We start from the raw sequence: 55948 nt of genomic DNA on the forward strand, positions 1-55948 counted from the left end.
CCTGCGCTTCGTCGACTACGCCCGGCGGCTGTGGCAGCTCGAACGGGCCGACTTCATCGAGCGCAACCTGGACACGCCGGTCGACCTGCTCACCGGCAACCTGCTGCGGCTGCTGGCCGGCGGGGCCTTCCGCCGGCTGCACACCAAGATCGCGCAGTTCTTCCGCGATCCGCGCACCCAGCGGATCTTCTCGTTCCAGGCCATGTACGCCGGGCTCGCCCCGCACGACGCGCTGGCCATCTACGCCGTCATCGCGTACCTCGACGCGGTGGCCGGGGTCTGGTTCCCCCGCGGCGGCGTCCACTCGGTGGCGCGGGCCATGGCCGGCGCCGCGGAGAAGCACGGGGTGCAGATCCGGTACGGCACCACGGTGACCCGGGTGCTGACGGCGAACGGCCGGGCCACCGGGGTGCTCACCGCCGACGGCGAGGTCGTGCCGGCCGACGTGGTGGTGCTCAACCCCGACCTGCCGGTCGCCTACCGCGACCTGCTGCCCGCCGCGCCCCGCCGGCGGCTCACCCACTCACCGTCCTGCGTGGTCCTGCACGTCGGGTCGACCCAGGGCTACTCGCGGATCGCCCACCACAACATCCATTTCGGTCGGTCCTGGCGGGGCACGTTCGACGAGGTCATCCGCCGGGGCGAGCTGATGTCCGACCCATCGCTGCTGGTCACCAACCCGAGCCGCACCGACCCGTCGGTGGCGCCACCGGGCCGGCACACCTACTACGTGCTCGCCCCGACGCCCAACCTCGACCGGGCGCCGCTCGACTGGCGGGGCGGCCTTGCCGACCGCTACGCCGACCGGCTCGTCGCCACGCTGGAGGACCGCGGCTACGTCGGCTTCGGCGCGGGCGTGGAGGTGCTGCGGACGGTGACGCCGGCCGACTGGGCGGCCCAGGGCATGGCGGCGGGCACGCCGTTCGCGGCCGCGCACAGCTTCCTCCAGACCGGGCCGTTCCGGCCGACCAACCTGCACCGGGCGCTCTCCAACGTGGTCTTCGTCGGCTCGGGCACCCAGCCCGGCGTGGGCGTGCCGATGGTGCTGATCTCCGGCAAGCTCGCCGCCGGCCGCGTCACAGGAGATGACCGATGAGCGACAGCAGTGGAGGATCGGCATGAGTGACCGTGAGGGGCATCTCGTCGAGCTCGTCGACGAGGCCGGGCAGGCCCACGGTGAGACGACGGTGGCGGCCGCCCACCGGCCACCGGGCCAGTTGCACCGGGCGTTCTCCGTCATGCTGGTGGCGCCGGACGGCCAGGTGCTGCTCCAACGCCGGGCCGCCGTGAAGACCCGCTTCCCGCTGCGCTGGGCCAACTCGTGCTGCGGTCACCCCCTGCCCGGCGAGTCGCTGGCCGAGGCCGCGAACCGCCGGTTGCGGGAGGAGCTGGGTGCGGGCCCGGTCGAGCTGACCGAGATGGGCATCCACCTCTACTACGCCGAGGACCCGACCACCGGCCGGGTCGAGTTCGAGTACGACCACGTCCTGCGGGGTGACTTCCTCCCCGGCGCGCCGCTGCGGCCCGATCCGGCGGAGGTGGCCGAGCTGCGCTGGGTGGAGCCGACGGCGCTCGAGGCCGACCTGGACGCCGACCCGCGGGCGTACGCACCGTGGCTCCGTGGGGTGGTGGGCCGCCTGCTGCGTCCCGGCGGCCCGGACGCCCGGCCCGCCGCCGTCACCGTTCCCCCGGCCACCCCGCCCGCCGGCGGCGTGGGCGCCGTGGCCGGCACGCCGGCCGACCCTGGGCCGGCCGGCCCCGACGTCGCCGCGGTCCCGTCGGGCGCGCCCGCCGACGAGGCGCCGGAGCGGTCGGGTGGTCGATGAGGCGCTGAGCGCGGGCGCGGTCGCCCGTCGGCTCGGGGTCGCCGTGACCACGCTGCGCACCTGGCACCAGCGTTACGGCCTCGGGCCCAGCCGCCACGAGCCGGGCCAGCACCGCCGCTACACGGCGGACGACCTGGCCCGCCTGGAGATCATGCGGAGGCTCACCGCCGAGGGTGTCAGCCCCGCCGAGGCGGCGCGGTGGGCCCGCCAGGCGCCCGGAGCCGTACGCGTCGAGGACCGGCCCCGGTCAGGCCCGCCCGGGGTCCGGGACGGCGGCGGGCCGACCATCCCCGTCGGCCGGGCCGGGCCGGCCGCCCGGGGCCTGGCCCGCGCCGCTATGCGCCTGGACTCGACGGCGATCGGCGAGACCATCGCCCGCTCCCTCGCCGACGAGGGCGTGGTGGCCACCTGGGACCGGCTGATCCGGCCGGTGCTGGCCGGCATCGGCGAGCGGCACGCCGCCACGTACGCGCTCATCGAGGTGGAGCACCTGCTGTCCCGTTGCGTCTCCGAGGCGTTCGCCGCGCTGAGCCGGGCGGCCAGGCCAGCCGGACCGCCGCGGATCCTCCTCTCCTGCGCCGACGAGGAGCAGCACACGCTGCCGCTCGAGGCGCTCGCCGCCGCCCTCGCCGAGGCCGGCGTGGGCCACCGCATGCTCGGGGCCCGCGTCCCCAGTCCGGCGCTGCTGCGGGCGGTCGACCGGACCGGGCCCGCCGCCGTGGTCCTCTGGTCGCACACCCCGGCGACCGCCGACCCCACGCAACTGGAGGCGCTGGTCGCCGCGCGTCGGCGGCCCCTGCTGGTGCTGGCCGCGGGCCCCGGCTGGCCCGTCGCGGCGCTCCCCTCCGGGGTCGTACGCCCCACCCACCTCGCCGAGGCGCTCGCGCTGGTCGTGGCCGCTCGGGACTCGCTGGAGCAGCCGCCCTCGGCCTGACCCGGGGGGTGTCACCGGGCGAGGGCGTCCACTAGCGTCGGGTGTTCCGCGAACCCCGAACCCCTCCGGGAGCGAACACATGAGAGCCCGTGCCGTGCTCGCGTGCGTCCTGGGCCTGGTGCTGGTCCTCGCCGGTTGCGCGAACGAGGGTGGAACCCCGGCCGCCGACGGCCCCACCCCGACCGCCTCGACCGCCTCGACCGCTCCGGCGCCGAGCCCGACACCCACAGCCGCGCCGAAGCCGACCCGTACGGCCACCAAGCCGCCTCTCCGCCCCCTGCCGACCACCCTCCCGGCGGGGCTGCGCCGTGGCACCGGCGTACGCCCGGTGGCGCTGACCTTCGACGACGGGCCGAGCCCGGCGTGGACGCCGAAGATCCTGGACCGGCTACGCGCCGCCAAGGTGACGGCCACGTTCTGCCTCGTCGGCCGTGAGGTCCGGCGCCACCCCGAGCTGGTCCGCCGGATCGTCCGCGAGGGACACCAGCTCTGCAACCACAGCTGGCGGCACGACGTGGACCTCGGCCGGCGGCCGGTCGCCGAGATCCGGGCCGACCTGGAGCGCACGAACGAGGCCATCCGGGCGGCCGTCCCGAAGGCCCGGATCACCTACTACCGGCAGCCCGGCGGACGGTGGACGCCCGAGGTGGTGGCGGTGGCCAAGCAGCTCGGCATGCGCTCCCTGCACTGGAGCGTCGATCCGCAGGACTGGAGCAGGCCGCCGGCGGCGACGATCACCAAGCGGGTCCTGAGCGCCGTCCGCCCCGGCGCCATCGTGCTGCTGCACGACGGGGGCGGGAACCGGGCCGCCACGTTCGCCGCCTGCCCCGCGGTGATCGCCGAGCTGGAACGGCGCTTCGGCGTCACCCGGCTCCGCTAGGCCCTCCTGACCTGCGGTTTTGCGCGCCGCCACGGATGAGGCCATACCGGTTTGGTCGACCGCCGGGGCATCACGTATGCTTTCCAAGCCTCCGGCGGGGCCGGATGGGAGCAAGTCCGCTTGACGTTGCCGATGTGCAATGATGGCGGGGCCGCCCTCATCGTCTAGCGGCCCAGGACGCCGCCCTTTCAAGGCGGTAGCACGGGTTCGAATCCCGTTGGGGGCACGACCGGCGCAAGCCGGAGCAACAGAGCTAGGTCCTGTGGAGCAGTCGGAGTGCTCGCCGCCCTGTCAAGGCGGAGGTCGCGGGTTCAAGTCCCGTCAGGACCGCAGCGCTGACGCCGCGCTCATCATGCGCGGCGTTCTGCGTATCGGACCGGATGCCCTCCGGGCGGATCACTCGCCCTCCGGGTAGCATGGTCCGAGCGACCCGGCCAGGTAGCTCAGTTGGTACGAGCGTCCGACTGAAAATCGGAAGGTCGGCGGTTCGACCCCGCCCCTGGCCACAAAGCCTTTCGCCGGGCTTACAAGATCCCCACCAGCGGAGAGGCCGGTGGGGATCTTGCTTTTGCCGTCTCGGCCGCAGTCGCACCAGACCCGCTCGGCGGCCATGGCGATCGGCAGCGTGACGGTCAGCAGCAGGTGGTGGCGGTTCCCGCGGTCGCCGGCTGCTGCCCGGACGGTTCGCCGCAGCGGCACTCGCCCCCGGTCGCCTTGACGAGGGTGTCGGCGTCCGCCTTGACGGTGTAGACCTCCCAGGGCTCGTCGCCGGGGCCGCGTACCCAGACCTTGTCCTGGAGGGCGTAGCAGCACTCGGTGTCGTTCTCCGCCAGGGTGATCAAGCCCTCCTCGGCGAGCCGCTTCGCGGCGGCGTCGACGTCCTCGGTGCTGAACACCTCGACCCCGAGGTGGTCCATGACGGTGGGCTGGCCGGCCTCGCCCTCGATGAGCACGAGCTTCAGGGGTGGGTTCGGCACGGCGAAGTTGGCGTAGCCGGGGCGGCGCTTGGCCGGCTCGACGCCGAACAGCGTCGAGTAGAAGGCGACCGAGCCTTCGAGGTCGGACACGCGCAGGGCGAGCTGCACACGGGACATGGGGACCTCCTGGTGGTGGACGTCAGCGGGCGAGGACCGCGGCGGCCAGCACGCGACCTCGCCCGCTGTCTAGACGGCTTTCGAAGCAAGCCCCACTGTTGCACCCTGTTTTGACGCCTGTCAAGCTAGACGCATGTCGAAGCAGTCTCTGCCGGTCGTGGATCTCCAAGCGGTCGCGTGCTGTGCCCCGCTGGCGGTCCGCCCGATGGACGCCGAGCAGGCGGTGGCGGTCGCGCCGATGTTCAAGGCCCTCGGCGACCCGGTCCGGCTGCGGTTGATGTCGATGATCGCCTCGGTGCCGGAGATGTGCGTGTGCGACCTCACGCCGGCGTTCGACCTGTCCGGGCCGACCATCTCCCACCACCTCAAGGTGCTGCGCGAGGCCGGTCTGGTCGACTCCGAACGGCGGGGCACGTGGGTCTGGTACCGGGTCCGGCCCGAGGCGTTCCGCCAGCTCGGGGCGCTGCTCGACCTGCCCGCACCCGAGGGCGCGTGAGCCTCACCCGGCGCGCCGCTACTCCCTCAGGTAGCCGGTGGCGGGATCGATCTCGGCGAGGAAGCCGCGGATGGCGTCCTCCATCTCCCGCCGGCTCATGGGCACGGCGGGTCCGCCGAGCGTGAAACCGTAGTCGTGTGGCCCGGTGAGCCAGTCGAAGTCGTACGTGCCGGGCTGGTCGGCACGCTGGCCCACGCGGAAGGTGTGCCCGTCGACGGTCAGCAGGACTGGTTCGTCCCGGACCGTCCGTGGGTGCTCGGGCGCGAGGCCGGGCTCCGGCTCGCTCCACTCGCTCCACATGCCCGCCCCCTCCGGACGCCACCTCCGGGCCGGTCCCCAGGCTACGGCGGCGCGCGCCCCGCCGGTGCCGATCACGAGCACCGCCGCCAGCCCGTACCCGCCGGGGGACCCTGACGAAAGTGGGTACGGTCGGCCGCCCTTCGGGCAGGGCGCCGCCCCCGCCCCGATCCCTACCGTCGGTTCCCCACCCACGGAAGGGAAGCACATTGACCGCACACCACGACACGAGGCGCAGGGGCAGGTGGGCTCTCGCCGTACCCCTGGCGCTGCTGGCGACGCTGCTGGCCGGCGGCACCGCGGCGGCCGGGACTCCGGCGGCACCGGCGACCCCGGTCCTGCGCCTGCCGGCCCCGACCGGTCAGTACGCGGTCGGCACCACCTGGCTGCACCTCACCGACCCGGCACGGCCCGACCCGTGGCGGCCCGAGTCGCGCCGGGAGCTGATGGTCTCCCTCTGGTACCCGTCGGTGGGCGCAGCCGGCGCACCGGCGCCCTACACCACGGCGGCTGTCTCCGCGCGGATCGTCGCCGCCGAGGGCCTGCCCCTGCCTCCGGACGTGCTGACGACCGTACGCACGAACGCCCGCCGCGACGCGCCGGTCCGGCCGGCCGCCCGGGGCTGGCCGCTGGTGGTGCTCTCCCCCGGGTTCAGCCTGAGCCGGGAGTCGTTGACTGGGCTGGCCGAGGAACTCGCCAGCCGGGGGTACGTGGTGGCCGGCCTCGACCATCCGTACGAGGCGTGGGGCGTGGAGTTCCCGGACGGCCGGGTCGCCGACTGTCTCGCCTGCGAACGGGAGTGGCCGGACGTGGCGGCGCGGCTGGTCGAGGGACGCGCCGCCGACGTGTCGTTCGTGCTCGACCGGCTGACCGGGCCCCGTCCCGCGTGGCGCGGCGCCCGGTTCGTCGACGCGAGCCGGATCGGCATGGTGGGGCATTCGATCGGCGGCGCCAGCGCCGCCCAGGCGCTCCGCACCGACCGGCGGCTCGACGCCGGCGCCGACCTGGATGGCACCCTCTTCGTTCCCGTCCCGGCCGGTGCGGTGCGGAAGCCGTTCCTGCTGGTCGGTTCCGACCGGCCGGCGGACGCGAGCTGGCAACGCGACTGGCCCGGCCTCGCCGGCTGGAAGCGCTGGCTCACGGTCAGCGGAAGCGGGCACATGTCGTTCACCGACCGGCCGGTCCTCGGTGCCCAGCTCGGCATGGACCCCGGTGCCATTCCGGCGGAGCGGCAACTGCTGATCACCCGCGAGTACGTCGTGGCGTTCCTCGACGCGCACCTGCGCGACCGGGCCCGGCCCCTGCTCGACGGGCCGTCACCGGCCTACCCCGAGGTTCGGTTCACCGAACCGTCCTGACCCACGCGGCCTCGCTGGGGTTCGGCGTCCGCGCCCGACCTCGGTGAGGCCGCGCGGTGCGACGTCGCTCCCGGCCCATCCCCGCCCACCCGGCGACCACCCCGCCGGCGAAGCCCGCTGGGGTACGGCGTCGAGCCGCGTCGCCCCAGCCCACGGTGCGGTCGGCCGTGCGGGTACCGCCGGGTGCGGGCAGACTCAGCGCTTGTCCTGCTGCCCCTGTTGGGCCATGCCGGCCCGGATGGCGTCCCACACGCTCCGGCCGGCCTGCCGGAGCGCTTCCCCGGCCTGCCCGGCGAGGTCGGCCGCGCCCGGCACCGGCCGGCCCGCACCCCGCTGCTCGCCGCCGCCCGCCTGCCCGGCCCCACCGGGCCGGGCCGGCTGGCCCGGCTGCTGGCCCTGCTGCCCACCCTGACGCTGCTCGGTCCGACCCCGCTGCTCGGCCTGACCCCGCTGCCCACCCTGGCCCTGCTGCCCACCCTGGCCCGGCTGCCCACCCTGGCCCCGCTGCCCGGCCTGACCCGGCTGCGCGCCCTGGCCCCGCTGCTGCTCGGCCTGAGCCTGCGGCCCGCCCTGGCCCTGCTGCCGCGCCGGCTGCTCGCCCCTGCCCGGCGGCGCCTCGCCCTTGGCGACCGGGCCCTCCCCGGTCCACTCCGCGCGTGCGCTGATCGAGCCGATCTCCCGCCCGAGCCGGTCCACCATGCTGCCGAGGCGCTCGCTGCTGCCGCTCACCTGCTGGGCCGCCCGGCCGGCGTCCTGGATCGCGCCCTGCGCCGAACTGGCCAGGGACTCGATCATCTGCGGGTTCCGGTCGAGGGTGGTGAGCGCGCGGTCGAGGATCTCGACCAGCCGCTCCAGCCGTACCTTGAGGAGGACCTCGGCCTTCACGTCGTCGATGTCCAGCTCGACCGCGTCGAGGCGTACGCGGACGCCGGCGTCCAGCTGGAGCAGGTTCGCCAGCCGTGCCCGCAGGGAGAGGTCGGCGTCCAGCCCGTCGACGGCCAGCCGGAGTTCACCGACGCGCAGGTCCGGCACGTCGAGCAGCACGTCCGGCTCACCCGGGCGGCCCCGCTCCTCCTCGGCCGGCCACCGGCCCTCGCGTACGTGCCGCTCCTGGCCGCCGTGTGCGGCCGCGCCCTCCGCTCCCTGGCCCTGCCCCTGGCCCCGGTCACCCGGCCCCTGGCTCGCCTGCCCGCGCCCGCCCGACTCGCTCCCGCTGCCCATCCGCCCCGCTCCCGGCTCGGCGGGCCCGGCGCGCACCGGGCCCCGACCGGCCGCGCATACCCACTTCGTGGCACCCCATCCCTGGCCGGAACGCGGCCGATACGACCCGCCGCCCCCGGTTCGACCGGGAGCGCACCGACCCGCCGACGATCTCTGTCCGGAACCGGGCAGGTACGCTCCGCTGCATACCGGAGCATCAGCCGGTATGGTCCGGGCCTATGGGACAGGACATGGTGGATCGGGCCGACATCCGGCAGGACGTGGACCAGTTCTCCCTGCGGTGCAGCTTCCTCGTCTCCGCGCCGGCCGAGCGCGCCTTCGCCACCTTCACGGGGGCGCTGACCGACTGGTGGGTCACCGAGTACACCTGGTCCGGGCCGGAGACGCTGGCCGAACTGGGCATGGAGCCCCGGGCGGGCGGCATGCTCTACGAGATCGGCCCCTACGGCTTCCGCGCCGACTGGGGCCGGGTGCTGACCTGGGATCCACCCCGTCGGCTGGTCTTCACGTGGCAGATCGGGCCGGACCGCGTTCCGGTGCCGGATCCGGCCCGCGCGAGCGAGGTGGAGGTGGTCTTCCTCGCCGAGGCGCCCGAGCAGACCCGCGTGGAGCTGGAGCACCGCCACTTCGACCGGCACGGTGAATCGGCCGAGGGCTACCGGCAGGCGCTCACGGCCGGGTGGCACGAGCTGCTCTCCCGTTACGTCGCGACGGTGGACGGGCACCTGCCGCCCCTGAGCTGACCCGCTGGGCCGACCTGGGCCCGAGGCTGCGCCGACCGGTCAGCGGCCGAGGACCCGGCCGGCGCGCGGACCCGTGCCCATCGAGGGGCCGCCGAGGTCGGCCCGCCGCCCGGCGTCGGCGCCCGAGGCGAAGCCGCTGCCGGCGAGGCGCCGTGGCGGCGCGGTCCGCAGGCGCGGGTACACCTCGGCGAGCCGTCGCTGCACCCGGTCGGAACGGTCGGCCAGGACGAGGGCCACTCCCGGCGTACCCGGGTCGGTCGCGGCCGCCGTCTCGGCGGCGCGCAGCCGGGCGCCGATCGACTGGGCGAATCCGGCCAGCCAGGAACGCCGGAACGCGGCGGGCTGTTCGCCCGCGGGGACGGGCGTGCCGGCCAGCCCGTGCGCCGCCTGGACGAGGAGCGAGGTGAAGAGCAGGTCGACCCGTTCCAGGTCGCTCGCGAAGCCGAACAGGTGCATGGCGAAACCGCTGCCGTGCCGGCGGCGTACGCACCGGCAGCGCAGCGGATCCGCGACGGCGGCGAGCAGGCCGGCCTTGTCCCGGGCGTACGGGGCGATCACCTCGACCACCCGGTCGCCGACCGGGTCGGTGGCCGGGTCGCGGGACGCGAGCAGCGCGCGGTCCACACCGTAGCGGGCGATCAGCTCGGTCGCCTTGGCGGTGAACGCCGCCGCCTCCGCGGGCGTGCAGGCCGGGTCCTCGGCCTGGGCCAGCAGCTTGCGGACCTTGCTGAGCATGGCCTCCGACATGTCCCCAGAGCTATCACACGACGGGGACGGGCGGCTCGACGCCGGCGTCAGCGGGTGCGGCTGCGGCTGCGGCTGCGCAGCGTCGCGACCGTCGATCCCGCGAGGGTGAGCAGGCAGTCCGGCAGCAGGCCGTCGGCGACCGCCGCGCCGAAGAGGGCCTGCCCGGTGTCGACGTCGCGGTTGGCGTACGCGCTGACGAACCGCGCCACCCAGCGCGTGTCGTAGCCGGCCTCGTCGATGCCGGGGAAGTCCAGGGCGCACGACCCGGGTGGGCCGGGGTCACCGACCATGGCGGCGGCGAGGCACCAGGCCACCCCGTACGCGCCCGCGAGGCCGGAGCGGTCGACGACGTCGTCGAACGTGCCCACCACGGCGTCGCCGTCCCCGTCCAGCGCCGAGCGGAGCACGGCGGTCGCATCGTCGAGCGTCTGCTGTGGCAGGTCCGTCACGCACCGCACAGTAGGTGGCCCGGTCAAGACACCGAATCACGTCCATGGATGGCTACGGTGCGTGACGAACGCGGGCGACCTGCGGAGTGAGCAGCATCCACGGTCCCGCGCCGCGAACCGGCACGCTAATGTGCGCAGCGGACCTTCGCCGATGGAAGGACGACCATGCTCGTATCGCGCGGCTCGCGGGCGGCCACACTGGTTGCCTGCGCCACGTTCCTGCTCGCCACCAGCGCCTGCGGGACTGACAAGCCCGAGGAGGCGACGACCCAACAGGCGCGTCTCTACGGGACCGACGGCAACATGCTCAACTCCTTCCCGGCGGAGTTGAAGGATCGCGCCGACCTCGTCGACGGCATGAAGGGCACGACCCCCCTCACGCCCCTGCCCGAGGACTTCAAGAGCCGGCTACGGTCCGTCGATCCAGAGTTGAGCGACTTCCTCTACTCGGCGGAGACGTACGACGCGATCATGATCAGCGCGCTGGCGGCGCAGCTGGCGGGCAGCACGCAGCCCGAGGCCATCGCCCAGCAGATCGTGGGCGTCACCAACGGCGGTCAGCGCTGCGAGGACGCGGCCACCTGCCTGAGCCTCGCGCGGAGCGGGCAGGACATCGAGTACCGCAGCGTCTCGCTGACCCGCGCCGGCTTCACCGACGCCGGCGAGCCGTCCACGGCGAGCTACGCCACCCTGCACTTCGACGGCCAGCAGCTCAACGACGCCAAGACCGAGTTCGTCGGTGCCGGTGACGAGTCGGCCGCGAGCACCAAGACCCCGCCGAAGCCGCGCAAGCAGCGCGAGGGCGCCCGGACCGGCGCCCCGCTGGTCATCGGTGGCCTGCTGCCCAAGACCGGTGAGCTGGCCCTCGCGTACCCGCCGATGGCCGCCGCCGCCCAGCTGGCCATCAAGGAGATCAACGCCGCCGGTGGCGTGCTCGGCGAGGACGTGACCTGGATCGACGGCGACGACGGCACGAGCCCCGCGGTGGCGAAGGCGACCGTGGCGCGGCACGTGGAGGCCGGCGTCGACGTGATCATCGGTGCCGGCGGTTCGGGCATCAGCCTGGCGGTGCTGCCGGACGTGGTGAAGGCCGGCAAGATCCTGTTCTCGCCGTCCAACACCGACGACGGCCTCACGAAGGCCGACGACAAGGGCCTCTACTTCCGCACGGCCCCGCCGGACAGCCTCCAGGGCCGCGCCCTGGCCGACGTGATCCTCCGGGACGGCTCGCAGCGGATCGCGATCGTCGCCCGCAAGGACTCCTACGGCGAGGGCCTCCAGGCCGTCGTGAGGGCGGAGCTGGAGAAGGCCGGCATCACGACCGACCGGATCAAGCTGCTGACCTACAACCCGCCGGAGGGCGAGTCGGCCCCGCCGGTCGACTTCGCCACCGGCGCCAAGGAGGTCAAGGACTTCGGCGCGGACGCCGTGCTGGTGATCGGCTTCGCCGAGTCGGCCCAGGTGATCCGGGCGCTGGCGGACGCCGGCGTGCAGATCCGGCACTGACCGCCCGCCACCAGCGACGAAACGGCCGCACCGATCGGTGCGGCCGTTTCCGTGTGCCGGCGGGCTGCCCAGGGACGCGTTCCCGGCGACGCCGGGTTCCCGCGACCGTCAGCGGCTACGGCGCCGCTCCAGGAACTCGGTCATCCGGCGGCGCTTCTCCTCGTCCTCGAAGAGCACCGCCTGACTGACCAGGTCGAGCTGGGGGTGGGCGGCCGCCGGGGCGTCCACGGCGAGCTTGGTCAGTCGCAGGGCCAGCGCGGACCCCTTGGCCATCTCGTCGAGCAGGCCGTGCGCCGCCGGGAGCAGCTCGTCGGGTTCGGCCACCACCCGGTTGACGAGCCCGATCCGCAGCGCCTCCGCGGCGTCCACCCGCCGGCCCGTGAACAGCAGCTCCTTGGCCCGGGCCTCACCGATCAGCGCGGGGAGCCGGTGCGTGGCGCCGGCGCCGGCCAGGATGCCCAGCCGCACCTCCGGCTGACCGAAGACCGCACGCTCCGTGCACACCCGCAGGTCACAGGCGTACGCCAGCTCGGCGCCCCCGCCCAGCGCCGGACCGTCGACGGCCGCGACGGTGGGCATCGGCAGGGCGCGGATCCGGGCGAACGCGGCGGAGTTGATCGCCGCGAGCGCGTCCAACCGGCCCCGCTCACGCAGCTGGCCGATGTCCGCCCCGCCGGCGAAGATGCCCTCCGTCCCGCCCGTGAGCAGCAGCAGCCGCGGCCGGGCCTCCAGCTCGGCGCAGACCGCGTGCAACTCGGCGATCAGGTCGGCGTCGATGGCGTTGCGCTTCTCCGGCCGGTCCAGGGTGACCACCAGCCGGTCCGGGTGCTCCTCGACACGCAGGCCGCTCATCGCGCCGGCCCTCCGTTCGGGGGGCTCGCCAGCTCGCTCCTCGCGCTCACCGGCGCACCCCGCCTTCCCACGTGTAGAAGCCCTGCCCGGACTTCTTGCCCAGCCGGCCGGCGGCCACCATCTCCTCCAGCAGCGGCGGAGGAGCGAAGCGGTCGCCGTACGCGGCCTGGAGGGTGCGGGCGATGTCGAGGCGCACGTCCAGGCCGACGAGGTCGGTCAGCTCCAGCGGCCCCACGGGGTGCCGGTAGCCGAGCACCATGGCCTTGTCGATGTCGGCGGGGCTGGCCACCCCGTCGGCGACCATCCGGATCGCCTCGAGGCCGAGCGTGACGCCGAGCCGGGAGGTGGCGAAGCCCGGCATGTCGCGTACCACGACGGGATCCTTGCCCAGCCGGCCGGCGAGCGCGACCGCCGCGGCGGTGGTCTCCTCGGCGGTGGCCGGGCCGACCACGACCTCGAGCAGCGCCATGGCCCAGACCGGGTTGAAGAAATGCAGCCCGAGGAAGCGCTCCGGCCGCGCCAGACCGGCGGCCAGCTCTCCGATGGAGATGCTGGAGGTGTTGCTGCCCAGCAACGCCGGGCCGAGCGACTCCGCATCGGCCAGGACCGTGCGCTTGAGGTCGAGCCGCTCCGGCACGGCCTCCACGATCACGTCCGGCCCCTCGGCGACCTCGGCCAACCCGGCGCGGAGCGTCAGGCGTGCCCGGTTGACCGCCGCCTGGTCGGCGGTCAGCTTGCCCCGCTCCACGGCCCGGTCCCACAGCTCGCCGAGCCGGGCGACGGCCGCCGCGCCCCGCTGGGCGTCGACCTCGACCAGCTCGACGGCGTACCCGGCGCCGGCCGCCACGTACGCGATTCCGAGCCCCATCGTGCCGGCTCCGACCACCACGAACCGTTCGCTCACCACGCCTCCCCGCTGCGTCCGGCGGCGCGGGGGTCACCCGCGACCGGCGGTCCGCTCCACTCGCTCATGCTGCGACCCTAAGAGCTCCGGCGGCGGCCCCACGCGTGGGGGCGCGGCGGACGGGGTACGAGACCACCGTCGATCGAGGGAAGGACCGGACGAGATGAGCGAGGCACCGGACGTGACGGGCACGGAGAGCGCCGGGACCATCGAGACCCGTGGCGACGAGCGGGTCGACCTGCTGCGCGCGGACACCAACAACGACGGCCGGACGGACGTGTGGGTCGTGGACACCGACGGTGACGGGAAGGCCGACCTGTTCCAGTTCGACACCGACCACGACGGCAGGGTGGACGTCACGATGGTGGACCTCGACGAGGACGGCACGCCCGACGAGGTGATCGACGGCGACGGGGGGCTGCCGCCGGAGCCGCTGCCGCCGACCGTCCAGGTCTGAGTCGCCGGACGGGCCGACGGTCCCCGGCGCGTCCACATCGGCCGACCGCCGGTTGCCGCGTCGCAGGTCAGGGGCCGTCCACCCGGACGCGGCACGCCGGTGGCGCGGTTCTCGCTATCCGGCCGGTCAGTCAGCCGAGCGGTCGTATCCTGGCGGCGTGGACACGCTGGACCGCCTGTCGGCGGAGAAGTACATCCTGCTGACGACCTTCCGCCGGGACGGTCGGGCGGTGCCGACGCCGGTGTGGTCGGTCCGGGACGGTGACGGGCTCGCGGTGTGGACGGCCGCCGACTCCGGGAAGGTGAAGCGGATCCGCAACAACGGCGAGGTGACCGTGGCGCCGTGCGACGTACGGGGCCGCCCCCACGGTGCGCCGGTGCCGGCGCGCGCGACGCTCTACGACCTGGCGGGCAGCCGCCGGATCCGCGGCCTGCTGAAGCAGAAGTACCGGTTGCTGGGGCGGCTCAGCCTGCTCGGCAGCCGGCTGCGCCGGGGCGAGGGAGGAACCGTCGGCATCCGGATCACGCTCACCGAGGGGCGGGCATGAAGCAGGGCGGCGGACCGAGGTCCACCGCCCTGACGACGTGGTGCCGGCTCAGTCCCCCTGTCGCTGCTGGGGGATCTGCCCCTGCAGCAGGGCCCTGACCTCCGACTCGCGGTAGCGACGGTGGCCACCGAGCGTGCGGATGGCGGAGAGCTTCCCCGCCTTGGCCCACCGGGTCACCGTCTTCGGGTCGACACGGAACATCGACGCCACCTCGGCCGGCGTGAGTAGCGGCTCTGGTTCGTGCGTTCGCGATGCCATCGGTCACTCCTCCACATGTATAGACATCGGCCGGGGTCCCGCCGGCCGACGCGTCTCCCATGGTCCGGCTAGTCCCCGATGTCCGACATGGGCCGAACGGCCGAACGTCCCTAGACGGACGGATGAACCATGCCCGATTTATACGACTTTTACACGGCAGAAAGTACCTTATTCGGACTCATGATCACGGTTCGTGAAGCATCGACTACGAGCGCTCCTCGCCTTGGGAGCGCTCCGTGAACCATATGTCCTAGTTGCAGCGCTCCAGCAGTTGGACCGCGCGCCACCGCGCGACCAGCTTGTCGTACGCCGCCGACGCCTCCTCGGCCTCGCCCCGGGAGAGCCCCGCGAGACCGGCCGCCACCAGCTCGGGTGAGTCGTCCGCGGCGAGCGTCTCGTCGGGCAGCAGGTCCACGAGGCCGCCGTAGTCGAGTTCGACCACCGAACGGGGGTGGAACTCCTCGAGCCACCGGGCGGCCTCCTCGACCGCCTCGGTGATCGGCGCCTCGCCGACCGACTTGCGCAGCACCGCGAGCGCCCGCGACGACCGCCGCCGCGCCTTGGAGATCTCCGTGCGGTAGCGCAAAGCCCGTCGCCCCGGCCGGGTGACCAGGTCCCGCTCCTCCGGGTCGAAGAGGACGAACCAGCGCAGCGGCACTCCCCACGTGGCGATCTGTTCGTGCAGCCGTGGCACCCCGTGCTCCAGCACCCGGGCGCCGCTGCGCCAGTCGTCCACGACCGCCTTGGCCTGCCCGGCGAGCACCGGGGGCACGAAGGCGTCGGCGAGCACCGAGGGCACGCCGTCGCGGGCGCTGAGCGCCGCCTCGGCCACCCGGATCCGCAGGTTCCACGGGCAGACGAGCAGCGTGTCGTCCGTCTCCAGGACGTACGCCTCCTCGGGCAGGTCCGGCAGGCGGGTCCAGCCGGCCCCCAGCGCCTCGATCACGGCCGTCCGTTGCCGGCCCGGCCCCTCCACGGGGGCCACCGCCCGCCCCTCCGACACGTAGCGACGCCAGTACGACTGGCGGTCCCGGTCGAAGGCGGTCAGAGGCTCGTACACGCGCAGGTAAGAAGCGAAGAGCGACGGCACGGCGCGATCCTCCCACGAACACCGCCCCCACGCCGCCAGCGCCCACCACGCGTGCCGTGGACGGCGGGGCCGCGGCGGCCGATATTAGGCTCAGGTCCACCGGCAGCATCCCCGCCGGCGTCCAGCAGGTCCGCGTCCCACAAGGACGCACCGACACCAGGAGCCAGTCATGGGCGTATTCGCCAGCACCGACGACCCGGGATCGACGGGCCACGAACAGGTCGTGTTCTGCCAGGACAAGCAGACCGGCCTCAAGGCGATCATCGGGATCTACTCCACCGCGCTGGGGCCCGCGCTCGGCGGCACCCGCTTCTACCCGTACGACAGCGAGGAGGCCGCCCTCGCCGACGTGCTCGACCTGTCCCGCGGCATGGCGTACAAGAACGCGCTGGCCGGCCTGGACCTGGGCGGCGGCAAGGCGGTCATCTGGGGTGACCCGGAGCAGATCAAGACCGAGGCGCTGCTGCGGGCGTACGGCCGCTTCGTGGAGTCGCTCGCCGGGCGCTACTACACCGCCTGCGACGTCGGCACCTACGTCGCCGACATGGACGTGATCGCCCGGGAGACCCGCTACGTCACCGGCCGCAGCGTGGAGCACGGGGGCGCCGGCGACTCCTCGGTCCTCACCGCGTGGGGCGTCTTCCAGGGCATGCGGGCCGCGGCCGAGCACGTCTGGGGCGTACCGACGCTGCACGGCAGGCGGGTCGGCGTGGCCGGTCTCGGCAAGGTCGGCAAGTACCTGGTGGGGCACCTGCTCGACGACGGCGCCGAGGTCGTGGCCACCGACGTCGACCCCCGGGCGATGGAGTGGGCCCGCACCACCCATCCGCAGGTCAGCCTCGTGGACGACAGCGCCCTGCTGGTCGGCGCCGACATCGACGTGTACGCGCCGTGCGCCCTCGGCGGCGCGCTGAACGACGAGACCGTGCCCGCCCTGCGCGCGAAGGTCGTCGCCGGCGCCGCGAACAACCAGCTCGCCCACCCCGGCATCGAGAAGCTGCTGGCCGACCGGGGCATCCTCTACGCGCCGGACTACGTGGTCAACGCCGGCGGCGTGATCCAGGTCGCCGACGAGATCGAGGGCTTCAACTTCGAGCGGGCCAAGCTGCGGGCTACCCGGATCTACGACACCACCCGGGAGATCCTGCGGCTCGCCGACGCCGAGGGCGTCCCGCCGGCGGTCGCCGCGGACCGTCTCGCCGAGCGGCGGATGGCCGAGGTGGGACGACTGCGCACGATCCACCTGCGCTGAAAGACCTTCCCCCGGGGGCGGGCGGCCCGTCTCGCTCCCGGGGCCACGGGCGGCCGGCGCGGCCGTTAAGCTGGTTCTGGGATCAGTTCGTGCCGTTTTGCCCGGTGTCATGGGCGCTCACGCTTCCACCCCTTACCGGGTACACTGGGTGACGGCCGGACCACCGCGACGCGCAGTGCCGGCTGACGGTAACCCGAGGTGCCGAACGGTGGCATCCCCATGTACCGTAAGAGCCACGAGAGATGCCTGACGTCATCGGGGCCCGCCTTCGGGCTGCCCCGCATTCTGTGCGAGGGGGTCGAGCCATGGGGCGCGGCCGTGCTAAGGCCAAGCAGACAAAGGTGGCCCGGGAGTTGAAGTACCACTCCCCGAACACCGACCTCGCCGCCTTGCAGCGAGAACTCGGCGGCAGCGGCAAGTCGAACCGCGACTTCGACGACGACTACAACGAGTATGTCGACGACGATGACGAGGACCACGCGGACGACGACCCCGACACCTGGGTCCGTCCGACCCGCTGACCCCCGGTCACATCTGAGCACGCGGTGAGCCCCGCGTGCTCACGCATGTGCTCGCCGGCAGCGGCGTACCGACCGACGGTCAGGGGCCTGCCAGGCGCCACGCGCCGGACGGGCCCCTGACCCCGGTGCCGCACCCTCAGCGGGGCCGGTTGTTCCAGTTGTAGAACGTCGGGATGTTCTCGAAGTGGTTCCAGGCGCAGACCGCGCCGCCACCACTCGCGCCCGCCACCTCCGCCCGGAGCCGCCGTGCGGTCTCAGCCTCGCGCAGCAGTGCGATGAGCCCCGGGGCGGCGTCCCGCACCCGCTTGGCGACACCGGCCGGGCTCGCACCCGCCGTGCGCTCAGGCTGCCGGTCACTGGTGGTCTCGGGCATGCTCCAACACTCCCTCCAGTAGGCGGATCTTGCTGTTGCGGCAGTGCTCGGTCTCCGTGCCGTCGAAGCGCCCCAGCTCGAAGTAGCGGTTCGCGGCGTGACCGCCGCCGCAGAACCCGAAGTAGGGGCAGGTGTCCCGGCACGCCTCGACGCCGGCGAGGAACTCGCCGACCCACGGCGTGCGCTCCGCGCCGGCCAGGATCTCGGCCAGCGGGCTCTCCAGCACGTTGCCGCTGCTGAAGTCGCCGTACCGGGGGTCGGTGAAGCCGGCCAGCTCCGGGGAGAGCACGGTCACCGACCCGTCGTGCCCGATCGTGGGGATCGGGTCCAGTTGGCGGGGCAGCAGGTCGTCCGCCACGCCGTCCAGGACCGCCGCGGCGTACCGCAGGGACCATTCGATCTCGCGCAGGTGGATGCGGGGCTCCCGGCGCCACGCGGCCACCAGCTCGGCCCAGAACGCGGTCACGTCGGCCTGATCGTGCGCGTTGCCGCGCGTGTTGACCCCCTCGGTCTCCTCGATGTTGATGCCGAGCACGTCACAACCGAGGTCGAGGAAGTAGTCGTACAGCTCGGCGGCGAGCCCGGCCCGCGGCCGGGAGACGACGGCGAGCGCCGAGAACGGCAGGCCGCGCCGACGCAGCACCGACACCCCGCGCATGATCCGGTCGTACGCCGGCTGCCCGGCCCGGGTGACCCGGTCGTCGTTGCGCTCCCGTGGCCCGTCCACGCTCACGCTCACCCGCACCCCGTGCTCCTGGAAGAAGTCGCACCAGGCGTCGTCGATGAGCGTGGCGTTGGTCTGCACGTGGTGCTCGACCTCGGGCGCGAACGGCGCCATCAGGGCCGCCAGGTGCTCCCGGCCGGCCGCCAGCGGCTCGCCGCCGTGCCACACCACCGAGAACCGGCCGGCCGAGGCCCAGGGGTTCACCGAGGCCGCCACCGCCTCGGCCACCGGCACCGGCATCCGCCGGTCGGCGGCGCGCAGCGGCAGGTAGCAGTACGCGCAGTCCAGGTTGCAGAGGGTGGTGGGCTGCATGACGACGTACGACGGGACGGCGGCCACGCCGCGCATCCCACCGACCGACTGTCCCCGAGCAGCCATCGCCCTCCCTTGTGCGCCTGAGGGTGCCCCTCAGGCTAGGCGGCGATGGCTACTCGGGTGAACCCCTGATCAGGTGCTCGTATGATCAGCGCAGAGTGATCAGCCGCGAGTGTGCTGGCCGACCATCTGAACGTTCCCGGAGCCCTCGATGATCTCGCCGGCCTGCCACGCCTCGACGCCCCGACCGGTCAGCGTGGCCAGGGCGCGGTCCGCGTCCTCCGCCGACACGATGGCGAACATGCCGACGCCCATGTTGAACGTCGCCTCCATCTCCGCGTCCTCGATCCGGCCCTTCGACTGGATGAGGTCGAAGACCGGCTGCGGCCGCCAGGTGGAGCGGTTGACCACGGCGTCGACGTGCTCCGGCAGGATCCGCACGAGGTTGCCGGGGATCCCGCCGCCCGTCACGTGGGCCAGGGCGCGCACCTCGGCCTCGGCGATCAGCTTGAGGCAGTCCTGCGCGTAGATCTTCGTGGGCGTCAGCAGCTCCTCGCCGAGGGTCCGCTGCCGGCCGAAGTCGTCGATCACCACGTCGAGCCGCATCCGCCCCGCGCCGAGCAGGACGTGCCGGACCAACGAGTAGCCGTTGGAGTGCAGGCCCGAGGAGCGCATGGCGATCACCACGTCGCCCACCTCGACCCGCTCCGAGCTGAGGATCTCGCTCTCCTCGACCACGCCGACACCCGTGGCGGAGATGTCGTACTCGTCCGGGCGCAGCACGCCCGGGTGCTCGGCCGTCTCGCCACCGAGCAGGGCGCAGCCGGCGTACCGGCAGCCGTCGGCGATGCCGGCGCCGATCTCCGCGACCTTGTCCGGCACGACCTCGCCGGTGGCGATGTAGTCCAGCAGGAACAGCGGCTCCGCGCCGCAGGCGACCAGGTCGTCGACGACCATGGCGACCAGGTCGATGCCGACCGTGTCGTGGATGTCCATCTGCTGGGCGATGACCAGCTTGGTGCCCACGCCGTCGGTCGACGAGGCGAGGATCGGGTTCTTGTACTTCTTCGTGTCCAGCCGGAACAGGCCCGCGAAGCCGCCCAGATCGCCGAGCACCTCCGGGCGCCGGGTCTGCCGCACCTTCGACTTGAGCAGTTCGACCGCGCGGTCGCCCGCCTCGATGGACACGCCGGCGTCCGCGTACGAGACCGAGCGTTTGCGCGCCTGGCGGCCGGTGCCGGCCGTCCAGGGCTGGCGGTCGCCGCCGGCTCCGGTCGGGCTGGTTCCTGCGCCGCTGCGCTCGGACACGTGCGTCACGGTTCTCCCCTTTGTGTTTCTCGGGTACGACGCCGGTGGTGACCGGGCCGCACCCGGTGGTGCTACGGGCGGTGGACGGTCGCGCCGCCCGGAGTGGCGACGAGCGGAGGGGTGGTGTGCTCCGGGGCGCTGGCGGCCACCCGCCGGCCCACCCCTTCGAGCACGTGCTTGCCGATCAGGTTGCCCGCCGGCAGCTCGATGGGGTACTCCCCATCGAAGCACGCCCGGCAGAGCCGGGTCTTCGGCTGCTCGGTCGCCGCGATCAGGCCGGACAGCGAGACGTAGCCGAGCGTGTCGGCGCCGATCGAACGCCGGATGCCCTCGGTGTCCAGCCCGTTGGCCAGCAGCTCCGCACGGGTGGCGAAGTCGATGCCGTAGAAGCACGGCCACTTGACCGGCGGCGAGGAGATCCGTACGTGCACCTCCAGGGCGCCCGCCTCGCGCAGCATGCGCACGATCGCCCGCTGCGTGTTGCCGCGCACGATCGAGTCGTCGACCACCACGATCCGCTTGCCCCGCACGTTCTCCCGCAGCGGGTTGAGCTTGAGCCGGATGCCGAGCTGGCGCAGGGTCTGCGACGGCTGGATGAAGGTGCGCCCGACGTACGGGTTCTTCATGAGGCCCTGGCCGTAGGTGATGCCGGACTCCTCGGCGTAGCCGATCGCCGCCGGGGTGCCGGACTCGGGCACCGGGATGACCAGGTCGGCCTCCACCGGGTGCTCCTTGGCCAGCTGGCGGCCGATCTGCACCCGCGCGGCGTGCACGTTCCGGCCGGCGATGGTGGCGTCCGGGCGGGCCACGTAGACGTACTCGAAGAGGCAGCCCTTGGGCTCCGGCACGGCGAACCGGGAGGAGCGCAGGCCGTCCTCGTCGATCGCGATCAGCTCGCCCGGCTCGACCTCGCGGACCACGCTCGCGCCGACGATGTCGAGCGCCGCCGTCTCGCTGGCCACCACCCAGCCGCGCTCCAGCCGGCCGAGCACCAGCGGGCGTACGCCGTGCGCGTCGCGGGCCGCGTAGAGGGTCGACTCGTCCATGAAGACGAAGCTGAACGCGCCGCGCAGTCGCGGCAGCACCTCCATCGCGGCCGCCTCGACGGAGAGGTCGGGGCGGCTGGCCAGCAGCATCGTCACGAGGGACGTGTCGTTGGTCGCGCCGTCGGTCGACAGCCCCCGGTCGGCGACCTCGCGCTGGAGATCCGCCGTGTTGACCAGGTTGCCGTTGTGAGCGAGGGCGATCGTCGTGCCGGCGCTGGTCGACCGGAGGGTCGGCTGGGCGTTCTCCCAGGTCGAGCCGCCGGTGGTGGAGTAGCGCGTGTGGCCGATGGCCACGTGCCCGCGCAGGCTCGCCAGCGTCGGCTCGTCGAAGACCTGCGCGACCAGGCCGAGATCCTTGTAGACGACGACACCCGAGCCGTCGCTCACCGCGATACCGGCGGCCTCCTGGCCCCGGTGCTGCAGCGCGTAGAGACCGAAGTAGGTCAGGTTGGCGACCTCCTCCCCCGGGGCCCACACCCCGAAGACGCCGCACGCGTCCTGGGGGCCTGGTCGCTGGGGATCAAGGTCGTGGCTCAGCCGGCCGTCGCCTCGGGGCACCTGCCGCTCCCTCATGCATGGGTCTGTAACGGGCCTCGCGGGATCACGGGTGTCGGATCCGCTCCTCGGCCGGGACCACTGGTTCGCCTGACAGTGTACGCGAATCGCCATCGATACTGAAAGTCACGATTCGCCTCCGGGCAGTTACCTTCGATCCGGACGGACGCGCAGCTAGAGCGGCAGATGGGCGGAGAGGTCCGCACGGACCCCACTCACCTGTACGCGACCCTCGGTGACCGCGTCCGCCCACTCCAGCCGCCCGGTGGCCACCCGGAGCCACGTCTCCGGATCCATCTCCACCACGTTCGGCGGCGTGCCACGGGTGTGTCGGGGACCGGGTAGGCACTGGATCGCGCCGTATGGTGGGACACGCACCTCCACCGATCGGCCGGGGGCGCGCTCCGCGAGGGCGGCCAGCAGCGTCCGGACCGCCTCCCGGAGGACCGGCCGTTCGGGGACACGCCCCTCGTCGAGCGCCGACAACGCCGTCGCGACCGCGGCGGACTTAATGTGCGGAGAGGACACGACGGGACGATACGACCCGTGCCGGCCGCTTCCGACGCCGGCCCTGGGTCGCGCCGGGGCAGCCCGACAAGGCATAGTTGCCGACGGTGTATTCGTACCGTGATGATCCCCGACCCGGCGGCCGCCGGTGCGGGAAGTCAGTCCGGAAGGCGGTGGACGTGTCAACACACCGACGTGCCTGGAAGCAGCGGGCCGGTGTGGTCGTAGCGCTGGTTGCCGGCGCCCTGCTCGCCCTCCCCGCCACACCAGCTTTGGCCGCCGAGGTCAGCGTCAACCCGACCTCGGTCAGCCTGAACGCTGGCAGTGACACCACAGTCACGGTCCGCGTCAGCCCGGGCAACGGAGACAAGAATGGTGAAATCAGCCTCACCGGCTTGCCGCCGGGCGTCACCTGCTCCAGCGGCTGCGGCCGGTTGAACCTTGAAGGGCTGCCCGGCCAGTCGAAGACCCAACTGCTGACGCTTAGCGCCAACGACAACGCCGCCGATGCGAACACCACGGTCACCGTGCGGGTCGTTCCGGACCAGTCGGACCCGGCCACCGGCAACTTCTCCCTGACCGTGAAGGGCAAGGCCGCCCCGTCTCCGACTCAGGCGCAGACCGTGCGGTCGGTCTCGGGGAAGGTGGTCGTCAAGGACTCCGGTGACCCGGTGCCGAACGCCTTCGTGATCCTCCAGGACTCGGGCGGCCACCGCTACGACACGACCACCGACGGCAGCGGCAACTGGCGCTTCACCGGCAGCAGCTCCAAGCCGATCACGCCCGGGCGGATCGACGTGGGCGCGAGCTTCGACGACGTACGCGAGATCGCGAGCTTCAACGCCAGCGCCGGCCAGGCCATCACGGGCAAGCGGATCAGCCTGCCGATCAAGGTGGAGAAGACGCCGAGCCCCACGCCGTCGGCCAGCGTCGAGCCGACCGAGGAGCCGTCGGAGGAGCCCACCGAGGAAGTGACCGGCGAGGCCGAGGAGGCGACGGACGCCCCGGCGGCCAACGCCTCGAACGAGGACTCGGGCGGCGGCTTCGGCTCGATCCTGATCATCCTGCTCGGCGGCCTGCTCGTCGCCGCGGGTGTCGGCACCATCGTGCTGCTCTGGATGAAGCGCAAGGAGAACCCGGACGACGCGGGCGACGACGCGCCGGTCGCGGCCGGGGCTGCGGGCGCGGTGCCGGCCGCCCGGGGCGCGTTCCGCGGTGCCGACGACCAGACCCGGGTGGTGAACCGCGCCGGTGTCGGCCCGGACCCGACGATGGTCGGTGGCACGGCGCTGAGCGACGCACCGACGATGATGCACCGCCCGGTGGTCGACGACGTGCCGCCGGACCCGTACGGCGTTCCGCCCACGCAGCCGTACGGCGGCGGCGCCGGCGGGGCGGGCTGGTCCGGTGGCGGCTACGGCGACGAGCCCAACGGCTACGGCGCGGGCGGCTACGGCGGTGCCCCGTCCTCCGGCGGCGGGTACGGAGCCGGTGGTGACGGATACGGCGGCGCCCCGGGTGCGGGCGGTGGCTACGGCGGGCCCGCCGGCGGCTACGGCAACGCCCCGTCGTCCGGCGGCGGGTACGGCAACACGCCGTCCTCGGATGGCGGATACGGCACCGCTCCCTCCTCCGGCAGCGGATACGGCAGCCGCGACTACGGCGGCCCGGCCGGTGCGGCCGGATACCCGCCGGCCTCGGACGGCCCGGGCTACGGAGAGCGCTACGACGAGCCGACCGGCCGGTACACCGGGGAGAGCACCCAGTACCCCGCCCCGGCCGACCCGTACGCCACCGGGCTGTACGAGCAGGACCAGGGGCAGGGCTACGGCCACGCCGAGCCGGCGCCGTACGGGAGGGACGCGGAGCCGACCGGCGGATACGACCGGCGGGGAGGCTACGACGACCGCGGCGGTTACGACCAGGGCGGCTACGGCCAGCCCGGCGCGTACGGCCAGGAGCCCCCGACGCAGCGCGGTGGCTACGGCCAGGAGCCGCCGACGCAGCGCGGTGGCTACGACGACCGTGGCGGTTACGACCAGGGCGGGTACGGCCAGCCCGGCGCGTACGGCCAGGAGCCGCCCACCCAGCGGGGCGGCTACGACGACCGCGGCGGCTACGACCAGGGCGGCTACTACGGCGACCAGGGCGGCCGGGGCCGCGACGGCGCCGCGCACCAGGACCGGGGTGGCCGCCGGCTGGACTGGCTGGACGACTGATCCGACGTAGCGGAAGGGGCCGTCCGGAGAGATCCGGGCGGCCCCTTCCGCGTACGTGTGTGGGCCCAGCAGGAACGGGCGGCTTCAGGCGGCGGAGAACACGCCGTGGCGCAGCAGCGGCACCACGTCCGACACGTCCAGCCGTACGGCGATCTCCACGTCCTCGGCGAAGCCGCCCTCGGCGAGTTCCCGGCCGGACACGCAGCCGCGGACCGCGGCGGGCACGTCCGGCGTGCTGGCCAGCGCCGCGAGCGCCATGGCCGCCTCGACGGAGAGCCCACCCGGCGCGCCGGAGAGGGCGTCCAGCACACTCGCCGCGCCGAGCTGATCCTCGACGCTGGGGCGCAGCGAACCGTCCGGCCAGCGCTCCCCGGCGGCCACCACGCCGACCGGGGCGTCCGTCGTGCCGTACCCCTGGTCGAGCAGCCACCGCCCGACGGCGCGGGCGTTACGCAGGCACGCGGCCACCACCGGCAGGCCGGTGGCGCTGGCCGCGGCGCTGATCGCGGAACCGTTCGGCGAGGGCAGCACCAGGTCGGCGACGACCGGGGCGGCGCTGAGCGCCGCCGGCGAGAGCGACCACGGCTGCTCCGGGCTGGTCCTCCGGCGGCCCACCGCGACGGTCGCGCCGACGCGGCGGGCGTACTCGGCCGCCTGCTCGCCCCACGGGAACGGGTGCACCCGCATACCCCGGGAGACCGCCACCTCGACGGCGGTGGTGAACGAGAGGACGTCCACCACCACCAGGGCGGCGCAGACGCGGCCGAGCTCCGCCGCACCGGTCAGGCCCCAGTCGAACCGGGCGCCGGAACCGGGTTGGGCGAAGACGGCCGCCCTCAACGCCTCAGCGCTCGTCGGGCGCCGACGGCTGCCCGGAGTCACCGGACCCGGTCGTGCCGTCGGGCGCCGTGTCGGGCCCGCTGGCCTGCTCCTCGGCCGTCTCGACCGGCGGGGTGGCGATCACACCGCCCGGCGAGGCGGCCTCACCCGACTCCGCCGGCACGTCGGTCGGCTGCTCCGCCGGGGTGTCGACCGGCTCGGCCGCACCGGTCACCGGGGTCGGCCCCGACGAGGCGATGGGCTCGCTCACGACCTCGGCCGGGTCCACCGGCCGCGGGTCGCCGTCGGTGGGCAGCGGGACCGCCTCGACGGCCCCCGCCACGCCGGACGCCGGCGCGGGCACCTCGACCAGCTCGGCGCCGCCGAAGAGGCGGGGCAGGGTGGCGGTGTGCGCGGCGCGCAGCTCGTCCAGGCCGATCCGGAACTGGCCGTGCACCTCCAGCGCACCGCCGGCCGTGTCGGTGACACCGATCAGCTCGTGCGGCACGCCGTGCTCGGCGCAGAGCGCGGCGAACGCCTTCTCGTGCCCGCGCGGCACCGACACGAGCACCCGCCCGGCGGACTCGCTGAACAGGTAGACGAACGGCATCGAGCCGCCCGCGAACCGCTCCGGCACCGCGATGCGGGCCCCGACGCCACGCCGCAGGCAGGACTCGACGAGGCTCTGCGCCAGCCCACCGTCGGAGAGGTCGTGGGCCGAGCTGAGGTGGCCCACCCGGGCCGCCGCCGCCAGCAGGTCGGCCAGCGCCTTCTCCCGAGCGAGGTCGACCTGCGGCGGGATGCCGCCGAGGTGCTCGTGGGTCACCCAGGCCCACTCCGAGCCGGAGAGCTCCACGTGCGTCTCGCCGAGCAGGTAGATCTGGTCGTGGTCGCCGTTGGCGCGCGGCACGAAGCCCATCGGCACCCGGTCGGCCACGTTCTCCAGCACGCCGAGCACACCGACCACCGGGGTCGGGTGGATGGCCGCCGCACCGGTCTGGTTGTAGAAGCTCACGTTGCCGCCGGTCACCGGGATGCCCAGCTCGGCGCAGCCGTCGGCCAGGCCGCGCACGGCCTCGGCGAACTGCCACATCACCGCCGGGTCCTCCGGCGAGCCGAAGTTCAGGCAGTTGGTGACGGCGATCGGCGTCGCGCCGGTGACGGCCACGTTCCGGTACGCCTCGGCCAGGGCGAGCTTCGTGCCGTGGTACGGGTCGAGGCGCGCGTAGCGGCCGTTGCCGTCCACCGAGAGCGCCACCCCGAGCCCGGTCCGCTCGTCGATCCGGATCACGCCCGAGTCCTCCGGCTGGGCGAGCACGGTGTTGCCCAGCACGTAGCGGTCGTACTGCTCGGTGACCCAGGTCTTGTCGGCGAGGTTCGGCGACGCGATCATCCGCAGCACCGTCTCCCGCAGCGCCTCCGGGTCGGCCGGACGCGGCAGCGTCTCGGCCCGGTCGGCCTGGAGCAGGATCAGGTCGGCCGGCTCACGCATGGGCCGCGCGTACACCGGACCGTCGTCGACCAGCGAGCCCGGCGGCACGTCGACCACCAGGTGGTCCCGCCAGGTGACGACCAGGCGGCCGGGCTGGCCGTCCGGCGACGGCGCGGTGACCTCACCGATCGCGGTGGCGAGGACGCCCCACTTCTCGGCGGTCTTGAGCACCGCGTCGAGCTTGTCCGGGGCGACGACCAGCAGCATCCGCTCCTGGGACTCGCTGGCGAGGATCTCGTGCGGCTCCATCGAGGGCTCGCGCAGCGGCACCCGCTCCAGCCAGACCCGCATGCCGGTGCCGGCCGCCGCGGCGGTCTCGGTGAGCGCGCAGGTCAGCCCGGCGCCGCCGAGGTCCTGGATGCCGACGACCAGTTCGGCGTCGTACAGCTCCAGGCACGCCTCGATGAGCAGCTTCTCGGTGAACGGGTCGCCCACCTGCACCGACGGGCGGCGCTGCTCGCTGCCCTCGTCGAACGTGGCGCTCGCCAGCACCGAGACGCCGCCGATGCCGTCCCGGCCGGTCTTCGCGCCCATGAGCACCACGACGTTGCCGGGGCCGGCGGCCTCCTTCTTCTGGAGGCGGTCGACGGGCAGCACCCCGAGGCAGAGCGCGTTGACCAGGGGGTTGCCCTGGTAGCAGGGGTCGAAGACCACCTCGCCGCCGATGTTGGGCAGGCCGAGGCAGTTGCCGTAGCCGCCGATGCCGGCGACCACGCCGGGGAGCACCCGGGCGGTGTCCGGGTGGTCGGCGGCGCCGAAGCGCAGCGGGTCCATGACGGCGACGGGCCGCGCGCCCATGGCGAGGATGTCCCGGACGATGCCACCGACGCCGGTCGCCGCGCCCTGGTAGGGCTCCACGAAGCTCGGGTGGTTGTGCGACTCGACCTTGAAGGTCACCGCCAGCCGGTCGGAGACCCGCACCACGCCCGCGTTCTCACCGATCCCGGCGAGCAGGCGGTCGCTCGGCGGGGCCTTCTCCCCGAACTGGCGCAGGTGGACCTTGCTGGACTTGTAGGAGCAGTGCTCGCTCCACATGATCGAGTACATGGCCAGCTCGGCCTGCGTGGGCCGCCGGCCGAGGATCTGCCGGATGCGGTCGTACTCGTCGTCGCGGAGGCCGAGTTCGGCGTACGGCTGGAGTTCACCGGGCGTGCCGGCGGCGCGCGGCACGGTGTCCACGCCGTGTGCCCACTCGTCGGTTGCCGGCGCCACGGGCTGGGCCGGAGCGGCCGGCGGCACGACGGCGGCCGGGCCCGGCGTCGCCGGGTACGCCTCCGGTGTCTCCCGTACCGGGTCCGGATGGGTGGTCATGACCTCTCCTCGCTGCGCTCGTGGCCGCCCGCGGGGCGGTTGAGCTGACCGATGATCCTGCCGCCGCCGGTCACGCCGGCGCCCCGACCAGGTGCTTGAGGACCGACGTGAAGAAGCCGAGGCCGTCCAGTGAGGGGCCGGTCAGCTCCTCGACCGCGTGCTCGGGGTGCGGCATGATGCCGACCACGTTGCCGGCCTCGTTGGTCACGGCGGCGATGTCGCGCTGCGACCCGTTCGGGTTGCCGCCGATGTAGCGGGCGACGACCCGGCCCTCGGCCTCGAGCCGGTCCAGCGTCGCGGTGTCGGCGACGTAGCAGCCCTCGCCGTTCTTGACCGGGATGAGCACCTCCTGGCCCGGCTGGAACCCGTTCGTCCAGGCGGTGGCGGCGGTCTCGATGCGCAGGAACTGGTCCCGGTTGCGGAAGTGCAGGTGCTGGTTGCGGGTCAGCGCACCGGGCAGGAGGTGCGCCTCGCAGAGGATCTGGAAGCCGTTGCAGATGCCGAGCACCGGCAGGCCGCCCCGGGCCGCGTCGACGATGGTCTCCATGACGGGGGCGAACCGGGCGATGGCGCCGCAGCGCAGGTAGTCGCCGTAGGAGAAGCCGCCCGGCAGGACGACGGCGTCCACCCCGTGCAGCGCCGGGTCGGCGTGCCAGAGACGGACCGGCTCGGCGCCGGCGATGCGTACGGCACGGGCCGCGTCCCCGTCGTCGAGCGAGCCGGGGAACGTCACCACTCCGACGCGCGCGGTCACGACGAGGCACCCGCGATCTCGTCGGCCTCCACGAGGCGAACGGTGAAGTCCTCGATCACCGGGTTGGCGAGCAGCTTGTCGGCGATCTCCCGGGCCCGGTCCAGGTCCGGTTCGCCGGTGAACTCGATCTCGATCCGCCTGCCGATCCGGACCGAGGCGACGTCACTGACGCCGAGCCGCGGCAGCGCGTTTGCGACGGCCTGGCCCTGCGGATCGAGGATCTCGGGCTTGAGCATGACGTCGACGACGACGCGAGGCACTGGGCACTCCTGACTGTGTACGCAGTTGGGTGCCGACCCACAAGGGGCGAGCGCAGCCAGCCTACCTGGCAGATGTGGCTACGCCCGCACCGGCCGGACGCGTCCAGACAGTGATCGACATGGACGGCGCGGGGGCCCGGGCCACCGATACGGAGTCGTTGCGTTCCCGATGCGGGTTCGTTGCCGCGCGTGGCGTTTCGTCCGGTTGCTCCCCCTGACCGGCGGAGGATCCACGCCGCCCCGGCCGCCCGCCGGAAAAGGTTCGTGTTGTTCGATGAAACACTTGTGAACCACATCTCAGGGCCCTACCGTACATCGTCGGACATCGATGTATGTCCCCGGCCGGCGGGCCACCCCCGCCCGCCGACCGGTAGGCCGTGCCCGGCGAACCCGGGCCACCTCCACAAGGAGCCCTGCATGCGCATCCGTTCCCTGCTCGTCGCGATCAGCACCGCGATGATCGGCGTCTTCGGCGCCGCCTCGGGCGCCACCGCCGCCCCCGAGGGCCCGCAGCCCATCATCGGCGGCGGCACCGTCTCGTCCGCCCCGTGGGCCGCCGCGGTCTTCAGCAACGGCTCGTTCACCTGCTCCGGCAGCGTGATCGCCTCCCAGTGGGTGCTCACCGCGCGGCACTGCATCAGCGGCTCGATGTCGGTCCGGGTCGGCAGCGTCTACCGCTCCTCGGGCGGGGTCACCCGCACCGTGAGCGCCACCTACACCCGCTACGACCTGGCCCTCATGCGCCTCTCCAGCCCCGTGAGCACCTCCACCGTCACGCTGGCCAGCAGCAACCCGCCGATCGGCTCGACCAACTCGATCTACGGGTGGGGCATGACCTGCTACAGCGGCTGCTCCGCGTCCACCCAGCTCAAGACCGCGACCGTCCAGGTGACCAGCAACAGCGCCACCGACGCGTACGGCGGCCAGGCGATCCGCAGCACCCGGATCAGCGGCAACGCCTGGCGGGGCGACTCCGGCGGCCCGCAGTTCTACAACGGCCAGCAGGTGGGCGTCGCCTCGACGGCGGACGGCTACAGCATCCAGAACTACGGCAGTGTCGCGTACAACCGGGCCTGGATCACCTCCGTGGCCGGTGTCTGACGGTTGGTCCCCGAGCGGCGCGGATGACCGGCGGAGCGCCGGCCGTCCGCGCCGCGCCGTTTTTCAGCATCCGACCAGGTGAACAATGCTCACGATCAGGATGCCGGCCACCCTGACAGCATCGGAACCGTGCTGGTCGTGACGACGGACGAACTGCCCGGCTACGAGATCCGCCAGATCCTCGGCGAGGTGGTCTCATCGATGGCCAGGACGCGGAACCCCTACCGCGAGGGCGTCAAGAACCTGCGCGGTGGGGCGTACGACCCCATGGCCCCGGACAACCTCACCCGGTGGCGTACCGACTCGGTGGCCCGCCTCGGCGAGGAGGCCCGCCGGCTCGGCGCGAACGCCGTGATCGGCATGCGGTTCGACAGCCGGGACTGCGGCGAGATGTGGATGGAGATCTGCGCGTACGGCACGGCGGTGATCGTCGTACCCAAGGTGCCCGACGTCATGCCGCCCGACCAGCCGCTGGTCGCCGCGGAGACCGCGCACGAGCCGGAGATCGCCAGCGCACCGAGCGGCATCGCCGAGCCGCCCAGCGGACCCAACCTCCGCACCGCGGCCGAAACCCCCACCCGCGACTCCTAACCGACCGCCCCACCGGGCCGCCCGGTCGGCCGGGCTGGCCGGGCCCGCCCGTCGATCATGAAGTTGTCGCCCACCGCGCCGGCGTGTCGCGGCAACAACCTCATGATCGACGCTCTGGAGCGCCCCCGGGGCCGGCGGGTTACAGGATCGGGGGTGGGCTGTAGGCGGCGGCTTCGGGGTGCGCCTCGACGATCCTGGTGATGCGGCGGGTCACCGCCTGCACCTGGGCGGGGGCGGCACCCACGAAGGCCGCCCGGTCGGCCACCAGCTCGTCGATCTCGGCCCGGGTGAGGCCGAGCCGACCGTCGGCCGCCAACCGGTCGAACAGGTCGTTCTCGGGCGTGCCCTTCTCGCGCATCCCCAACGCGACGGCCACCGCGTGCTCCTTGATCACCTCGTGCGCGACCTCCCGGCCGACGCCCCGGCGCACGGCGGCCACCAGGATCTTCGTGGTGGCCAGGAACGGCAGGAAGCGCTCCAGCTCCCGGTTGATCACCGCGGGGTACGCGCCGAACTCGTCGAGCACGGTGAGGAACGTCTGGAACAGCCCGTCGGCGGCGAAGAACGCGTCCGGCAGAGCCACCCGGCGGACCACCGAGCAGGAGACGTCACCCTCGTTCCACTGGTCACCCGCCAGCTCGCCGACCATCGACAGGTAGCCACGGATGATCACGGCGAAGCCGTTCACCCGCTCGCTGGAACGGGTGTTCATCTTGTGGGGCATCGCGCTGGAGCCCACCTGACCGGGCTTGAAGCCCTCCGTGACCAACTCCTGGCCCACCATCAGCCGGATCGTCGTGGCCAGCGAGGAGGGCCCGGCCGCGACCTGGGCCAGCGCGGAGATCACGTCGAAGTCGAGCGAGCGCGGGTAGACCTGACCGACGCTGTCCAGCACCCGTGCGAAGCCGAGGTGCTCGGCCACCCGCCGCTCCAGCTCGGCCACCTTCTCCGCGTCGCCGTCGAACAGGTCGAGCTGGTCCGCCGCGGTGCCCACCGGCCCCTTGATCCCGCGCAGCGGGTAGCGGGCGATCAGGTCCTCCAGCCGCTCGTACGCGATGAGCAGCTCCTCGGCCGCCGACGCGAAGCGCTTGCCGAGCGTGGTGGCCTGCGCCGCCACGTTGTGCGACCGGCCGGCCATCACCACGCCGGAGTACTCGTTGGCGTGCCACGCGAGCCGGACCAGCGTGGCCACCACGCGGTCCCGGATCAGCTCCAGCGAACGGCGCACCTGGAGCTGCTCGACGTTCTCCGTGAGGTCCCGCGAGGTCATCCCCTTGTGCACGTGCTCGTGCCCGGCGAGCGCGCTGAACTCCTCGATCCGGGCCTTCACGTCGTGCCGGGTGACCCGCTCCCGCGCCGCGATCGAGGCGAGGTCGACCTGGTCCACCACCCGCTCGTACGCCTCGACGACCCCGTCCGGGACCGGCACCCCGAGGTCGCGCTGCGCCCGCAGCACGGCGATCCAGAGCCGCCGCTCGAGGCGGATCTTCTCCTCCGGGGACCAGAGGGCGACCAGCTCGGGCGAGGCGTAGCGGTGAGCGAGCACGTTCGGGATCGTCGTCACGGCCCTCATTCTCCCGTACCGGTCCGGGCCCCTCCGGGCGGGCCACCGGCTCGGTATGGTGATCGTCCTGTTGGGACGACTGACGGAAATGGGAGACAGTGTCCGGACTCACTGGCAAGGTTGCCCTGGTCACCGGCGGTAGCCGCGGCATCGGCGCCGCGATCGTGCGACGGCTGGCCGCGGACGGCGCGCACGTCGCGTTCACCTATCGGGCGGCGGAGGACAGCGCCAAGGCCGTCGTCGCCGACGTCGAGTCGTACGGCCGCCGCGGTCTCGCGATCCGGGCCGACAGCGCCGACGCGGCGGAACTGGTGGGCGCGGTCGACCGGGCCGCCGACGAGCTGGGCCGGCTGGACATCCTCGTCAACAACGCCGGGGTGTTCGCCTCCGCGCCGATCGAGAAGATCGGCCTGGACTACCTGGACCGGGCCATCGCCGTGCACGTCCGGGGGGTGTTCCTGGCCACCCAGGCGGCGGTGCGGCACATGCGGGGCGGCGGGCGGATCGTGAACGTCGGCAGCAGCTTCGCCAGCCGCGTCCCGGCACCCGGGGTGAGCGCCTACGCCATGACGAAGAGCGCCGTCAACGGCCTGACCCGGGCCCTCGCCCGCGAGCTCGGCCCCCGCGGGATCACCGTCAACGTGATCCTCCCCGGTTCCACCGACACCGACATGAACCGGGCGGACAGCGCCGACGCCGACGCGCAGCGGGCGCACATCGCGCTCGGCCGGTACGGGACGCCGGAGGACGTGGCGGCGACGGTCAGCCACCTGGTGGGCGAGGGCGGCCGGCACATCACCGGCGCGTCGATCGCCATCGACGGGGGCAGCACGGTCTGACGGGCGCCGGACCGTCCGGCCCGGCCCCCGGACCGGCCTCGGCCCGGCCCAGCGCCGGACCGTTCGTCGAGCGGGGGCCCACCGGGCGCGCCGCGCTCCGGGACGAGCGCGGCGCGCGGTCGGCTCAGCGCTCCAGGATGGCCGTGACGCCCTGGCCGCCGGCGGCGCAGATCGAGATCAGGCCACGCCCGCCGCCCTTCTCCGCGAGCAGCTTGGCCAGGGTCGCCACGATCCGGCCGCCGGTCGCCGCGAACGGGTGCCCGGCCGCCAGCGAGGACCCGTTGACGTTGAGCTTGTCCCGGTCGATCGCGCCGAGCGGGCCGTCCAAGCCGAGGCGGTCCTTGCAGAACTCCGGCGACTCCCACGCGGCGAGGGTCGCCAGCACCTGCGAGGCGAACGCCTCGTGGATCTCGTAGAAGTCGAAGTCCTGGAGCGTCAGCCCGGCCCGGGCCAGCATCCGGGGCACCGCGTACGCGGGGGCCATGAGCAGCCCCTCGTCGCCGTGCACGAAGTCCACGGCGGCCGTCTCCGACCAGGTGAACCACGCGAGCACCGGCAGGCTGTGCTCGCGGGCCCACTCCTCCGACGCGAGCAGGACGGTCGACGCGCCGTCGGTGAGCGGCGACGAGTTGCCCGCCGTCATCGTCGCGTGCCCGGCGTCCGGGCCCGTGGCGCCGAAGACGGGCTTCAGCGCGCCCAGCTTCTCCAGGCTCGTGTCGGGGCGCAGGTTCTGGTCGCGGGTCAGCCCGAGGTAGGGCGTCATGAGGTCGTCGAAGAAGCCCCGGTCGTACGCGGCGGCCAGCCGCTGGTGCGAGCGGAGCGCCAGCTCGTCCTGGGAGCGCCGGTCGATGTTCCAGCGCAGGGCGGTGCGGGCCGCGTGCTCACCCATGGACAGGCCGGTACGCGGCTCCGCGTTGCGTGGGATCTCCGGCTTGAACGGCTGGAGCGGGCGCAGCTTCGCCGCGACCTTGAGCCGCTCGCCGAGGGTCCGGGCGCTGTTGAGCTTGAGCAGCGTCCGGCGCAGGTCCTCGTTGAGGGCCAGCGGGGCGTCGGAGGTGGTGTCGACCCCGCCGGCCACGCCGACGTCGATCTGCCCGAGCGCGATCTTGTTGGCGACGAGGATCGCCGCCTCCAGGCCGGTGCCGCAGGCCTGCTGCACGTCGTACGCGGGGGTGCGCGGGTCGAGCCGGGAGCCGAGCACCACCTCGCGGGTGAGGTTGAAGTCGCGGGAGTGCTTGAGCACCGCCCCGGCGACGACCTCGCCGAGCCGCTGGCCGGCCAGCCCGTACCGCGCCACGAGCCCGTCGAGGGCCGCGCCGAGCATGTCGGCGTTCGACGCGCTCGCGTAGCGCGAGTTGGAGCGGGCGAAGGGGATGCGGTTGCCGCCGATGACCGCCACCCGCCGGATGCTCTGCACGATCCGCCTCCTCGAGAGTGTTGCCCGTACCCTACTCGCCAGTAGGCTACGCCTATGACCGACAGGTACGCGAGCTTCGTCCAATCGGCGGCCGGCCGCGCGCTGGTCAAGCGCCTCGGGCTTCCCGACCCACCACGGCTGCGCCGCCACCAGCCCGGCGACCCGCTCCTCCCCGCCCCCGCCCTGGTCGGCGCGGCCACCGGCGGCCGGCTCGCCGAGCCGGTCGGCAAGATCCTCACCGCCGCGGGGGTCGAGCTGGCCGACCCGACCGCCACCACCACCGCCGGCGCCACCGCGCGTTTCGGCGCCCTGGTGTACGACGCGACGGGCATCACCGACTCCACCGGCCTGCGCCAGCTCTACGACTTCTTCCACCCGCACGCCCGCTCGCTGGTGCCCAGCGGACGGGTCGTCGTGCTCGGCACCCCGCCCGCCGAGTGCGACTCGCCCCGGGAGGCCACCGCCCAGCGGGCCCTGGAGGGGCTGACCCGCAGCATCGGCAAGGAGTTCGGCCGAGGCGTCACCGCCCAACTCGTGTACGTCACGCGCGACGGCGACGCCGGCACCCTCACCAGCCTCGACGCCACCCTCCGGTTCCTCCTCTCCGGGCGCTCGGCGTACGTCTCCGGCCAGGTGATCCGGGTCGAGACGGGCCCGGCCACCGCGCCGGCCGACTGGGACCGCCCGCTGGACGGGCAGGTCGTGCTGGTCACCGGGGCGGCGCGGGGCATCGGCGCGGCGCTGGCCCGGGTGCTCGCCCGCGACGGCGCGCAGGTGGTCGCGCTGGACGTGCCGGCCGCCGGTGACGCGCTCGCCGCCGTGGCGAACGAGATCGGCGGCACCGCCGTCCAGCTCGACCTGACCGCGCCGGACGCCCCGACCCGGCTCGCCGACCACCTCGCCGGCCGGCACGGCCGGGTCGACGTGGTGGTGCACAACGCCGGCATCACCCGGGACAAGACGCTCGGCCGGATGGACGCCGACCGCTGGGACCAGGTCATCGACGTCAACCTCTCCAGCCAGGAGCGCATCAACGACGTGCTGCTGGAGCGGGAGCTGATCCCGGCCGGCGGACGGCTCGTCTCGGTCTCCTCGATCGCCGGGATCGCTGGCAACCGCGGCCAGACCAACTACGCCACCAGCAAGGCGGGCGTGATCGGGCTGGTCGACTCGCTCGCCCCGGTGCTCCGCGAGCGCGGGATCAGCCTCAACGCGGTGGCCCCCGGCTTCATCGAGACCCGGCTGACCGCCCGGATCCCGCTGGTGGTCCGCGAGGCGGGACGCCGGATGAACAGCATGGCCCAGGGCGGCCTGCCGGTGGACGTGGCCGAGACGATCGGCTGGCTGGCCTGGCCGGCCAGCGCGGCACTCACCGGCAACGTGGTCCGGGTCTGCGGCCAGAGCCTGCTGGGGGCGTGATGAGCGGGGACGCCACCGCCGACGGCCGGACCACCGTCGAACTGCCCCGGATGCCGGCGGCCGGGGCGCTCTACCGGCGTGCGGTGCTCGGCACGCTCCCCGGCGCCGGTGCGCGTCGGGCGCCCGAACCGCCCCCGGTCCGGCTGGTCGTCACCGGGGTGCCGGTCGACCTCGACCACCTCGCCGACTACGACCGGGTCTGCGGGTTCCGCCTCGCCGACCGGCTGCCGGCCACGTACCCGCACGTGATGGGCTTCCCGCTGGCGCTGCGGCTGATGACCGCCCCGGAGTTCCCGGTGCCGGTCACCGGCGTGGTGCACGTCGCGAACCGGATCACCGTGCGCCGGCCGGTCCACACCGGCGAACGGCTGGACTTCGCGGCGTACGCCGAGAACCTGCGGCCGCACGACCGCGGCCGGCAGCTCGACGTCGTACTCGTCGGGTCGGTCGCCGGGGAGGAGGTCTGGCGGGGCGTCTCCACGTACCTCAGCCGGGAGCGACGCGGTGGCGGCGGTGAGCGGCGCGACCGGCCCGCGGCCCCACCCACGGCCGCCTCGGCCACCTGGCGGCTGACCCCGAGGATCGGCACCGAGTACGCCCGGGTCTCCGGCGACCACAATCCCATCCACACGTCCCGCCTCGGGGCGCGGCTGTTCGGCTTCCCGCGCCCGATCGCGCACGGCATGTGGAGCAAGGCACGCTGCCTCGCCGCGCTGGAGAACCGGCTGCCGGACGCGTTCACCGTGTCGGTGGCGTTCAAGCTGCCGGTGCCCCTGCCCACGGCGGTGGCCTTCGGCGCCACCCCGACCGAGGAGGGATGGGACTTCACGCTGCACGGCGCCCGCTCCGGACGCCCCCACCTCACCGGCTCGGTGGGCTGAGCGGACTTTCCCCGAAGCGGCCCCCACGGTCGACTCGCCCCCGAGCATGAGTGCATGGACGCCGTGCTCGACCTGCTACGGGAGACGGTCACCTCGCCGTGGGTGTACCTGATCCTCGTGGCCGTCACCGCGGTCGACGCGTTCTTCCCGGCCGTGCCGAGCGAGGCGGCCGTGATCACGGCGGCCGTGCTGTCGGCCTCCGCCGGGCATCCCCACATCGTCGGCGTGATCGCGTCCGCGGCGGCCGGCGCGTTGATCGGCGACCACATCTCGTACGCCATCGGGCGTGGCGGCGGATCGCGGCGCCTGACCCGGCTACCGGAGCGGAGCCGCCGGCGGGCGGGGTCGGAGTGGGCGCGCCGGGCGATCGACCGCCGGGGCGGAGTCATCCTCACCATCTCCCGGTACATCCCCGGCGGGCGCACGGCGGTCACCCTCACCATGGGAGCGGTGCGGTACCCGCGCCGCTCGTTCCTGCTCTTCGACGCGGTCGCGGCGGTCACCTGGGGGCTCTACTGCGGGCTGCTCGGCTACTTCGGCGGCCTGGCGTTCGAGCGCGACCCGATCAAGGGGGTGGTGGCGGGCCTGGGCCTGTCGATCGGGGTCACGCTCGCCCTGGAGGGGTTCCGCGCGCTGCGCCGCCGCGCCCACCGCCGGGCCGCCGCCCGCCGGTGACCCGACGGGCGGGACGGCGGCCGGGTGCGGCGCTCACGGCAGGTCGGCGTCGTGCACGAGGATCGCCACCTGTACGCGGTTGGTGAGCCCGAGCTTGGCCAGCGCCCGGCTCACGTGCGCCTTCACGGTGGCCTCGCTCATCGTCAGCCGCCGGGCGATCTCCGCGTTCGCGTGCCCGCGCGCCACCTCCCGCACGATCGCCAGTTCCCGCTCGGTGAGCGGGTCGAGCCGCCGGCGGGCCGCCTCGCGGCGGGCCGGCCCCCGCTCGGCGAAGGAGTCGATGAGGCGTCGGGTCACCGTGGGAGCGAGCATCGCGTTGCCGGCCGCCACGGTGCGCACCGCGGCGGCCAGGTCCCGGGGCGGGGTGTCCTTGAGCAGGAAGCCCACGGCACCGGCGCGCAGCGCCTGGTGCACGTACTCGTCGAGGTCGAACGTGGTCAGCATGACGACCTTCGGCCCGGCGGCCACCACCCTCGGCGCGGCCGTCAACCCGTCGGTCCCCGGCATCCGCACGTCGAGCAGCACCACGTCGGGTCGGAGCCGCTCCGCCTCGGCCAGCGCCTCCGCGCCGTCGGCCGCCTCGCCGACCACCGTGATGTCCGGCGCCGCCTCCAGGATCATCCGAAGGCCGGAGCGCACCAGCTGCTCGTCGTCGACGACCAGGACGCGGATCATGCCGGGTCCGCCACGGGGATCAACGCCCGGACCTCGAAGCCGCCGTCCACCGGCCCCGCCTCCAACCGGCCGCCGAGCAGCTCGACCCGCTCACGCAGGCCGAGCAGGCCCAGCCCGGCGCCGGGCAGTCCCGGTCCCGCCGCGGTCAGGTCCGGCCCGGTCCCGCTCGGGTCCGCCCCCGCTCCCGGCAGGTCCGCACCGGCCGCCGGGGGCCCGTTCCGCACCGCCACCTCCACGCCGTCCGGCACGTACCGCAGGCGGACGGTGGTCTCGGCCCGCGGCGCGTGCTTGCGTACGTTGGTCAACGCCTCCCGCACCACACGCGGGACGGTACGCGCGACCGTCGCCGGCAGCGGACGCGGTGCGCCCTCGCTCCACCACGTCACCGGAAGCCCGGCCGCCCGCGACTCGCCCACCAGCTCGTGAACCTCGGCGAGCGGGTCGCCCTCGGATTCCCGGACGGCGACCGGCGTCCTCTGCCGCAGCACTCCCAGCACCTCCCGCAGGTCGGTGAGGGCCTGCCGGCCGGTGGACCGGATGAGGGCGGCCGCCTCGACGGCGGCCGGGTCGGTGGCGGTGACCTCCAGCGCGCCGGCCTGCACCACCATGAGCGACACCCGGTGCGCGACCACGTCGTGCATCTCCCGGGCGATCCGCGCCCGCTCCTCGGCGCGCACCCGCTCCGCCCGCTCCTCCTGCTCCCGCTCCAGCCGTTCGGCCCGGTCCCGCAGGGCCGCCAGCACGTCCCGGCGGGACCGGACCAGGAGCCCGGCGAGCAGCGGGAAGAGCACCAGCCACGCGGCCATGGCCGCCGCGTTCGCCGGCGTGGCGGTGGTGATCCGCCGTGGGCCTCCGGCGGCCAGCCCGACCAGCACCCCCGCGGCCATGACGAGGGTCGCGCCGGCGAGGTACGCGGCCAGCCAGCGCCGGTCCCGCAGCCGCAGGCCGGCCTGGTACGAGGCGACCACGCCGGCCGGCCACGCGGCCAGCACCAGCCACCCGACGGCCGCGGCGACGAACAACGGCCACCGGCGGGACCGGACCACCCAGGCCGCCCCGCCCGACGCCAGGGCGAGGACGAGCACCAGGCCGACGGGCAGCGGCGTACGGACCCCGATCGCGCCCGTGCCGGACGCCTGGACGGCCAGGGCCACGACCACGGCGAGCACGGGTGGCGCGTACCGGTCGACGACCCGCCGGAGCACGACGGCGCTGGAGGCCACGGGTCGAGCCTAGGATCTGCCGGCGACACGCACATGTGCGACCCGGCGGACCCGGGTCACGTGGGGGACGTCCCCGACCCCCGCTCCGGGGCAGGATCTACTTAAGTGGTGCCCCCGGGCTGACCGACGGCCGATGGCGACGGCGGTCGCCGCCGGAAGCATCGGGATCATGGATCTGCTCGACCTGCTGCACCAGACCATGTCCTCACCCTGGGTCTACCTGGCGATCTTCGCGATCGCGGTGGTCGACGGGTTCTTTCCGGTGGTGCCCAGCGAGACCGCCGTCATCACCGCCGGTGTGTTCGCCGCCTCGGGCGCGCCGTACCTGCCGGCCGTGATCGTGGTCGCCGCGGCGGGTGCGCTGATCGGCGACCACGTGTCGTACGCCCTGGGACGCGGCGGTGGCGCGCGGCTGCTCGACCGGCTCCCGGCCGGCGGACGGCGGCGCGCCGGGGTCGAGTGGGCCCGGCGCGGCATCGCGGTCCGGGGCGGCCTGATCCTCACCGTCGCCCGCTACATCCCCGGCGGCCGGACGGCCGTCACCCTCACCATGGGTGCCGTCGCCTACCCGCGCCGCCGCTTCCTGGCCTTCGACGCGCTCGCGGCCGTCTCGTGGGGGCTCTACTCCGCGCTCGTCGGCTACCTGGGCGGGCTCGCCTTCGAACAGGACCCGCTGCGGGGCCTGCTGCTCGGGCTGGGCCTCGCGCTGACGGTGACCGTCGTGGTCGAGGGGGTACGCGCGCTCCGGCACGCCCGCGCGCGGCGACGCCCGCCCGCGCCGGTCACGGCCGACAGCGCCGGCGGGCGTTGACGGTAACCCTGCTCAGCGCTGCGGCGGTTGCCAGGTCACGCCGCGCAGCAGTTGGCCGGCACCGAGCCACGCGACGTTCATCATCCGGGTGGCGGTCCGCTCCGGGTCCGCCTCCGGGTGGTCGGCGAGCCAGTCGGCCAGCGACTCGCTGGCGCCGACCAGGGCGTACGCCACCACCTCCAGCTCGGTGCCGGCGACCTCGCGCCCCTCGGCGCGCAACGCGTGGTCGAGCATGCCGGCGACCACCTCGACGAGCCGGGCCCGCATGGTGGCGAGCTCACCGGCGAACGGCTGCTCGCCCCGGGCCTGCCGGTAGAGCACCGCCCAGCCGTCGCGGTGCGCCCCCACGAACCCGAAGAACGCGCGCAGCCCCCGCCAGAGCCGCTCGTCGGCCGGCAGCTCGGGGGCCGCGGCGGCCGCGATGGCCTGCATCATCCGGGTGCCCTCCCGGTGCAGGCAGGCGACGAATAGTTCCTCCTTGGTGCCCAGGTACGCGTAGACCATCGGCTTGGAGATGCCCGCGTCCTCGGCGATCTCGTCCATGCTGGCCGCGTGGTAGCCCCGCCGGGAGAAGACCCGCACGGCCGCGTCGAGCATCTGCTGTTCGCGTACTGCCCGGGGCAGGCGCTTGAAGGTGGATCCGCTGGACACCTTGCGAGCATACCTACTCGTGCGTAAGGTTACGCCAGAGTAACCAAATTGGCGCGCGGAAGGTGTTCCCCTGATGACTGACTTCGACCCGGCCAACTTCGCCAACGTGAGCCCCAAGGAGTTCGCTCAGCTGGTCAAGTCCACCCCGGACGACAAGATCGCCGAGGTGATGTCCGGCGACCTCCGCGGCAAGGTCCTCAGCGAGGTCTTCGGCCGGATGCCGTCGCTGTTCCGGGCCGACCGCGCCGGCTCCACCAACGCCGTCATCCACTGGACGATCACGGGCCGGCCCGACGGCGGCAGCGACACCTACGAGGTGGTCGTCGAGAACGGCACCTGCACCGTCTCGGAGACGCCGCAGCGCGACCCGAAGCTGACCCTCACCATGGGCCCGGTCGAGTTCCTCAAGATCGTGTCCGGTGGGGCGAACCCCGTCATGATGTTCATGACCGGCAAGCTGAAGGCCAAGGGCGACCTGGGCCTCGCCGCCAACATCGCCAACCTGTTCGACATCCCCAAGGCCTGACATGCCCGAGTTCTCGCTCGACCTGTCCGAGGAACAGCGGGATCTCCGCGACTGGGTGCACGGCTTCGCCGCCGACGTCGTGCGCCCGGCCGCGGCCGAGTGGGACGCCCGGGAGGAGACTCCCTGGCCGCTCATCCAGGAGGCGGCGAAGGTCGGCCTCTACGGCTTCGAGTTCCTCGCCACCTGCTGGGCCGACCCCACCGGACTCTCGCTGCCGATCGCCAACGAGGAGCTCTTCTGGGGCGACGCGGGCATCGGCCTCAGCATCTTCGGCACCTCCCTCGCGGTGGCCGCCATCTACGGCGCCGGTGAGCCCGACCAGCTCGTCGAGTGGGTGCCCCAGTGCTTCGGTTCGATCGACGAGCCGGCCGTGGCCGCGTTCTGCACCACCGAACCGGAGGCCGGCTCCGACGTCGGCGCCATGCGCACCCGGGCCGTCTACGACGAGGCCACCGACGAGTGGGTGCTCAACGGCCAGAAGGCGTACGCCACCAACGGCGGGATCGCCGCCGTGCACGTGGTCACCGCCTCGGTCGACCCGGAGCTGGGCTCGCGCGGGCAGGCCGCGTTCGTCGTACCGCCCGGAACCCCGGGGCTCACCGCGACCCGCAAGCTGCGCAAGCTGGGCCTGCGCGCCTCGCACACCGCCGACGTCTTCCTCGACGACGTACGGGTGCCGGGGCGGTGCCTCCTCGGGGGCAAGGAGGCCCTCGACGAGCGGCTGGCCCGCGCCCGCTCCGGGCAGCGCGCCTCCGGGCAGGCGGCCATGCGCACCTTCGAACTGTCCCGGCCGACCGTCGGGGCGCAGGCGCTCGGCGTGGCGCGCGCCGCCTACGAGTACGCGCTGGACTACGCGAAGGAGCGGGTCCAGTTCGGACGCCCCATCATCGAGAACCAGGCCGTCGCGTTCGCGCTGGCCGACATGAAGATGGAGATCGACGCGGCCCGGCTGCTCGTGTGGCGCGCCTCCTGGATGGGCCGCAACAACCGGCCGTTCGCGGCCGGCGAGGGCTCGATGTCCAAGCTGAAGGCCGGCGAGGTGGCCGTCTCGGTCACCGAGAAGGCCGTGCAGCTGCTCGGCGGTGCCGGGTTCCTGCGCGACCACCCGGTCGAGCGCTGGTACCGCGACGCGAAGATCTACACCATCTTCGAGGGCACGTCCGAGATCCAGCGCCTGGTCATCTCGCGCGCGATCTCCGGGATGCAGATCCGCTGACGGACGGCAGAGCCGGCGACGTCGGCCCGGCGCGACTCTCCGGGCCGACGTCGCCCCGCCGGTCTCCCACCGTGCCGTCCTCGTCACGTCGCAGCGCCGCCGAACGGGGCGGACGTGGCATCCAGGGCATGATCAGGGAAGACAACGGACGAGCGGCCCTCACCCGCCCGTCCGGCAACCACCCCAGGAGGTCTGCGGCATGGACCTGCCCTTCGTCGTCACCACGCTGACCCGGCGCGGTCTGCTCACCCCGGGCCGACCCATCCGGGTCGCGTCGCAGCTCAACGCCCTGCGCCGCTGGGGCTGGAGCCTCGCCGGCGAGCTGCGCCAGGCGGCCGCCCGCGACCCCGACTGCACCGCCGTCGTCGACGAGCACGGCACCGAACTGACCTACCGGGAACTGCTGGACCGCGCCGAGCGGATGGCCCGGTCGCTGCGGGCCGGGTTCGGCGTGCAGACCGGCGACCGGATCGGTGTCCTCTGCCGCAACCACCACGGCCTCATCGAGACGATCGTCGCGGCGACCGTGCTGGGCGTCGACGCGGTGCTGGTCAACACCGGGCTGTCCGCCGCGCAGCTCGCCACCGTCACCGAGGAGCAGCGGCTGCGGGTGCTGGTCCACGACGACGAGTTCGCCGAACGCGTCGTCGCCCTGCCGGCCGAACTGCCCCGGGTCGACGAGCGCGCCCGGGAGGAACTGGTGGCCGGAGCGCTGCCGGGCGACCTGCACCCGCCCGAGCGCGACGGACGCATCATCGTGCTGACCTCGGGCACCACCGGCGCGCCGAAGGGCGCCCGCCGTCCCACGCCGAACGGTTTCGGGCCGCTGGTGTCCATCATCGACCGGATCCCGCTGCACACCCGGGACCGCGTGATGATCGCCGCGCCGATCTTCCACACCTGGGGATTCGCCGCCCTGCAGGTGTGCTTCGCGCTGCGGGCCACCATCGTGCTGCACCGCCGCTTCGACCCGGCCGCCACGCTGGCCGCGCTCGTGACCCACCGGTGCGACGCGCTCTTCGCCGTACCGGTGATGGTGCAGCGGCTCATGGAGGTGCCGCCGCCGGACCCGCGGCCCGCGCTCAAGGTCGTGGCGGTCAGCGGATCGGCGCTGCCCGGCGGGCTGGCCACCCGCTTCATGGACGTCTACGGCGACGTCCTCTACAACCTGTACGGATCGACCGAGGTCTCGTGGGCCTCCATCGCCGGCCCGGCCGAGCTGCGCGCGGCGCCGACCACCGCCGGCCGTCCACCGCACGGCACCCGGGTACGGATCCTCGACGCCGCCGGCCAGCCCGTGCCGGACGGCCAGGTCGGCCGCATCTTCGTGGGCAACGAGATGCTCTTCGAGGGCTACACCTCCGGCGGCGCCCGGGAGAGCCGCGACGGGCTCCTCGACACCGGCGACCTCGGCCGGCTCACCGCCGACGGCCTGCTCTTCGTCGACGGCCGGGCGGACGACATGATCATCTCCGGCGGCGAGAACGTCTTCCCGTCCGAGGTGGAGAACCTGCTCGCCCAACTGCCGCAGGTACGCGAGGTCGCGGTCATCGGGGTGCCGGACGAGGAGTACGGCCAACGACTCGCCGCCTTCCTCGCCCTGCACCCCGGCGAGACGCTCGACCCCGACGCCGTCCGCGAGTACGTCCGGCACTACCTCGCCCGCTTCTCCGTACCCCGCGACGTGGTGTTCGTGAAGTACCTGCCGCGCAACGCCACCGGCAAGGTGCTGACCCGGGAACTGCGCCGCTACTACGGCTGACGGATCTCAGGGATAGAGCGTCAGACCCGGCGTGGTCGCGATGGCCGTCAACTGCTCCATGCTGACCAACCGTGGCGGGGCAGGAACCAGCTCACGGCGCCCCGCCTCGGTCATCGTGAGGAAGTTGCTCGTCGTCACCGACACGTGCGTACCGTCCGTCCGCCACACCTCCGCCCAGCGCTGGTCCACACCCTCGTGCATCGGGTTCGCCATCGTGGTGGTGGCAAGGAGACTGCCGTCCGGAAGGCGCCTGCTCGCGCAGACGCTTCCGTCCATGGCGGCAGCGCATCCCAACGGGCCGGTCGCCGTCGCCGTCAGCGTCACCGACAGGTCCTCCACCTGGTCGCCCCGTCGCAGCACCGGGCTGGTCGAGTAGGACTTGGTGCTGCGGCTGTACCGGAACTGGACCCGGTCACAGGTCGGGTTCCGGTTCTGGACCGCCAGTCCCGCCGGCAGGTGCTCGTCGAGCGCCGCCCTCAGCACGACGGTCAGCCGCGCCACACCCTCGTCGGGGGGCTCGGTCGGGCGGGCGCGCACCGTGTCGTAGGTCGCCATCGGTGGTTCCGGTCGCGGGGACTTCGGGGTCGGTGTCGGGCACAGCGACGGGCCCGCGGACGGCGAGCCGCCCGGCAGCGTCAGACCGTCCGGAACCGGCCCGGCCACCAGCGCCGACGTCACGGTGAGCGCGAGGACAGCCATCCCCGTACCCGCCATCGTCCAGGCGCGGTGGCGGCGACGCTGACGGTCGTCGGCGATCAGCCGGTCCACGTCGATCCGCGTCGGCGGTGCGTCCTCGACGGCCGCCCGGAGCTGGCTGCTGATCTCATCCATCGGTCCGTACCTCCTCGGCTGGCACGGACGCACCGACGAGACGCTCCCGCAGCGTCTCGATGGCCCGTGCCGACTGGCTCTTGACCGTGCCCGGGGTGCAGCCGAGCTCGCGCGCGGTCTCCTCGACCGACAGGTCGCAGAAGTACCTCAGCACCAGCACCGCGCGCCGGCGTGGCGGCAGCTCGGCCAGCAGGGCGAGGATGGTCATGCGGTCCGCGGCGCCCTCGGAACGGTCGCCCGCCGCCGGCCCGTCCGGCACGTCCGACCAGGCGGCCTCCCGCCGCCACGGCCGGCGTCGCTCGTCCAGCCAGACCCGCAGCAGCGTCCGACGGACGTACGCGTCCGGACTGTCCATCGTCGATATCCGCCGCCAGTGCCGCAGCAGCTTCAGCAACGCCGTCGACACCAGGTCGTCGGCGGTGTGCCAGTCGCCGCAGAGCAGGTACGCCGTCCGGCGTAACGGCTCCAGCCGCGCGGCCACGTACTCGCGGTAACCCTCGATGTCGGCCGGCAAACCCGCCACCCCCTCACCTCACCGCTCAAACGGAGACCGGCGGTGCGGGGGTTGCCCGGGCTCAGCCGGGAATCCGGATCCGCCCCTCGACAGCGGCCGCGGCGATGTCGGTGCGGTGCTGGGAACCGGGCAACCCGATGCCGCGGACCAGCTCGTACGCGGCGTCCCGGGCCGCGGCCAGGTCGGGGCCGGTGGCCGTACCGCAGAGGACCCGGCCCCCCGCGGAGAGCAACGCGCCGTCGTCGGCCCGCCGGGCGGTGCCGGCGTGGATGATGCCGGGGCGGTCCGCCCCGGTGATCACGTCGCCGGTGCGGGGCGTGCCCGGGTAGCCCTCGGACGCGACCACGACGGTCACCGCGGCGCCGTCGCGCCACCGCAGCGGCGGGTGCCCGGCCAGCGTGCCCGTCGCCGCCGCGTGCAGCAGGCCGCCGAGCGGCGTCTCCAACAGCGCCAGGACGACCTGCGTCTCCGGGTCACCGAAGCGGGCGTTGAACTCGATCACGCGGGGACCGCTCGCCGTGATCGCGAGCCCCACGTAGAGCAGGCCGGCGAACGGCGCGCCCCGGCGACGCAGCTCGGCGAGGGTCGGGTGGACCACGTCCCGCATGACCTCGTCGACCAGGCCGGGCGGGGCCCACGGCAGCGGGGCGTACGCCCCCATGCCGCCGGTGTTCGGGCCGGTGTCGCCGTCGCCGATCCGCTTGAAGTCCTGCGCCGGCAGCAGCGGCACGGCGGCCTCGCCGTCGGTGACCACGAAGAGCGACACCTCGGGGCCGTCCAGGTACTCCTCGACCACCACCCGGCCGCACTCGCGCGCGTGCTCCTCGGCGCGGGCCCGGTCATCGGTCACCACGACACCCTTGCCGGCGGCGAGCCCGTCGTTCTTGACCACGTACGGCGGGCCGAACTCGTCCAGCGCCCGGCCGACGCTCTCCGGGTCGGCGCAGGTGAACGCGCGGGCGGTCGGCACCCCGGCGGCCGTCATCACGTCCTTGGCGAACGCCTTGGAGCCCTCCAGCCGGGCCGCCGCGGCCGACGGGCCGAACACGGCGATGCCCTTCGCGCGTACGGCGTCGGCGACCCCGGCGACCAGGGGCGCCTCCGGGCCGATCACCACGAGGTCGACGCCGGTCTCCACCGCGAGCGCGGCCACCGCGGCCGGGTCGTTGGCGTCCACGGCGCGCAGGTCGGCGACCGCGGCGATGCCCGGATTGCCCGGCGCCGCGATCACCTGCGTGACGGCCGGATCAGCCGCGAGCCCCAACGCGAGCGCGTGCTCCCGCCCGCCACCACCCACCAAAAGAACGCGCACGACCAGGATCCTACGCACCCACCGACCCGGCGCCCGGCCCCGCCCGGCCCCGGCGCCCCTCCGGGCTCCCCGGCTCTCCCCGGCTCTCCCCGGCTCTCCCCGGCTCTCCCCGGCTCTCCCCGGCTCTCCCCGGCTCTCCCCGGTGATCATGAGGTTAGCGGGGTCCGTGGAGATCAAAGTCCCCGCTAACCTCATGATCACCGGGCCTTGGCGGGCGAGGGTCGGCCCGGCGGGGCCGGGCCGGGCCGGGGCGGGGCGGGTTGGGCTGGGGCTGGGCGGGTTGGGCTGGGGCTGGGCGGGTTGGGCGGTCAGGGGCGGGAGCGGGGGCCGGCGATGGCCTGGCGCACGGTCCAGGGGATGTAGTCGGGCCGCAGGGTGTCGGCCCAGGTGAACCGGAGGACGGTCCAGCCGGCGTTGACCAGGCGGTTCTGCCGACGGCGGTCGGCGAAGGCCGCGGACGGAGTGTCGTGCGCCTCCCGCCCGTCGGCCTCGGCGATGACCTTCGGTCCGCGCCAGCCAAGGTCACCGATGCCGAGCAGGTAACCGTCGTGGTCGCGTACCTCCAGCTGGAGCGTGTCGGGCGGCACCTTGCCGTCGACGCACCGCAATCGGGTACGCGTCTCCAACGGCGACTGTGCCCGGCCGTCCGCCTCCGCGAGGTAGCCGCGGGCGGCCACCGCTCCCCGGCGTCCCTTGATCATGCGCGGCACCGCCAGCAGATCCTCCTCGCGGATGAACCCGCGGTTCAGCGCCGAGTCGAGCACCGCGACCGAGGTGTACCGCTGTTCCCGCAAGATGATCTCGCTGACGGTCACGAGTGGTGCCGTCGCCGCTATCCCGTCGAGCCGCTGGACCGCATCCAACGGATGCTCCAGTTGATGCAGCACGAGTGCCGGATCCGATACCCGGGCAGAGCGCGCCGCGCAGCCCGGAAGCGCCACGTGTATCTCGTCCCGCGGGGGCAGGCCGGCGATCCCGTGCAGCTCAGCTGCCGTACCGAGAACAGCGTGGGCGTGAGGGCCCAACGAGAGCAGCGCGGCGCGGATACGCGCCCGGCGAGAGGGGGACTCGTCGGGTGTGGCCCCGACCATGTAGACGGCCCGGGCGAGCAGCCGCCATCGGCCTACCGCCACGAGATGGTCGATGTCGTTCCGGGTGAAGCCGACGCGGACGGCCTGCGCGCGGGTCACCAGACCGTCCTGGGCGGCTGCAACCGTCCGAAGCAGCACTGCACGATCCACGCGACCACGGTGGCCGGTACGGGTACGGCCGCGCCGCCCCTGTGGATAACCCGCGCGCTCCTGTGGACAACCACCTCACGATCCCGGTTGATCATGAGGTTGACGGCGGCTTTGATCTTCAGAAGGCCCGCCAACCTCATGATCACCGGGGCGACCCCGGGGGGAACCCCCGGGGGGCGGGGGTTAGGGGAGGAGGGGGTGCTGCACCACGTTTTCGTCGCGGCCGGGGCCTACGCCGATCACGCTCACCCGCGTACGGCAGAGCTCCTCGATCCGGGCGATGTAGCGGCGCGCGTTCTCGGGCAGCTCCTCGACGCTCCGCGCCTTCGTGATGTCCTCCCACCAGCCGTCCAGCTCCTCGTAGACGGGAGTGGCGTGGTGGAAGTCGGTCTGGGTCATCGGCATGTCCTCGACCCGCTCGCCGTTGATCTCGTACCCCACGCAGATCGGCACCTTCGGCAGGCCGGTGAGCACGTCCAGCTTGGTGACCACCAGGTCGGTGACCCCGTTGAGGCGGCAGGCGTAGCGGGCCACGACCGCGTCGAACCAGCCGCAGCGGCGCTCCCGGCCGGTCGTCGTGCCGTACTCGTGGCCGATCTTGCGCAGGTGCGCGCCGTTGTCGTCGAAGAGCTCGGTGGGGAACGGCCCGGACCCGACCCGCGTCGTGTACGCCTTGCTCACCGCGATCACCTTCGTGATGGCGGTGGGCGGGATGCCGGCGCCCACGCACGCCCCGCCGGCCGTCGGGTTCGACGAGGTCACGAAGGGGTAGGTGCCGTGGTCCATGTCGAGCATGGTGGCCTGCGCGCCCTCCAGCAGGACCGTGTCGCCGCGGTCCAGCGCGTCCCACAGCAGGCCGCGGGTCTCCGTGATGTACGGCTTGAGCCGCTCGGCGTACCCCAGGTACTCCTCGACGGTCGACTCGACGTCGATCGCCTTGCGGTTGTAGACCTTGAACAGGATCTGGTTCTTCTCGCGCAGCGCGAGTTCGAGCTTCTTACGCAGGATGCCCGGGTCCAGCAGGTCCTGGAGGCGGATGCCCATCCGGGCGACCTTGTCGCCGTACGCCGGGCCGATGCCCCGGCCGGTCGTGCCGATCCGCGACGAGCCCAGGTACCGCTCGACCACCCGGTCCAGCGCCCGGTGGTGCGGCATGATCAGGTGCGCGTCGCCGGAGATCCGCAGCCGCGAGACGTCCACGCCTCGCTCCGCGAGGCCGTCGATCTCGGTGAGCAGCACCTTCGGATCGACCACCACGCCGTTGCCGATGACGATCTTCGCGTTCGGGGAGAGTGCGCCCGACGGCATGAGGTGCAGCGCGTACTTCTGGCCGTCCGGCGTGATCACCGTGTGGCCGGCGTTGTTGCCGCCGGAGTAGCGCACCACGTAGTCGACCCGCTCACCGAGCAGGTCGGTAACCTTGCCCTTGCCCTCGTCGCCCCACTGAGCGCCGATGAGCACGATCGCTGGCATCTTCTCCGCCTCCAGAAGGCTCGGGTGCCAGGTGGCGACCGGTTGGCGAGCCCGGGGTGTCAGGCTAACAAGAGGTGACGACGCGACCGGCAGGGGTCGCGTCGAGAGGCAGGAGGCTCCTTCCCGTGTACGACGTGGTGCTGCTCGCCCTCGGCTCGGAGCGGGACGCTCCGGGTGGCTGCGGCAGCGGTGGGGCCTGCTGTGGCGGCGCGACCGGTGACGGCGCGACCGCGGGCCAGGGCGCGACCGACGACGGCACGGCCGCGGGTCAGGGCGCGACCGACGACGGCACGGCCGCGGGTCACGGCGCGGCCGGTGACGGTACGACCGCTGGCGGGAGCACGCCGGCCGACGCGCGGCCGGAGCGCTGTGGGACCCCCCGCGTGCCGGTGCTGGCCTGCGCGGACGCGCTGACCGCCCGGGGCGCCCGGGTGGAGACCGTCACCGCCCGCTCCGACGCGGAGATCGACGAGGTCCTGGCCCGGCTCGACGGCCCGCCCCGCTCGGACGGCCTCACCTGGCCGGACCCGGACTCCAAGACCCGGCTCGTGGTGGCCACGGCGAGCGACGCACAGTTGCGCGCCGTGCTGCGCCGGCTGGTCCGGCGGTACGCGCCACCGCCCAGCCGCCGCCCGGACGACCTGGCCGCCAACCGCACCGTGCCCGACCTGCCCCCGGTCGCCGTACTGCCGCTCGACCCCGCCCGGAGCACCGGGCACCGCGACCTGGCCGCGCAGCTCGGGTTGCCCCGCGATCCGGCGACGGTAGCCGACGCCGTGCTCGACGGCACGCCCCGCCGGCTCGACCTGCTCCGCAACGACGGCGGCTCGGTGACGCTGGACGGCGCACTGCTCGGCGCCGCCGACGACGCCGGCCGGCCGCTGCACTGGCGCGGCCGCGTCGAGGTGGACGACACGGTCCTCTCCCACGGCGACGAACCCCTGCTGGCCTGCGCGGTCGGCAACGCCGGCGGGTACGCCACGCTCGACGACGTGGCCCTGCTGGGGCGGCCGGACCCGACCGACGGCGTGGTCGAGGTCGCGGTGGCCGTCCCGGTGGTGGCCCGGTCCACCTTCGGCCGCAAACGGGTACGCCTCGAGGTCCGCCGGGCCCGCGGCCGGGCCGTGTCCGTCCTGCCCCGGGACGAGAAGGTGCCGTTCCTCGACGACGGCGTCGAGGGCGAGCTGAGCCGGAAGCGGTCCTGGTGGACCGAGCCGGGTGCCTGGGCGGTCTGGGCCGTCTGACCCCTCCCGTCCGGTTCGTCGCCCGGCCACCACCGCCCGGTGGGCCTATCCTCGGCAGGAGGAATGGGGAGGAACCGTGGTGGACGAGAACGCCGACCGGGTCCGCGTACCCGGGCAGCAGTCGGTGCCGGAGCGGGACATCGAACCACTCTGGCCCTCCGATCCGGACGACGCCGGGACGGCCCCGCCCTGGGCCACCGCGACCGCCCCGTCCGCGCGGCCGGCGAGTACGGCCGACTACCCCTCGTTGACCGGTGAGCTGCCGCCGCCGAACGGCTGGGTGCCGTCACCGGCTGCCGCCGCCTGGGCACCCCCGTCCCAATCCGGGTGGCAGCCGCCCGCGACCCACCCACAGGCCGCGGCGACCGGCGCGCCCGGGGAGAACATCGCGGCGACCGGCGAGCCCGCGCCGGTGCCCGGGGAGGGCACCGCGCCGACCGGCCCGGGCGTCGACGCCGGCCCTCCGGCCTCGGCCCGGGTCGACCTCGACCTGCCGTTCATGCTGGACCAGCCGCCCGCGCCGCCCACCGTCCAGCCGACACCGACACCGACACCGACGCCGCCGCCAACGCCGGCACCGGCTACGCCGATGCCCAGCCAACCAGCCGGGACGGCAGTGGCCTCCACGCCGACCGCCCCGGACAGCACGGCGGAGCCGGCCGGGGCGAACACCGCGCCGGCCAGCCCCGAAGGACCGGCCGCATCCGCGACCTCGACTGGGCCGACCACACCGGCCACCCCCGACGGGCCGACCTCACCGGCCACCCCCGACGGGCCGACCTCACCGGCCACCCCCGACGGGCCGACTACACCCGCCGCCTCCGACGAGCCGACCTCACCGGCCATCCCTGATGGGACGGCACCGACGTCCACCGACCCGGCCGCGATGAACCCAACCACCCCCGCGCCAACCAGCCCCGAGCCCGCCACGCCACCTCAGACGCCCGCGACGTCAGCTCAGATGCCCGCCGCGCCGCCTCAGGTGGCCGCGACGCCGGGCCAGGCCGCAACCGGATCGGGTCCGGACCAGTCACCGGGCGGACCGGTCGGTGTGGATCAGGAGGTGAGGGTCACCGACGCGACCAGGAGCGAGACCGCACCTCGACCCGCCGGGCCACCGTCGGCCGAGTCCGCGGCCCCGTCAGCGACCGCGTCCGCCGAGGTCGGGGCGGATGCCACCGCGTCACCGGCGACATCCGCCGCTGGTGCGAACGGGGTGACCTCCACACCTGCCGCGTCCGCCACAGCGGTGCGGGCGGGCGAGTCCCCGTGGGCGTACCCGCCGCAGCGGACCAGCGCCGATTCCGGTACGACCGCCGCGACGCCGACCGGCAGCGCGGACGCGACTGACGCCCCGCACGCCGACGCGACCGGGACGACCGACATGACCGGTACGACGGGCGCACCCGGCACGACCGGTCACGAGGCGTCGGGCGGTCCCGCCGTGTCGCCGCCCCTCACAGGGCCCGGCGTTTCGTCCGGCCTCACGGGACCGCCCCTGTCGCCCGGCGTTCCCACCCCGCCCGGAGCACCCGGAACCGCCGACGGCCCGCCCTGGCCGCATCTCCCCGGGGCGCCCGCAGTGCCGGCCACCCCGCCGGGAGCGCAACCGCACCTCGTCGAACATGGCCACCCCGGACCGCCGCACCCGGCCGCGCAAGCCCACCCGAGCACCCAGATACCGCTGGCCGCGCACGCCGAGGCCACACCGCCGCTCCCGACCGCACACCTCCAACCGGCCACGCAGGCCCAGCTGACCTCGCAAGCCCAGCCAGCCGCGCACGTGCCGCCGGACGTGCCGCCGCCGCATCTGGTTCCACCCCCTTCGCAGGCAGCAACGGCGCCCACGACTCAGCCCGGACACCCGGCACCACAGCTGGCCGGGCCGGTGCCGCCCGCCGACGTTCCGGCGCTTCCGCCGCCGGGCCCCTTCCCGCCCGGCTGGACACCGCCGGCCTGGCAGCGGGCCGCCGCCGCGGGAGCGGGACAGCCGTACCAGCCGCAGACGGCCCCCACCGGAGGCCCCGGCTACCCCCCGGCCTCCGGCTACCCGCCCCCGACCGGCTACCCGCCCGCCGCAGGCGTGCCGGAGCCCGGGGAATCGCCGACGGCCGAGGACTTCGCCCGGCGCCGGCAGGCGCGCCCGGCCGAGCCGGTGGCCACGATGGGCGTACGGGCCGTGGCCAACAAGCTCGGGCTCCGGTTGCCGCCCGGACGGCACGAGCAGGAACTGCGGCGCGACATCGAGATGGTCCGCCGCAACTTCGGCGGGCTACGGCAGGTGACCGTGGTCAACCCGAAGGGCGGCGCCGGCAAGACGGTGGCCATCCTGCTGCTCGCCATGACCTTCGGGCAGAAGCGCGGCGGTTACGTGCTCGCCTGGGACAACAACGAGACCCAGGGCACCCTCGGCATGCGGGCGCAGCAGGACTTCCACTCCCGTACGGTGCGGGACCTGCTGCGCGACCTCGGCCAGTTCCAGGGCGCGCACGGGCGGGTCGGTGACCTGTCGCAGTACGTCCGGTCGCAGGGTGAGGGGATGTTCGACGTGCTCGCCTCGGACGAGTCGGCGACCGGCGGCGAGATGCTCACCGCGGCCGCCTTCGCCGAACTCCGCGAGGTGGTCAGCCGCTTCTACAAGCTGATCTTCGTGGACACCGGGAACAACGTCCGGGCGCAGAACTGGCAGGCCGCGATGGACGCCACCGACCAGCTCGTGGTCACCATGTCGGCGCGCAACGACTCGGCGGAGACGGCCGCCCGGATGCTCGACCACCTCGAACAGAGCGGCCGGCAGCGGTTGGTGCGGCAGGCGGTCACCGTGGTCTCGATGCCACCGTCCCGGAAGGACATCAACCTGCCGGCGATCCAGCGGCACTTCGCGGCCCGTACGCGGGCGGTGCTGCTGGCGCCGTACGAGCGGCTCATCGACAGCGGCGAGCCCATCCGGTACGGGGCGCTCTCCACCGCCACCCGCGACGCCTGGCTGAAGATCGCCGCCGCCGTGGCCGAGGGCCTGTAGCGCGCCGCACCCCGCCCCGCGATCTTGCAGTTCTCGCCCCAGCATTACGGGCAAAAGCCCCGAATCAGGGGCCGAAACTGCAAGATCGCGGGGAAAAGAGCGGGGTCAGTTGCTCGCCAGGGCGTCGGCGGCGGCGGGGTCGCAGTCGCGGAGGAACTGGGCGCAGCGGGCCGCCTCGTCCGCCTCGCCGATCTCGTCGGCGGCGCGGGACAGCAGGTAGAGGCAGCGGAGGAAGCCCCGGTTCGGCTTGTGCGACCAGGGCACCGGCCCGTGGCCCTTCCAGCCGCTGCGGCGCAGCTGGTCCAGCCCCCGGTGGTAGCCGGTGCGGGCGTACGCGTACGCCGGGACGGCCTGACCCGCCGCCAGCGCCCGGGCCGCCAACGCCGCCCACGCCGCGCTGTACGTCGGATACCGCGCCGCCACCTCGGCGTACGCCTCGTCGCCGCCCTGTTCCTCGGCGGCGGCCAGGGCGCCGTGTGCCTCGTCGTGTGCGGGGAGAAGGGTGGCCGGTGGCTCCGGCAGGAGGTTCTGCATCGCCCCATTCAACCCGCTTTCCCGGCCCACGCGCGAGAGGGTCGGCCGAGCTCGCTGACTGAACGGCTGAGGAGTTGGTCACGCCTGCGGCCTATGCACACGTGAGATGTTTTCCATTACAACTAATGGTCCGGAGCCTCCCCAGGACCCGGTTACGCAGGAGCCCGGTGGCGCAGCCGCCGGGCTCCTGTCTCGTTCGCCACAGGCCGCCCCCGCGGCAGCCGGTGGCGCGGCGGAGGCAGGATGGCCGGGTGCCCACTCCACCACCCGCGGACGTCATCGCGCCCCGCCACACCGACGAGATCGAGACCCGCGACGAGTTCGACCGGCGGCTGGCCACCGGTGACCTCACCGGCCTGACCGTGCAGGGGCTCCGCCTCGACCTGCACCCGCTGCCGGACCTCGGCGACGTCACGGTGGCCGGAACGCTCTTCGTCGGCTGCCGGTTCGCGTCCCGGGAGGTCGGTGCCGACCTGGTCCGGCGCGGCGCGAACGTGGTGCCGCCGTTCTCCGGGCTGCCGTACCCGACCCAGCCGAGCCACCTGTACACACCGGAGGACCTGTCCGCCGGCTTCGCCGAGGCCGGTTTCGAGGGGATGTACGACACCCGGGTGTACGCGCACTTCCGGGCGCACGGCGGCGCGCTGCCGGACGTCCGGGAGGCGCTCGGGCAGCGGCTGCACGACCACGGCGTGGACAACGCGCTCGCCGACGCGACCCGCGCCTGGCTGGCCGCGTACGGGCCGCAGTCGGTCGTCGGCGTCATGGGCGGGCACGCGGTGCCGCGCGGGAGCGTGGCGTACCGCATGGCCGCCGTGCTCGGCTGGGAGCTGGCCCGCGCCGACCGGCTGGTGGTCACCGGCGGCGGGCCGGGGGTGATGGAGGCCGCCAACCTCGGCGCGTACCTCGCGGACCGCCCGGCGGAGGAACTGACCGAGGCGATCGACCTGCTCGCGACGGCGCCCGACTTCACCGACCACGACCGGTACACGGCCGCCGCCCTGCGGGTGCGCGAGCGCTACGCGCCGCCTCCCGTGCCCCGGCAGCGCGGCGCGGACGTGGCCTGGGCGCGGGCCGGTGGGCTCGCCATCCCCACCTGGCTCTACGGGCACGAGCCGGCGAACCTCTTCGCCGGCCGGATCGCCAAGTACTTCTCCAACGCGATCCGGGAGGACACCATCCTCCGGCTCGTGCGGGGCGGGATCGTGTTCGCCCCGGGACGGGCCGGCACGGTGCAGGAGGTGTTCCAGGCGGCCACCAAGACCTTCTACGGCACCGACGGGGCCAGCGGCGCGTACGTCTTCCTGGACC

General features: G+C 73.9%; 53 protein-coding genes, 3 tRNA genes and 3 pseudogenes (2 of these 59 only partly in view). 29 read left to right on the forward strand and 30 right to left on the reverse strand.

Features of this window, described 5'->3' with window-relative positions:
* The 7 genes and pseudogenes from crtI to D7I43_RS09890 form a co-directional block, all read left to right on the forward strand.
* Positions 1-1096: the 3' portion of a phytoene desaturase family protein gene (crtI, locus tag D7I43_RS09860; RefSeq protein WP_120328136.1), read on the forward strand. It extends 386 nt beyond the left edge of the window; the window shows 1096 of its 1482 coding nt (coding positions 387-1482); its start codon lies off the left edge, out of view; it ends in the stop codon at positions 1094-1096.
* Between the two features lie 22 nt (positions 1097-1118).
* Positions 1119-1688, forward strand: a pseudogene (gene idi, locus D7I43_RS09865) (isopentenyl-diphosphate Delta-isomerase); the annotation flags it as partial.
* Between the two features lie 127 nt (positions 1689-1815).
* Positions 1816-2760 carry a MerR family transcriptional regulator gene (locus tag D7I43_RS09870; RefSeq protein ID WP_120328138.1) on the forward strand — a complete coding sequence of 315 codons (945 nt, stop codon included), beginning with the start codon at positions 1816-1818 and terminating at the stop codon, positions 2758-2760.
* 79 nt (positions 2761-2839) lie between these two features.
* Positions 2840-3640: a polysaccharide deacetylase family protein gene (locus D7I43_RS09875; protein WP_120328139.1), complete on the forward strand. Its 801-nt coding sequence runs from the start codon at positions 2840-2842 to the stop codon at positions 3638-3640.
* A 153-nt stretch (positions 3641-3793) separates the two neighbouring features.
* A tRNA-Glu gene (locus D7I43_RS09880) sits at positions 3794-3866 on the forward strand.
* Positions 3867-3896: 30 nt separating this feature from the next.
* Positions 3897-3970 (forward strand) — tRNA-Asp (locus D7I43_RS09885).
* Between the two features lie 102 nt (positions 3971-4072).
* Positions 4073-4146: transfer RNA gene (locus D7I43_RS09890), tRNA-Phe, on the forward strand.
* Positions 4147-4272: 126 nt separating this feature from the next.
* Here the strand turns inward: D7I43_RS09890 and D7I43_RS09895 are convergent.
* Complete coding sequence (locus D7I43_RS09895; RefSeq protein ID WP_120328140.1) at positions 4273-4734, reverse strand: ArsI/CadI family heavy metal resistance metalloenzyme; 462 nt, start codon at positions 4732-4734, stop codon at positions 4273-4275.
* A gap of 133 nt (positions 4735-4867) precedes the next feature.
* Between D7I43_RS09895 and D7I43_RS09900 the strand changes: the two genes are divergently transcribed.
* Positions 4868-5230, forward strand: a complete 363-nt coding sequence (locus D7I43_RS09900) for an ArsR/SmtB family transcription factor (protein ID WP_120328141.1) — start codon at positions 4868-4870, stop codon at positions 5228-5230.
* An 18-nt stretch (positions 5231-5248) separates the two neighbouring features.
* Here the strand turns inward: D7I43_RS09900 and D7I43_RS09905 are convergent, their stop codons facing one another.
* Positions 5249-5530: a hypothetical protein gene (locus D7I43_RS09905; protein WP_204985180.1), complete on the reverse strand. Its 282-nt coding sequence runs from the start codon at positions 5528-5530 to the stop codon at positions 5249-5251.
* Positions 5531-5736: 206 nt separating this feature from the next.
* On the opposite strand from D7I43_RS09905, the gene D7I43_RS09910 reads away from it, so the two are divergent.
* The gene (locus D7I43_RS09910; protein WP_120328142.1) at positions 5737-6885 is read left to right on the forward strand and encodes an alpha/beta hydrolase family protein; all 1149 of its coding nucleotides are present in this window, start codon (positions 5737-5739) and stop codon (positions 6883-6885) included.
* A 195-nt stretch (positions 6886-7080) separates the two neighbouring features.
* On the opposite strand, the gene D7I43_RS09915 is transcribed toward D7I43_RS09910, so the two are convergent.
* Positions 7081-8106, reverse strand: coding sequence for a hypothetical protein (locus tag D7I43_RS09915; protein ID WP_120328143.1), 1026 nt, complete (start codon positions 8104-8106; stop codon positions 7081-7083).
* A gap of 218 nt (positions 8107-8324) precedes the next feature.
* Between D7I43_RS09915 and D7I43_RS09920 the strand changes: the two genes are divergently transcribed.
* Complete coding sequence (locus tag D7I43_RS09920) at positions 8325-8849, forward strand: SRPBCC family protein (RefSeq protein ID WP_120328144.1); 525 nt, start codon at positions 8325-8327, stop codon at positions 8847-8849.
* Between the two features lie 39 nt (positions 8850-8888).
* Here D7I43_RS09920 and D7I43_RS09925 read toward each other — a convergent pair whose 3' ends face one another.
* Both D7I43_RS09925 and D7I43_RS09930 read right to left on the reverse strand, forming a co-directional pair.
* Positions 8889-9596 carry a DUF2786 domain-containing protein gene (locus tag D7I43_RS09925; protein WP_120328145.1) on the reverse strand — a complete coding sequence of 236 codons (708 nt, stop codon included), beginning with the start codon at positions 9594-9596 and terminating at the stop codon, positions 8889-8891.
* 47 nt (positions 9597-9643) lie between these two features.
* Complete coding sequence (locus tag D7I43_RS09930; protein ID WP_120328367.1) at positions 9644-10045, reverse strand: hypothetical protein; 402 nt, start codon at positions 10043-10045, stop codon at positions 9644-9646.
* 165 nt (positions 10046-10210) lie between these two features.
* On the opposite strand from D7I43_RS09930, the gene D7I43_RS09935 reads away from it, so the two are divergent.
* On the forward strand, positions 10211-11551 hold the full coding sequence (locus tag D7I43_RS09935; protein ID WP_120328146.1) for an ABC transporter substrate-binding protein: 1341 nt from the start codon (positions 10211-10213) through the stop codon (positions 11549-11551).
* Positions 11552-11659: 108 nt separating this feature from the next.
* On the opposite strand, the gene D7I43_RS09940 is transcribed toward D7I43_RS09935, so the two are convergent.
* Both D7I43_RS09940 and D7I43_RS09945 read right to left on the reverse strand, forming a co-directional pair.
* Positions 11660-12403: an enoyl-CoA hydratase/isomerase family protein gene (locus tag D7I43_RS09940; protein ID WP_120328147.1), complete on the reverse strand. Its 744-nt coding sequence runs from the start codon at positions 12401-12403 to the stop codon at positions 11660-11662.
* A 46-nt stretch (positions 12404-12449) separates the two neighbouring features.
* Positions 12450-13307, reverse strand: coding sequence for a 3-hydroxyacyl-CoA dehydrogenase family protein (locus tag D7I43_RS09945; RefSeq protein WP_120328368.1), 858 nt, complete (start codon positions 13305-13307; stop codon positions 12450-12452).
* A gap of 163 nt (positions 13308-13470) precedes the next feature.
* Between D7I43_RS09945 and D7I43_RS09950 the strand changes: the two genes are divergently transcribed.
* Together D7I43_RS09950 and D7I43_RS09955 are read left to right on the forward strand one after the other, a co-directional pair.
* A complete protein-coding gene (locus D7I43_RS09950) occupies positions 13471-13764 on the forward strand; it encodes a hypothetical protein (protein WP_120328148.1) in 294 nt (97 codons plus the stop codon).
* A gap of 157 nt (positions 13765-13921) precedes the next feature.
* Complete coding sequence (locus D7I43_RS09955; RefSeq protein WP_120328149.1) at positions 13922-14311, forward strand: PPOX class F420-dependent oxidoreductase; 390 nt, start codon at positions 13922-13924, stop codon at positions 14309-14311.
* 48 nt (positions 14312-14359) lie between these two features.
* Here the strand turns inward: D7I43_RS09955 and D7I43_RS09960 are convergent, their stop codons facing one another.
* Complete coding sequence (locus tag D7I43_RS09960) at positions 14360-14569, reverse strand: BldC family transcriptional regulator (protein ID WP_007073996.1); 210 nt, start codon at positions 14567-14569, stop codon at positions 14360-14362.
* A gap of 250 nt (positions 14570-14819) precedes the next feature.
* Positions 14820-15659 carry a DUF8083 family protein gene (locus D7I43_RS09965; protein ID WP_120328150.1) on the reverse strand — a complete coding sequence of 280 codons (840 nt, stop codon included), beginning with the start codon at positions 15657-15659 and terminating at the stop codon, positions 14820-14822.
* Between the two features lie 169 nt (positions 15660-15828).
* Between D7I43_RS09965 and D7I43_RS09970 the strand changes: the two genes are divergently transcribed.
* Both D7I43_RS09970 and D7I43_RS09975 read left to right on the forward strand, forming a co-directional pair.
* The gene (locus D7I43_RS09970; RefSeq protein WP_120328151.1) at positions 15829-16911 is read left to right on the forward strand and encodes a Glu/Leu/Phe/Val family dehydrogenase; all 1083 of its coding nucleotides are present in this window, start codon (positions 15829-15831) and stop codon (positions 16909-16911) included.
* 305 nt (positions 16912-17216) lie between these two features.
* Complete coding sequence (locus D7I43_RS09975) at positions 17217-17432, forward strand: DUF3073 domain-containing protein (protein ID WP_120328152.1); 216 nt, start codon at positions 17217-17219, stop codon at positions 17430-17432.
* 136 nt (positions 17433-17568) lie between these two features.
* On the opposite strand, the gene amcA is transcribed toward D7I43_RS09975, so the two are convergent.
* The 5 genes from amcA to D7I43_RS10000 form a co-directional block, all read right to left on the reverse strand.
* Complete coding sequence (amcA, locus tag D7I43_RS09980; RefSeq protein WP_120328153.1) at positions 17569-17805, reverse strand: multiple cyclophane-containing RiPP AmcA; 237 nt, start codon at positions 17803-17805, stop codon at positions 17569-17571.
* Complete coding sequence (amcB, locus tag D7I43_RS09985) at positions 17786-18877, reverse strand: cyclophane-forming radical SAM peptide maturase AmcB (RefSeq protein ID WP_328853778.1); 1092 nt, start codon at positions 18875-18877, stop codon at positions 17786-17788. The genes amcA and amcB overlap by 20 nt, the downstream gene beginning before the upstream one ends.
* A 129-nt stretch (positions 18878-19006) precedes the next feature.
* On the reverse strand, positions 19007-20161 hold the full coding sequence (purM, locus tag D7I43_RS09990) for a phosphoribosylformylglycinamidine cyclo-ligase (protein ID WP_120328155.1): 1155 nt from the start codon (positions 20159-20161) through the stop codon (positions 19007-19009).
* A gap of 62 nt (positions 20162-20223) precedes the next feature.
* Entirely contained in the window at positions 20224-21756 is a 1533-nt protein-coding gene (gene purF / locus D7I43_RS09995; RefSeq protein WP_120328156.1) for an amidophosphoribosyltransferase, read from the reverse strand.
* A 171-nt stretch (positions 21757-21927) separates the two neighbouring features.
* Positions 21928-22281 (reverse strand): sterol carrier family protein, encoded by a 354-nt coding sequence (locus tag D7I43_RS10000; protein ID WP_120328157.1) that lies wholly within the window; start codon positions 22279-22281, stop codon positions 21928-21930.
* Positions 22282-22439: 158 nt separating this feature from the next.
* On the opposite strand from D7I43_RS10000, the gene D7I43_RS10005 reads away from it, so the two are divergent.
* Positions 22440-24479 (forward strand): carboxypeptidase-like regulatory domain-containing protein, encoded by a 2040-nt coding sequence (locus tag D7I43_RS10005; protein ID WP_120328369.1) that lies wholly within the window; start codon positions 22440-22442, stop codon positions 24477-24479.
* A gap of 84 nt (positions 24480-24563) precedes the next feature.
* Here D7I43_RS10005 and D7I43_RS10010 read toward each other — a convergent pair whose 3' ends face one another.
* From D7I43_RS10010 to purS, 4 genes are all read right to left on the reverse strand, one after another.
* Positions 24564-25319 carry a 2-phosphosulfolactate phosphatase gene (locus D7I43_RS10010; protein ID WP_120328158.1) on the reverse strand — a complete coding sequence of 252 codons (756 nt, stop codon included), beginning with the start codon at positions 25317-25319 and terminating at the stop codon, positions 24564-24566.
* A gap of 4 nt (positions 25320-25323) precedes the next feature.
* Complete coding sequence (purL, locus tag D7I43_RS10015) at positions 25324-28101, reverse strand: phosphoribosylformylglycinamidine synthase subunit PurL (protein ID WP_240032886.1); 2778 nt, start codon at positions 28099-28101, stop codon at positions 25324-25326.
* 70 nt (positions 28102-28171) lie between these two features.
* Positions 28172-28855, reverse strand: coding sequence for a phosphoribosylformylglycinamidine synthase subunit PurQ (purQ, locus tag D7I43_RS10020; RefSeq protein ID WP_120328159.1), 684 nt, complete (start codon positions 28853-28855; stop codon positions 28172-28174).
* Positions 28852-29115: a phosphoribosylformylglycinamidine synthase subunit PurS gene (purS, locus tag D7I43_RS10025; protein WP_120328160.1), complete on the reverse strand. Its 264-nt coding sequence runs from the start codon at positions 29113-29115 to the stop codon at positions 28852-28854. The genes purQ and purS overlap by 4 nt, the downstream gene beginning before the upstream one ends.
* Before the next feature lie 417 nt (positions 29116-29532).
* Here purS and D7I43_RS10030 point away from each other — a divergent pair, with 417 nt between their 5' ends.
* The gene (locus D7I43_RS10030) at positions 29533-30216 is read left to right on the forward strand and encodes a S1 family peptidase (protein ID WP_120328161.1); all 684 of its coding nucleotides are present in this window, start codon (positions 29533-29535) and stop codon (positions 30214-30216) included.
* A gap of 23 nt (positions 30217-30239) precedes the next feature.
* A pseudogene (locus tag D7I43_RS10035) lies at positions 30240-30807 on the forward strand (YbjQ family protein).
* Between the two features lie 139 nt (positions 30808-30946).
* Here D7I43_RS10035 and purB read toward each other — a convergent pair.
* Positions 30947-32371, reverse strand: a complete 1425-nt coding sequence (purB, locus tag D7I43_RS10040) for an adenylosuccinate lyase (protein WP_120328162.1) — start codon at positions 32369-32371, stop codon at positions 30947-30949.
* 98 nt (positions 32372-32469) lie between these two features.
* On the opposite strand from purB, the gene D7I43_RS10045 reads away from it, so the two are divergent.
* Positions 32470-33210 carry an SDR family NAD(P)-dependent oxidoreductase gene (locus D7I43_RS10045; RefSeq protein WP_120328163.1) on the forward strand — a complete coding sequence of 247 codons (741 nt, stop codon included), beginning with the start codon at positions 32470-32472 and terminating at the stop codon, positions 33208-33210.
* A 124-nt stretch (positions 33211-33334) separates the two neighbouring features.
* Here D7I43_RS10045 and D7I43_RS10050 read toward each other — a convergent pair whose 3' ends face one another.
* Positions 33335-34627 carry an acetyl-CoA C-acetyltransferase gene (locus D7I43_RS10050; RefSeq protein ID WP_120328164.1) on the reverse strand — a complete coding sequence of 431 codons (1293 nt, stop codon included), beginning with the start codon at positions 34625-34627 and terminating at the stop codon, positions 33335-33337.
* 54 nt (positions 34628-34681) lie between these two features.
* Here D7I43_RS10050 and D7I43_RS10055 point away from each other — a divergent pair, with 54 nt between their 5' ends.
* Genes D7I43_RS10055 through D7I43_RS10065 form a run of 3 tightly spaced genes read left to right on the forward strand, consistent with a single transcriptional unit; the run spans position 34682 to position 37602 of the window.
* Entirely contained in the window at positions 34682-36046 is a 1365-nt protein-coding gene (locus tag D7I43_RS10055; protein WP_120328165.1) for a 3-oxoacyl-ACP reductase, read from the forward strand.
* The gene (locus D7I43_RS10060) at positions 36046-36927 is read left to right on the forward strand and encodes a MaoC/PaaZ C-terminal domain-containing protein (RefSeq protein ID WP_120328371.1); all 882 of its coding nucleotides are present in this window, start codon (positions 36046-36048) and stop codon (positions 36925-36927) included. Before D7I43_RS10055 ends, D7I43_RS10060 begins: the two co-directional genes overlap by 1 nt.
* A 54-nt stretch (positions 36928-36981) precedes the next feature.
* Positions 36982-37602 carry a DedA family protein gene (locus D7I43_RS10065; RefSeq protein ID WP_120328166.1) on the forward strand — a complete coding sequence of 207 codons (621 nt, stop codon included), beginning with the start codon at positions 36982-36984 and terminating at the stop codon, positions 37600-37602.
* Between the two features lie 33 nt (positions 37603-37635).
* Here the strand turns inward: D7I43_RS10065 and D7I43_RS10070 are convergent, their stop codons facing one another.
* A complete protein-coding gene (locus D7I43_RS10070; protein ID WP_120328167.1) occupies positions 37636-38277 on the reverse strand; it encodes a response regulator in 642 nt (213 codons plus the stop codon).
* Positions 38274-39500 (reverse strand): sensor histidine kinase, encoded by a 1227-nt coding sequence (locus D7I43_RS10075; protein WP_120328168.1) that lies wholly within the window; start codon positions 39498-39500, stop codon positions 38274-38276. Before D7I43_RS10075 ends, D7I43_RS10070 begins: the two co-directional genes overlap by 4 nt.
* Before the next feature lie 166 nt (positions 39501-39666).
* Between D7I43_RS10075 and D7I43_RS10080 the strand changes: the two genes are divergently transcribed.
* Complete coding sequence (locus D7I43_RS10080; RefSeq protein WP_120328372.1) at positions 39667-40311, forward strand: DedA family protein; 645 nt, start codon at positions 39667-39669, stop codon at positions 40309-40311.
* A gap of 12 nt (positions 40312-40323) precedes the next feature.
* Here D7I43_RS10080 and D7I43_RS10085 read toward each other — a convergent pair whose 3' ends face one another.
* Positions 40324-40962: a TetR/AcrR family transcriptional regulator gene (locus D7I43_RS10085; RefSeq protein WP_120328169.1), complete on the reverse strand. Its 639-nt coding sequence runs from the start codon at positions 40960-40962 to the stop codon at positions 40324-40326.
* 73 nt (positions 40963-41035) lie between these two features.
* On the opposite strand from D7I43_RS10085, the gene D7I43_RS10090 reads away from it, so the two are divergent.
* The 3 genes from D7I43_RS10090 (at position 41036) to D7I43_RS10100 (ending at position 44466) form a co-directional block, all read left to right on the forward strand.
* Entirely contained in the window at positions 41036-41488 is a 453-nt protein-coding gene (locus D7I43_RS10090) for an SCP2 sterol-binding domain-containing protein (protein ID WP_120328170.1), read from the forward strand.
* Between the two features lies 1 nt (position 41489).
* Positions 41490-42704 carry an acyl-CoA dehydrogenase family protein gene (locus tag D7I43_RS10095; protein WP_120328171.1) on the forward strand — a complete coding sequence of 405 codons (1215 nt, stop codon included), beginning with the start codon at positions 41490-41492 and terminating at the stop codon, positions 42702-42704.
* A gap of 199 nt (positions 42705-42903) precedes the next feature.
* Positions 42904-44466 carry an AMP-binding protein gene (locus D7I43_RS10100; RefSeq protein WP_120328172.1) on the forward strand — a complete coding sequence of 521 codons (1563 nt, stop codon included), beginning with the start codon at positions 42904-42906 and terminating at the stop codon, positions 44464-44466.
* A gap of 6 nt (positions 44467-44472) precedes the next feature.
* Here D7I43_RS10100 and D7I43_RS10105 read toward each other — a convergent pair whose 3' ends face one another.
* The 5 genes from D7I43_RS10105 to D7I43_RS10125 form a co-directional block, all read right to left on the reverse strand.
* Positions 44473-45297, reverse strand: coding sequence for a hypothetical protein (locus tag D7I43_RS10105; protein ID WP_120328173.1), 825 nt, complete (start codon positions 45295-45297; stop codon positions 44473-44475).
* Positions 45290-45820, reverse strand: coding sequence for a SigE family RNA polymerase sigma factor (locus D7I43_RS10110; RefSeq protein ID WP_477456031.1), 531 nt, complete (start codon positions 45818-45820; stop codon positions 45290-45292). Before D7I43_RS10110 ends, D7I43_RS10105 begins: the two co-directional genes overlap by 8 nt.
* 52 nt (positions 45821-45872) lie before the next feature.
* Positions 45873-47123, reverse strand: coding sequence for a phosphoribosylamine--glycine ligase (gene purD, locus D7I43_RS10115; RefSeq protein ID WP_120328174.1), 1251 nt, complete (start codon positions 47121-47123; stop codon positions 45873-45875).
* Positions 47124-47431: 308 nt separating this feature from the next.
* The gene (locus tag D7I43_RS10120; protein WP_120328175.1) at positions 47432-48364 is read right to left on the reverse strand and encodes a PDDEXK family nuclease; all 933 of its coding nucleotides are present in this window, start codon (positions 48362-48364) and stop codon (positions 47432-47434) included.
* A 183-nt stretch (positions 48365-48547) separates the two neighbouring features.
* On the reverse strand, positions 48548-49837 hold the full coding sequence (locus D7I43_RS10125; protein ID WP_120328176.1) for an adenylosuccinate synthase: 1290 nt from the start codon (positions 49835-49837) through the stop codon (positions 48548-48550).
* A 125-nt stretch (positions 49838-49962) separates the two neighbouring features.
* On the opposite strand from D7I43_RS10125, the gene D7I43_RS10130 reads away from it, so the two are divergent.
* Positions 49963-51081 (forward strand): diacylglycerol kinase family protein, encoded by a 1119-nt coding sequence (locus D7I43_RS10130; RefSeq protein WP_120328177.1) that lies wholly within the window; start codon positions 49963-49965, stop codon positions 51079-51081.
* 237 nt (positions 51082-51318) lie between these two features.
* Here D7I43_RS10130 and D7I43_RS10135 read toward each other — a convergent pair whose 3' ends face one another.
* Complete coding sequence (locus D7I43_RS10135; RefSeq protein ID WP_120328178.1) at positions 51319-51927, reverse strand: hypothetical protein; 609 nt, start codon at positions 51925-51927, stop codon at positions 51319-51321.
* Between the two features lie 1174 nt (positions 51928-53101).
* Here D7I43_RS10135 and D7I43_RS34345 point away from each other — a divergent pair.
* Positions 53102-54103, forward strand: a pseudogene (locus D7I43_RS34345) (MinD/ParA family ATP-binding protein); the annotation flags it as partial.
* A 105-nt stretch (positions 54104-54208) separates the two neighbouring features.
* Here the strand turns inward: D7I43_RS34345 and D7I43_RS10150 are convergent.
* Positions 54209-54637, reverse strand: a complete 429-nt coding sequence (locus D7I43_RS10150) for a DUF3151 domain-containing protein (protein WP_120328180.1) — start codon at positions 54635-54637, stop codon at positions 54209-54211.
* Positions 54638-54888: 251 nt separating this feature from the next.
* Here D7I43_RS10150 and D7I43_RS10155 point away from each other — a divergent pair, with 251 nt between their 5' ends.
* Positions 54889-55948, forward strand: partial view of an LOG family protein gene (locus D7I43_RS10155; RefSeq protein ID WP_240032888.1) — the 5' portion only. Its footprint extends 140 nt past the window's final position; the window shows 1060 of its 1200 coding nt (coding positions 1-1060); its start codon is at positions 54889-54891; its stop codon lies beyond the right edge, outside the window.

This window comes from Micromonospora globbae (genome assembly GCF_003610785.1).
Taxonomy (GTDB): Bacteria; Actinomycetota; Actinomycetes; order Mycobacteriales; family Micromonosporaceae; genus Micromonospora; species Micromonospora globbae.

Bases quoted from the DNA above. Each gene is read 5' to 3' on its own strand.
- D7I43_RS09875 (WP_120328139.1), top strand. From the start codon at position 2,840: ATGAGAGCCCGTGCCGTGCTCGCGTGCGTCCTGGGCCTGGTGCTGGTC.
- D7I43_RS09895 (WP_120328140.1), bottom strand. From the start codon at position 4,734: ATGTCCCGTGTGCAGCTCGCCCTGCGCGTGTCCGACCTCGAAGGCTCG.
- D7I43_RS09900 (WP_120328141.1), top strand. From the start codon at position 4,868: ATGTCGAAGCAGTCTCTGCCGGTCGTGGATCTCCAAGCGGTCGCGTGC.
- D7I43_RS09905 (WP_204985180.1), bottom strand. From the start codon at position 5,530: ATGTGGAGCGAGTGGAGCGAGCCGGAGCCCGGCCTCGCGCCCGAGCAC.
- D7I43_RS09915 (WP_120328143.1), bottom strand. From the start codon at position 8,106: ATGGGCAGCGGGAGCGAGTCGGGCGGGCGCGGGCAGGCGAGCCAGGGG.
- D7I43_RS09920 (WP_120328144.1), top strand. From the start codon at position 8,325: ATGGGACAGGACATGGTGGATCGGGCCGACATCCGGCAGGACGTGGAC.
- D7I43_RS09925 (WP_120328145.1), bottom strand. From the start codon at position 9,596: ATGTCGGAGGCCATGCTCAGCAAGGTCCGCAAGCTGCTGGCCCAGGCC.
- D7I43_RS09935 (WP_120328146.1), top strand. From the start codon at position 10,211: ATGCTCGTATCGCGCGGCTCGCGGGCGGCCACACTGGTTGCCTGCGCC.
- D7I43_RS09940 (WP_120328147.1), bottom strand. From the start codon at position 12,403: ATGAGCGGCCTGCGTGTCGAGGAGCACCCGGACCGGCTGGTGGTCACC.
- D7I43_RS09950 (WP_120328148.1), top strand. From the start codon at position 13,471: ATGAGCGAGGCACCGGACGTGACGGGCACGGAGAGCGCCGGGACCATC.
- D7I43_RS09960 (WP_007073996.1), bottom strand. From the start codon at position 14,569: ATGGCATCGCGAACGCACGAACCAGAGCCGCTACTCACGCCGGCCGAG.
- D7I43_RS09970 (WP_120328151.1), top strand. From the start codon at position 15,829: ATGGGCGTATTCGCCAGCACCGACGACCCGGGATCGACGGGCCACGAA.
- D7I43_RS09975 (WP_120328152.1), top strand. From the start codon at position 17,217: ATGGGGCGCGGCCGTGCTAAGGCCAAGCAGACAAAGGTGGCCCGGGAG.
- amcA (WP_120328153.1), bottom strand. From the start codon at position 17,805: ATGCCCGAGACCACCAGTGACCGGCAGCCTGAGCGCACGGCGGGTGCG.
- amcB (WP_328853778.1), bottom strand. From the start codon at position 18,877: ATGCGCGGCGTGGCCGCCGTCCCGTCGTACGTCGTCATGCAGCCCACC.
- purL (WP_240032886.1), bottom strand. From the start codon at position 28,101: ATGACCACCCATCCGGACCCGGTACGGGAGACACCGGAGGCGTACCCG.
- D7I43_RS10030 (WP_120328161.1), top strand. From the start codon at position 29,533: ATGCGCATCCGTTCCCTGCTCGTCGCGATCAGCACCGCGATGATCGGC.
- D7I43_RS10055 (WP_120328165.1), top strand. From the start codon at position 34,682: ATGACCGACAGGTACGCGAGCTTCGTCCAATCGGCGGCCGGCCGCGCG.
- D7I43_RS10060 (WP_120328371.1), top strand. From the start codon at position 36,046: ATGAGCGGGGACGCCACCGCCGACGGCCGGACCACCGTCGAACTGCCC.
- D7I43_RS10065 (WP_120328166.1), top strand. From the start codon at position 36,982: ATGGACGCCGTGCTCGACCTGCTACGGGAGACGGTCACCTCGCCGTGG.
- D7I43_RS10070 (WP_120328167.1), bottom strand. From the start codon at position 38,277: ATGATCCGCGTCCTGGTCGTCGACGACGAGCAGCTGGTGCGCTCCGGC.
- D7I43_RS10090 (WP_120328170.1), top strand. From the start codon at position 41,036: ATGACTGACTTCGACCCGGCCAACTTCGCCAACGTGAGCCCCAAGGAG.
- D7I43_RS10095 (WP_120328171.1), top strand. From the start codon at position 41,490: ATGCCCGAGTTCTCGCTCGACCTGTCCGAGGAACAGCGGGATCTCCGC.
- D7I43_RS10100 (WP_120328172.1), top strand. From the start codon at position 42,904: ATGGACCTGCCCTTCGTCGTCACCACGCTGACCCGGCGCGGTCTGCTC.
- D7I43_RS10105 (WP_120328173.1), bottom strand. From the start codon at position 45,297: ATGGATGAGATCAGCAGCCAGCTCCGGGCGGCCGTCGAGGACGCACCG.
- D7I43_RS10125 (WP_120328176.1), bottom strand. From the start codon at position 49,837: ATGCCAGCGATCGTGCTCATCGGCGCTCAGTGGGGCGACGAGGGCAAG.
- D7I43_RS10135 (WP_120328178.1), bottom strand. From the start codon at position 51,927: ATGGCCGGTGAGGTCGGCTCGTCGGAGGCGGCGGGTGTAGTCGGCCCG.
- D7I43_RS10150 (WP_120328180.1), bottom strand. From the start codon at position 54,637: ATGCAGAACCTCCTGCCGGAGCCACCGGCCACCCTTCTCCCCGCACAC.